At 56.0% G+C, this 56,340-nt stretch carries 56 protein-coding genes and 1 pseudogene (2 of these 57 cut by a window edge); 21 read left to right on the forward strand and 36 right to left on the reverse strand.

All coding sequences use genetic code 11. The features are described from left to right. Positions 1-4 carry the 5' portion of an outer membrane lipoprotein SlyB gene (gene slyB / locus KGP24_RS10610; protein ID WP_008500578.1) on the reverse strand. It extends 464 nt beyond the left edge of the window, so only the first 4 of its 468 coding nucleotides appear in the window; it begins with the start codon at positions 2-4; its stop codon lies off the left edge, out of view. A gap of 255 nt (positions 5-259) precedes the next feature. Here slyB and anmK point away from each other — a divergent pair, with 255 nt between their 5' ends. The 5 genes from anmK to pdxY all read left to right on the forward strand — a co-directional run bounded on the left by anmK (position 260) and on the right by pdxY (position 4,842). Beyond that, entirely contained in the window at positions 260-1,384 is a 1,125-nt protein-coding gene (gene anmK / locus KGP24_RS10615; protein ID WP_223563276.1) for an anhydro-N-acetylmuramic acid kinase, read from the forward strand. Between the two features lie 93 nt (positions 1,385-1,477). After that, on the forward strand, positions 1,478-1,801 hold the full coding sequence (mliC, locus tag KGP24_RS10620) for a C-type lysozyme inhibitor (protein WP_223563277.1): 324 nt from the start codon (positions 1,478-1,480) through the stop codon (positions 1,799-1,801). Between the two features lie 57 nt (positions 1,802-1,858). Beyond that, positions 1,859-2,515 (forward strand): pyridoxamine 5'-phosphate oxidase, encoded by a 657-nt coding sequence (gene pdxH / locus KGP24_RS10625; RefSeq protein ID WP_024909355.1) that lies wholly within the window; start codon positions 1,859-1,861, stop codon positions 2,513-2,515. 125 nt (positions 2,516-2,640) lie between these two features. Beyond that, complete coding sequence (gene tyrS / locus KGP24_RS10630) at positions 2,641-3,915, forward strand: tyrosine--tRNA ligase (RefSeq protein ID WP_023335449.1); 1,275 nt, start codon at positions 2,641-2,643, stop codon at positions 3,913-3,915. Between the two features lie 66 nt (positions 3,916-3,981). Further along, positions 3,982-4,842, forward strand: coding sequence for a pyridoxal kinase PdxY (pdxY, locus tag KGP24_RS10635; protein ID WP_223563278.1), 861 nt, complete (start codon positions 3,982-3,984; stop codon positions 4,840-4,842). A gap of 60 nt (positions 4,843-4,902) precedes the next feature. Here the strand turns inward: pdxY and gstA are convergent, their stop codons facing one another. From gstA to blr, 12 genes are all read right to left on the reverse strand, one after another. Next, positions 4,903-5,508, reverse strand: a complete 606-nt coding sequence (gene gstA / locus KGP24_RS10640) for a glutathione transferase GstA (protein ID WP_223563279.1) — start codon at positions 5,506-5,508, stop codon at positions 4,903-4,905. Between the two features lie 105 nt (positions 5,509-5,613). After that, the gene (dtpA, locus tag KGP24_RS10645; RefSeq protein WP_223563280.1) at positions 5,614-7,122 is read right to left on the reverse strand and encodes a dipeptide/tripeptide permease DtpA; all 1,509 of its coding nucleotides are present in this window, start codon (positions 7,120-7,122) and stop codon (positions 5,614-5,616) included. Between the two features lie 591 nt (positions 7,123-7,713). Further along, entirely contained in the window at positions 7,714-8,349 is a 636-nt protein-coding gene (nth, locus tag KGP24_RS10650; protein WP_008500570.1) for an endonuclease III, read from the reverse strand. Beyond that, complete coding sequence (locus KGP24_RS10655) at positions 8,346-9,032, reverse strand: electron transport complex subunit E (RefSeq protein ID WP_023311374.1); 687 nt, start codon at positions 9,030-9,032, stop codon at positions 8,346-8,348. Before KGP24_RS10655 ends, nth begins: the two co-directional genes overlap by 4 nt. A 2-nt stretch (positions 9,033-9,034) precedes the next feature. Next, entirely contained in the window at positions 9,035-9,655 is a 621-nt protein-coding gene (gene rsxG, locus KGP24_RS10660) for an electron transport complex subunit RsxG (RefSeq protein ID WP_223563281.1), read from the reverse strand. A gap of 10 nt (positions 9,656-9,665) precedes the next feature. Beyond that, positions 9,666-10,718, reverse strand: coding sequence for an electron transport complex subunit RsxD (rsxD, locus tag KGP24_RS10665; protein ID WP_223563282.1), 1,053 nt, complete (start codon positions 10,716-10,718; stop codon positions 9,666-9,668). Beyond that, entirely contained in the window at positions 10,719-12,740 is a 2,022-nt protein-coding gene (rsxC, locus tag KGP24_RS10670; protein WP_223563283.1) for an electron transport complex subunit RsxC, read from the reverse strand. Then, positions 12,733-13,311 carry an electron transport complex subunit RsxB gene (rsxB, locus tag KGP24_RS10675; RefSeq protein WP_223563284.1) on the reverse strand — a complete coding sequence of 193 codons (579 nt, stop codon included), beginning with the start codon at positions 13,309-13,311 and terminating at the stop codon, positions 12,733-12,735. Before rsxB ends, rsxC begins: the two co-directional genes overlap by 8 nt. After that, positions 13,311-13,892, reverse strand: a complete 582-nt coding sequence (rsxA, locus tag KGP24_RS10680; RefSeq protein ID WP_032657707.1) for an electron transport complex subunit RsxA — start codon at positions 13,890-13,892, stop codon at positions 13,311-13,313. The genes rsxB and rsxA overlap by 1 nt, the downstream gene beginning before the upstream one ends. Positions 13,893-13,968: 76 nt before the next feature. Next, positions 13,969-14,409 carry a DUF2569 domain-containing protein gene (locus KGP24_RS10685; protein WP_029740310.1) on the reverse strand — a complete coding sequence of 147 codons (441 nt, stop codon included), beginning with the start codon at positions 14,407-14,409 and terminating at the stop codon, positions 13,969-13,971. Positions 14,410-14,495: 86 nt separating this feature from the next. Then, a complete protein-coding gene (gene ydgT / locus KGP24_RS10690) occupies positions 14,496-14,711 on the reverse strand; it encodes a transcription modulator YdgT (protein WP_013096896.1) in 216 nt (71 codons plus the stop codon). A 231-nt stretch (positions 14,712-14,942) separates the two neighbouring features. Beyond that, a complete protein-coding gene (gene blr, locus KGP24_RS10695; protein ID WP_168112406.1) occupies positions 14,943-15,068 on the reverse strand; it encodes a division septum protein Blr in 126 nt (41 codons plus the stop codon). Between the two features lie 243 nt (positions 15,069-15,311). On the opposite strand from blr, the gene KGP24_RS10700 reads away from it, so the two are divergent. Next, positions 15,312-16,352, forward strand: coding sequence for an oxidoreductase (locus KGP24_RS10700; protein WP_223563285.1), 1,041 nt, complete (start codon positions 15,312-15,314; stop codon positions 16,350-16,352). 53 nt (positions 16,353-16,405) lie between these two features. Here the strand turns inward: KGP24_RS10700 and add are convergent, their stop codons facing one another. The 3 genes from add to malX form a co-directional block, all read right to left on the reverse strand. Next, entirely contained in the window at positions 16,406-17,407 is a 1,002-nt protein-coding gene (add, locus tag KGP24_RS10705) for an adenosine deaminase (protein ID WP_223563286.1), read from the reverse strand. Between the two features lie 96 nt (positions 17,408-17,503). Further along, on the reverse strand, positions 17,504-18,676 hold the full coding sequence (locus KGP24_RS10710; RefSeq protein ID WP_223563287.1) for a MalY/PatB family protein: 1,173 nt from the start codon (positions 18,674-18,676) through the stop codon (positions 17,504-17,506). 48 nt (positions 18,677-18,724) lie between these two features. Continuing rightward, entirely contained in the window at positions 18,725-20,317 is a 1,593-nt protein-coding gene (malX, locus tag KGP24_RS10715) for a maltose/glucose-specific PTS transporter subunit IIBC (protein WP_029740306.1), read from the reverse strand. A 177-nt stretch (positions 20,318-20,494) separates the two neighbouring features. On the opposite strand from malX, the gene KGP24_RS10720 reads away from it, so the two are divergent. Continuing rightward, positions 20,495-21,523: a Mal regulon transcriptional regulator MalI gene (locus tag KGP24_RS10720; RefSeq protein ID WP_223563288.1), complete on the forward strand. Its 1,029-nt coding sequence runs from the start codon at positions 20,495-20,497 to the stop codon at positions 21,521-21,523. Positions 21,524-21,579: 56 nt separating this feature from the next. Here the strand turns inward: KGP24_RS10720 and KGP24_RS10725 are convergent, their stop codons facing one another. Together KGP24_RS10725 and manA are read right to left on the reverse strand one after the other, a co-directional pair. Next, positions 21,580-23,112 (reverse strand): YdgA family protein, encoded by a 1,533-nt coding sequence (locus tag KGP24_RS10725; RefSeq protein WP_223563289.1) that lies wholly within the window; start codon positions 23,110-23,112, stop codon positions 21,580-21,582. Positions 23,113-23,211: 99 nt separating this feature from the next. Next, complete coding sequence (gene manA / locus KGP24_RS10730) at positions 23,212-24,387, reverse strand: mannose-6-phosphate isomerase (protein ID WP_223563290.1); 1,176 nt, start codon at positions 24,385-24,387, stop codon at positions 23,212-23,214. Between the two features lie 199 nt (positions 24,388-24,586). On the opposite strand from manA, the gene fumA reads away from it, so the two are divergent. Both fumA and fumC read left to right on the forward strand, forming a co-directional pair. Beyond that, a complete protein-coding gene (gene fumA / locus KGP24_RS10735; RefSeq protein ID WP_032640060.1) occupies positions 24,587-26,233 on the forward strand; it encodes a class I fumarate hydratase FumA in 1,647 nt (548 codons plus the stop codon). Positions 26,234-26,369: 136 nt separating this feature from the next. Continuing rightward, complete coding sequence (fumC, locus tag KGP24_RS10740) at positions 26,370-27,764, forward strand: class II fumarate hydratase (protein WP_223563291.1); 1,395 nt, start codon at positions 26,370-26,372, stop codon at positions 27,762-27,764. Here the strand turns inward: fumC and tus are convergent, their stop codons facing one another. From tus to rstA, 4 genes are all read right to left on the reverse strand, one after another. Then, positions 27,765-28,694 carry a DNA replication terminus site-binding protein gene (gene tus / locus KGP24_RS10745; RefSeq protein WP_223563292.1) on the reverse strand — a complete coding sequence of 310 codons (930 nt, stop codon included), beginning with the start codon at positions 28,692-28,694 and terminating at the stop codon, positions 27,765-27,767. It abuts the gene before it with no gap. A gap of 73 nt (positions 28,695-28,767) precedes the next feature. Continuing rightward, complete coding sequence (rstB, locus tag KGP24_RS10750; protein ID WP_033145344.1) at positions 28,768-30,066, reverse strand: two-component system sensor histidine kinase RstB; 1,299 nt, start codon at positions 30,064-30,066, stop codon at positions 28,768-28,770. A gap of 109 nt (positions 30,067-30,175) precedes the next feature. Further along, positions 30,176-30,436: a hypothetical protein gene (locus tag KGP24_RS10755; protein WP_223563293.1), complete on the reverse strand. Its 261-nt coding sequence runs from the start codon at positions 30,434-30,436 to the stop codon at positions 30,176-30,178. A 244-nt stretch (positions 30,437-30,680) separates the two neighbouring features. Continuing rightward, complete coding sequence (gene rstA / locus KGP24_RS10760) at positions 30,681-31,397, reverse strand: two-component system response regulator RstA (RefSeq protein ID WP_021241154.1); 717 nt, start codon at positions 31,395-31,397, stop codon at positions 30,681-30,683. 128 nt (positions 31,398-31,525) lie between these two features. Here rstA and KGP24_RS10765 point away from each other — a divergent pair, with 128 nt between their 5' ends. Then, a complete protein-coding gene (locus KGP24_RS10765; RefSeq protein WP_028017326.1) occupies positions 31,526-31,861 on the forward strand; it encodes a GlpM family protein in 336 nt (111 codons plus the stop codon). Here KGP24_RS10765 and folM read toward each other — a convergent pair. The 3 genes from folM to ydgH all read right to left on the reverse strand — a co-directional run bounded on the left by folM (position 31,858) and on the right by ydgH (position 35,132). Continuing rightward, positions 31,858-32,580: a dihydromonapterin reductase gene (folM, locus tag KGP24_RS10770; protein ID WP_223563294.1), complete on the reverse strand. Its 723-nt coding sequence runs from the start codon at positions 32,578-32,580 to the stop codon at positions 31,858-31,860. The two genes, KGP24_RS10765 and folM, sit on opposite strands and share 4 nt — an antisense overlap. Before the next feature lie 39 nt (positions 32,581-32,619). After that, positions 32,620-34,002 carry an amino acid permease gene (locus KGP24_RS10775; protein WP_223563295.1) on the reverse strand — a complete coding sequence of 461 codons (1,383 nt, stop codon included), beginning with the start codon at positions 34,000-34,002 and terminating at the stop codon, positions 32,620-32,622. A 185-nt stretch (positions 34,003-34,187) separates the two neighbouring features. Continuing rightward, on the reverse strand, positions 34,188-35,132 hold the full coding sequence (gene ydgH, locus KGP24_RS10780) for a DUF1471 family protein YdgH (RefSeq protein ID WP_024909331.1): 945 nt from the start codon (positions 35,130-35,132) through the stop codon (positions 34,188-34,190). Between the two features lie 535 nt (positions 35,133-35,667). Here ydgH and pntA point away from each other — a divergent pair. Both pntA and pntB read left to right on the forward strand, forming a co-directional pair. Beyond that, positions 35,668-37,197: a Re/Si-specific NAD(P)(+) transhydrogenase subunit alpha gene (gene pntA, locus KGP24_RS10785; RefSeq protein WP_223563296.1), complete on the forward strand. Its 1,530-nt coding sequence runs from the start codon at positions 35,668-35,670 to the stop codon at positions 37,195-37,197. 10 nt (positions 37,198-37,207) lie between these two features. Next, on the forward strand, positions 37,208-38,596 hold the full coding sequence (gene pntB, locus KGP24_RS10790; protein WP_032668239.1) for a Re/Si-specific NAD(P)(+) transhydrogenase subunit beta: 1,389 nt from the start codon (positions 37,208-37,210) through the stop codon (positions 38,594-38,596). A 62-nt stretch (positions 38,597-38,658) separates the two neighbouring features. Here pntB and uspE read toward each other — a convergent pair whose 3' ends face one another. From uspE to KGP24_RS10825, 7 genes are all read right to left on the reverse strand, one after another. Then, positions 38,659-39,609 carry a universal stress protein UspE gene (gene uspE, locus KGP24_RS10795; RefSeq protein WP_023335478.1) on the reverse strand — a complete coding sequence of 317 codons (951 nt, stop codon included), beginning with the start codon at positions 39,607-39,609 and terminating at the stop codon, positions 38,659-38,661. A 109-nt stretch (positions 39,610-39,718) separates the two neighbouring features. Next, positions 39,719-39,901 (reverse strand): hypothetical protein, encoded by a 183-nt coding sequence (locus KGP24_RS10800; RefSeq protein WP_223563297.1) that lies wholly within the window; start codon positions 39,899-39,901, stop codon positions 39,719-39,721. A 146-nt stretch (positions 39,902-40,047) separates the two neighbouring features. Beyond that, positions 40,048-40,800: a fumarate/nitrate reduction transcriptional regulator Fnr gene (gene fnr, locus KGP24_RS10805; RefSeq protein WP_006174991.1), complete on the reverse strand. Its 753-nt coding sequence runs from the start codon at positions 40,798-40,800 to the stop codon at positions 40,048-40,050. A gap of 183 nt (positions 40,801-40,983) precedes the next feature. Continuing rightward, entirely contained in the window at positions 40,984-41,499 is a 516-nt protein-coding gene (ogt, locus tag KGP24_RS10810) for a methylated-DNA--[protein]-cysteine S-methyltransferase (protein ID WP_223563298.1), read from the reverse strand. Positions 41,500-41,518: 19 nt separating this feature from the next. Further along, complete coding sequence (abgT, locus tag KGP24_RS10815; protein ID WP_223563299.1) at positions 41,519-43,045, reverse strand: p-aminobenzoyl-glutamate transporter; 1,527 nt, start codon at positions 43,043-43,045, stop codon at positions 41,519-41,521. A 36-nt stretch (positions 43,046-43,081) separates the two neighbouring features. After that, positions 43,082-44,527: a M20 family metallopeptidase gene (locus KGP24_RS10820; RefSeq protein ID WP_223563300.1), complete on the reverse strand. Its 1,446-nt coding sequence runs from the start codon at positions 44,525-44,527 to the stop codon at positions 43,082-43,084. Continuing rightward, the gene (locus KGP24_RS10825) at positions 44,527-45,837 is read right to left on the reverse strand and encodes a M20 family metallo-hydrolase (RefSeq protein WP_223563301.1); all 1,311 of its coding nucleotides are present in this window, start codon (positions 45,835-45,837) and stop codon (positions 44,527-44,529) included. The genes KGP24_RS10820 and KGP24_RS10825 overlap by 1 nt, the downstream gene beginning before the upstream one ends. A gap of 175 nt (positions 45,838-46,012) precedes the next feature. On the opposite strand from KGP24_RS10825, the gene KGP24_RS10830 reads away from it, so the two are divergent. Beyond that, on the forward strand, positions 46,013-46,924 hold the full coding sequence (locus tag KGP24_RS10830; protein WP_223563302.1) for a LysR family transcriptional regulator: 912 nt from the start codon (positions 46,013-46,015) through the stop codon (positions 46,922-46,924). A 354-nt stretch (positions 46,925-47,278) separates the two neighbouring features. After that, positions 47,279-47,842: a DNA endonuclease SmrA gene (gene smrA / locus KGP24_RS10835; RefSeq protein WP_223563303.1), complete on the forward strand. Its 564-nt coding sequence runs from the start codon at positions 47,279-47,281 to the stop codon at positions 47,840-47,842. 27 nt (positions 47,843-47,869) lie between these two features. Here the strand turns inward: smrA and KGP24_RS10840 are convergent, their stop codons facing one another. Next, positions 47,870-49,531 (reverse strand): methyl-accepting chemotaxis protein, encoded by a 1,662-nt coding sequence (locus KGP24_RS10840; protein ID WP_223563304.1) that lies wholly within the window; start codon positions 49,529-49,531, stop codon positions 47,870-47,872. Positions 49,532-49,674: 143 nt separating this feature from the next. Between KGP24_RS10840 and KGP24_RS10845 the strand changes: the two genes are divergently transcribed. Further along, a complete protein-coding gene (locus tag KGP24_RS10845; RefSeq protein ID WP_223563305.1) occupies positions 49,675-50,541 on the forward strand; it encodes an aldo/keto reductase family oxidoreductase in 867 nt (288 codons plus the stop codon). A 45-nt stretch (positions 50,542-50,586) separates the two neighbouring features. Here KGP24_RS10845 and KGP24_RS10850 read toward each other — a convergent pair whose 3' ends face one another. After that, positions 50,587-50,787: a hypothetical protein gene (locus KGP24_RS10850; RefSeq protein ID WP_023311485.1), complete on the reverse strand. Its 201-nt coding sequence runs from the start codon at positions 50,785-50,787 to the stop codon at positions 50,587-50,589. Between the two features lie 287 nt (positions 50,788-51,074). On the opposite strand from KGP24_RS10850, the gene umuD reads away from it, so the two are divergent. Further along, a complete protein-coding gene (gene umuD / locus KGP24_RS10855; RefSeq protein WP_194399068.1) occupies positions 51,075-51,509 on the forward strand; it encodes a translesion error-prone DNA polymerase V autoproteolytic subunit in 435 nt (144 codons plus the stop codon). Continuing rightward, a complete protein-coding gene (gene umuC, locus KGP24_RS10860) occupies positions 51,493-52,755 on the forward strand; it encodes a translesion error-prone DNA polymerase V subunit UmuC (RefSeq protein WP_223563306.1) in 1,263 nt (420 codons plus the stop codon). The genes umuD and umuC overlap by 17 nt, the downstream gene beginning before the upstream one ends. Before the next feature lie 7 nt (positions 52,756-52,762). Here umuC and KGP24_RS10865 read toward each other — a convergent pair whose 3' ends face one another. Next, positions 52,763-53,659, reverse strand: a complete 897-nt coding sequence (locus tag KGP24_RS10865) for a LysR family transcriptional regulator (RefSeq protein ID WP_223563307.1) — start codon at positions 53,657-53,659, stop codon at positions 52,763-52,765. Positions 53,660-53,756: 97 nt separating this feature from the next. Here KGP24_RS10865 and KGP24_RS10870 point away from each other — a divergent pair, with 97 nt between their 5' ends. From KGP24_RS10870 to KGP24_RS10880, 3 genes and pseudogenes are all read left to right on the forward strand, one after another. Continuing rightward, a complete protein-coding gene (locus tag KGP24_RS10870) occupies positions 53,757-54,812 on the forward strand; it encodes an SDR family oxidoreductase (protein WP_223563308.1) in 1,056 nt (351 codons plus the stop codon). A gap of 76 nt (positions 54,813-54,888) precedes the next feature. Further along, positions 54,889-55,335 carry a hypothetical protein gene (locus KGP24_RS10875; RefSeq protein WP_223563309.1) on the forward strand — a complete coding sequence of 149 codons (447 nt, stop codon included), beginning with the start codon at positions 54,889-54,891 and terminating at the stop codon, positions 55,333-55,335. 79 nt (positions 55,336-55,414) lie between these two features. Further along, positions 55,415-55,677 (forward strand): annotated as a pseudogene (locus tag KGP24_RS10880) (arylamine N-acetyltransferase); the annotation flags it as partial. A 51-nt stretch (positions 55,678-55,728) separates the two neighbouring features. On the opposite strand, the gene yajD reads toward KGP24_RS10880, so the two are convergent. Beyond that, positions 55,729-56,076, reverse strand: a complete 348-nt coding sequence (yajD, locus tag KGP24_RS10885) for an HNH nuclease YajD (protein WP_003857471.1) — start codon at positions 56,074-56,076, stop codon at positions 55,729-55,731. A 178-nt stretch (positions 56,077-56,254) separates the two neighbouring features. Between yajD and KGP24_RS10890 the strand changes: the two genes are divergently transcribed. Continuing rightward, positions 56,255-56,340 carry the 5' portion of an LLM class flavin-dependent oxidoreductase gene (locus KGP24_RS10890; protein ID WP_223563310.1) on the forward strand. It continues 940 nt past the right edge of the window, so 86 of the gene's 1,026 nt are visible here — the first part of the coding sequence; it begins with the start codon at positions 56,255-56,257; its stop codon lies off the right edge, out of view.

Genomic DNA, 56,340 nt, shown 5'->3' on the forward strand with positions numbered 1-56,340 from the left:
TCATTTGAATCTCCTGTTCACCCAAAACGCCCGATTGGGGGCATCCGTTATGGCTAAATTATATGGCATAAGGGGCCATAGTTCATATCTTTGCACTAACAATAAGAAAATTGTACTTGAATTTGACTTAACGAGACATAAACAGAGTCCGCCTGTGTCACCCGTCTGACATTGTTAAAAAATATTATTGCCAGATGGCAAAGCTGCGCCGTTTATGGTTCAGTGGATATCCTTAGCCCACGCAACGTAAGGAAAGCGCATGAAATCGGGTCGCTACATTGGTGTGATGTCAGGCACCAGTCTGGATGGGGTAGATGTCGTTCTGGCCGCTATTGACGAAAACATGGTGGCGCAGCAGGCGAGCCTGACCTGGCCAATCCCCATTTCACTGAAAGAGGATATTCTGAGTATCTGTCAGGGGCAGCAGCTGACCCTCTCCCAGCTTGGGCAGCTTGATGTTCGCCTGGGGGCGCTGTTTGCGGATGCGGTACAGGCTTTAATGCAAAAAGAACATCTTCGCCCGCAGGACGTGGTGGCCATCGGGTGTCACGGACAAACGGTCTGGCATGAACCCGGCGGTGATGCCCCCCATACCCTGCAAATCGGCGATAATAACCAGATTGTGGCGAAGACAGGCGTGACGGTGGTTGGCGATTTCCGTCGTCGCGATATCGCCCTTGGCGGACAGGGCGCGCCCCTGGTACCTGCGTTCCATCAGGCGTTACTGGCGCACCCTTCAGAACGCCGCATGGTGCTCAACATCGGTGGGATTGCCAATCTGTCGATGCTCATCCCGGGACAGCCCGTCCGCGGCTACGATACCGGCCCGGGCAATATGTTAATGGATGCCTGGATCTGGCGGCAGTGCGGACAACCGTATGATAAAAACGCGGAGTGGGCGAGCGGTGGGAAAGTGATTCTTCCGTTGCTGCAGTCGATGTTAAGCGATCCTTATTTTGCCCTTCCGGCCCCTAAGAGTACGGGGCGTGAATACTTCAACTTTGGCTGGCTTGAGCGCCAGTTGGCGTCATTCCCGGCGCTCGCGCCGCAGGATGTCCAGGCGACGCTTGCCGAGCTCACTGCCGTGTCGATCTCCGAACAGGTTCTGCTCAGCGGCGGTTGTGAACGCCTGCTGGTATGCGGCGGGGGAAGCCGCAACCCGCTGGTGATGGCGCGTCTTGCGGGGCTACTGCCGGGTACTGAAGTGACCACGACTGATGAGGCCGGCATCAGCGGGGATGACATGGAGGCGCTGGCCTTCGCCTGGCTCGCCTGGCGCACCATTGCCGGACTGCCGGGCAACCTGCCGTCGGTAACCGGTGCACGTGAGGCGAGCGTCCTCGGGGCGATTTTCCCGGCAAATCCTCGTCATAATCAGAGTTAACTGAAATTCAGCGCGGCGCGTCATCGCTAGAATGGAACGAAACAGGAGGGCAGCTATGCCCTCCAGGACCAGGAAAGTCTTCGGAATACGCCCATGAAAAAAATTCTTCTTATTGCCGCGCCTTTATTGCTGTCAGGATGCAGCGTCTATAACCAGCTCCTCGAGCGCATGCAGACCGATACGCTGGAGTATCGCTGCGATGAAAAACCGCTGACCGTCAAGCTGAATAACCCACGCCAGGAAGCCAGCTTTGTTTTCGATAATAAATTGCTGACGCTGAAGCAGGGGATGTCAGCCTCCGGCGCACGTTATTCCGACGGTATCTACGTCTTCTGGTCGAAAGGCGACAGCGCCACGGTCTACAAACGCGACCGCATTGTGCTGAACAATTGCCAGCTCGAAAATCCGAAGCGTTGAGATTTTTACAGGGGCGGCGCACAATAGCGTCACCCACTCTCAATGTCAGCTAACGCCATGTCAGATAACGACGAACTGCAGCAAATTGCGCATCTGCGCCGTGAATACACTAAAGGCGGCCTGCGTCGCCAGGATCTTCCTGCTGAACCCCTCGTACTTTTTGAACGCTGGCTGAAACAGGCCTGCGAAGCCAAACTTGCCGACCCAACCGCCATGGTTGTCGCGACGGTAGATGAAAACGGGCAACCGTATCAGCGCATCGTATTGCTCAAGCATTATGACGAGAAAGGGCTGGTGTTCTATACCAACCTCGGCAGCCGCAAGGCGCACCATCTGGAAAACAATCCGCGAATCAGCCTGTTGTTCCCCTGGCACATGCTGGAACGCCAGGTAATGGTCACCGGCAAGGCGGAACGTCTCTCGACGCTGGAAGTGGTGAAGTATTTCCACAGCCGCCCGCGTGATAGCCAGATCGGCGCCTGGGTATCAAAACAGTCCAGTCGAATTTCTGCCCGCGGCGTGCTGGAAAGTAAATTCCTGGAGCTGAAGCAGAAGTTCCAGCAGGGTGAAATTCCTCTGCCAAGTTTCTGGGGCGGGTTCCGCATCCCGATTGAGCAGATGGAGTTCTGGCAGGGGGGCGAACATCGCCTGCACGACCGCTTTTTATACCAGCGCGAGAATGGCGGCTGGAAAATTGACAGACTGGCACCGTAATCCCCGAAATTTGTTGATTTAAGCGCTAGCGCACACCGCGCTTGCGCTTTATTCTATGGTCCTTTCGCATCAGGCGAAAAGTCGTGTACCGGCAAAGGTGCAGTCGTTTATACATGGAGAATTTGATGGCAAGCAGTAACTTGATTAAACAATTGCAAGAGCGGGGCCTCGTGGCCCAGGTGACGGACGAGGAAGCGTTAGCAGAGCGACTGGCGCAAGGCCCGATCGCGCTCTATTGCGGCTTCGATCCCACCGCTGACAGCTTGCATTTGGGGCATCTTGTTCCATTGTTATGCCTGAAACGCTTCCAGATGGCGGGCCATAAGCCTGTTGCGCTGGTGGGCGGCGCGACCGGTCTGATTGGTGACCCAAGCTTTAAAGCCGCTGAGCGTAAACTGAATACCGAAGATACCGTGCAGGAGTGGGTGGATAAGATCCGCAAGCAGGTTGCACCGTTCCTCGACTTCAACTGTGGCGATAACGCCGCGATTGCCGCGAACAACTACGACTGGTTTGGCAGCATGAACGTGCTGACCTTCCTGCGCGACATCGGCAAGCACTTCTCTGTTAACCAGATGATTAACAAAGAGGCTGTGAAGCAGCGTCTGAACCGGGACGACCAGGGTATCTCCTTTACCGAGTTCTCCTACAACCTGCTGCAGGGTTATGACTTTGCCTGCCTGAACAAACTGCACGGTGTTTCCCTGCAGATTGGCGGTTCCGATCAGTGGGGTAACATCACCTCCGGTATCGACCTTACCCGTCGTCTGCACCAGAATCAGGTCTTCGGTCTGACCGTTCCGCTGATCACCAAAGCAGACGGCACCAAATTTGGTAAAACCGAAGGCGGCGCGGTATGGCTCGATCCGAAGAAAACCAGCCCGTACAAATTCTACCAGTTCTGGATCAACACGGCTGATGCCGATGTTTACCGCTTCCTGAAGTTCTTCACCTTTATGGACATTGAAGAGATCAACGCGCTGGAAGAAGAAGACAAAAACAGCGGTAAAGCACCGCGCGCCCAGTACGTGCTGGCGGACGAAGTGACCAAACTGGTTCACGGTGAAGAAGGTCTGGCCGCGGCAAAACGTATTACCGCAAGCCTGTTCAACGGTACCCTGAGCGATCTGAGCGAAGCGGACTTCGAGCAGCTGGCGCAGGACGGCGTGCCGATGGTTGAGATGGAAAAAGGAGCTGACCTGATGCAGGCGCTGGTGGACTCTGAGCTACAGCCTTCCCGCGGTCAGGCGCGTAAAACCATCGCGTCTAACGCTATCACCATCAATGGTGAGAAACAGGCCGACCCGGAATACACCTTCGTTGACGGTGACCGCCTGTATGGGCGCTACACGCTGCTGCGTCGCGGCAAGAAAAACTACTGTCTTGTCTGCTGGAAATAATTAACAGTCTCCAGGGGCGTGGGAAACCACGCCCCTTTTGTTTTTTCAGGGTTTGGTAAGAAAAAAATGAAGAACATCCTCGCCATTCAGTCCCACGTTGTTTTTGGACACGCTGGCAATAGCGCCGCGGAATTCCCGATGCGTCGTCTCGGTGTCAACGTCTGGCCCCTTAATACCGTGCAGTTCTCTAACCACACGCAGTACGGCAAATGGACCGGCTGCGTAATGCCGCCTTCGCACCTCACCGAGGTTGTGCAGGGGATTGCCGATATCGACCAGCTTAAACGCTGTGACGCCGTGCTGAGCGGCTACCTGGGCTCAGCGGAGCAGGGGGAGCATATCCTCGGCATCGTACGCCGGGTGAAAGCCGCAAACCCGGCGGCAAAATATTTCTGCGACCCCGTCATGGGCCATCCGGAAAAAGGCTGTATCGTGGCGCCAGGCGTCGCAGAGTTTCACGTCCGCCACGCGCTGCCCGCCAGCGATATCATTGCGCCAAACCTGGTCGAACTCGAAATTCTCTGCGAGCGTCCGGTTAACAGCGTAGAAGAGGCGGTAAGCGCGTCTCGCGAACTGATCGCTCAGGGGCCTGAGGTTGTGCTGGTAAAACATCTCGCCCGTGCAGGGCTGAGTCAGGACCGTTTTGAGATGCTTCTGGTGACGAAAGATGACGCCTGGCATATTAGCCGCCCGCTGGTGGATTTCGGCCTGCGCCAGCCGGTTGGGGTCGGAGATGTCACAAGCGGTCTGCTGTTGGTGAAATTACTGCAAGGCGCAACGATGCGCGACGCGCTGGAGCACGTTACTGCAGCGGTGTACGAAATCATGATTGCGACGAAAGAGATGCAGGAATATGAACTGCAGGTGGTTGCGGCACAGGATCATATCGCTAAGCCGGAGCACTATTTCAGCGCAACCCGGTTATAGCTGGCCAAAACTTGTAGGCCGGGTGAGCGTTAGCGCCACCCGGCAACACCGGCCGCTCGGTTAGTTCAACCCTTCCGCTTTCAGCGCCGCAGCCACTGCAGGACGCTCTGCCACGCGTTTCATATACGATGCGATATGGTCTAACCCTTCCAGATTCAGCTTAACCGCGCGCGCCCAGCGCAGCACGGTAAACAGATACGCATCGGCAATCGTGAAGCGCGACCCGCCAATCCACTGATCGTCTTTCAGCGATTCGTTAACGTACTGCAGCTTTTTCTCAAGAAGCGCACGCAGGGTCGGTTTGAACTCCTCTGGCGTATCCGGGCGGAACAGCGGCGTAAATCCTTTGTGCAGTTCGGTCGCAATATAGTTCAGCCATTCCAGCGTCTTATAGCGAGAAATGGTACTAACCGGTGCCAGCAGCTGGCGATCGGGTACGCTATCGGCCAGGAACTGCATAATTGCGACGCCTTCGGTCAGCAGAGTACCGTCATCCAGCAAGAGCGCCGGAACTTGTCCCTTGGGGTTAATGGCAAGAAAATCATCGCCATTTTCCAGACGCTTTTTCATCAGATCAACGCCATCCAGCGTGAAATCTTTGCCGCTCTCGCGCAGGGTGATATGGGAAGCAAGAGAGCACGCGCCCGGTTTGTAGAACAGTTTCATCGGTAACTCCTTTTTGCTGAGGTTTCAGCTATGTTAGTGCGCCAACGGACAAAAAAAAAGCCGCTAATGCATTAGCGGCTTCTGTTCAGTCGTTTCTCAATAATCTTACGCGGTAGCGGTGTTGGTCGCTTTAGCGGTTTTATCGTCGTCCTGAGTCATACGATTCAGTTTCGGCGCGGTCAGCAGCATCAGTACCGCGATCACTGCTGTCGCGATACCAATCTGCATGAACACGGTACCGTAGACGTTCAGGGAGACCAGTGGGTCAGTGACGTTTTCAGGCACAGCCATCAGGTTCGCAATTTTACCCGCAATGATTGCCGCACCGGCAGTGGTCAGGAACCAGCTACCCATAATGAAGCCCATCAGACGCTGCGGCACCAGCTGTGCAACCATCGCCAGACCCAGACCGGAGATCATCAGTTCGCCGATAGACTGCAGCGCGTAGCTCAGGATCAGCCAGTTAACGGACACGATACCTGCGTCGGTGGCAAATTTGGTACCCAGCGGCAGCACCAGGAACGCGCCGGAACACAGCACCATACCGATGGCGAACTTGTGCGGCATTGGCAGACGGTCACCCATCTTGTTATAGATAGCGGCCAGAATCGGGCTACCAATCATGATCCAGAACGGGTTCAACGCCTGATACTGTTCCGGCTCGAACGCGATGCCCAGAATTGAGTGCTCAACGTTACGAATGGCGAAGAAATTCAGTGAGGTTGGCATCTGGCTGTACAGCACGAAGAAGATAATCGCTTCCAGCATCAGAATGAACGCCACAATCATCTTGCGACGGGCAGCACCCTGCATGGCGAACGCTTCCTTCGCAAAGATGACCACGATGCCCAGCGCAACCACGCCCAGAACGGCACGTGCGATACCCTGGTTGTGCAGCAGCCAGGTGGCGATTGCCGCGAGGACAACAACACCCACGATGGTGGCCAGCAGTTTGCCCATATGCACAGGCTCGAAGTCAGGTTTTGAACCGTAGTCTTTAACCCAGCTGCGGCAGAACAGGAAGTTCACCACGGTGATCAGCATACCCACGAAGCTCAGTGCAAACGCCACGCTCCAGCCGAATTTCGCCGCAAGCCATGGGGTTGCCAGCATCGAGAAGAACGAACCGATGTTGATGGACATGTAGTACATGGTAAATGCACCGTCCAGGCGCGGATCGTCTTTGTTATAACAGGTAGAGAGCAGGGAGGACGGGTTCGCTTTGAACAGACCGTTACCGACTGCAATCGTCGCCATACCCATATACACGACAGCGGCATCATGCCCTGACCATGCAACCAGACCATAGCCAATAGCCAGGACAATGGCGCCCAACATGATGACGCGTTTAGTCCCGAGAACTTTATCGCCCAGCCAGCCGCCAATAGCGACCAGACCGTACACCAGAGCACTGAAGGAAGAGAACAGGGTGATGGAATCGGCTTCGGACATACCCAGCTGTTTCACCAGGTAAACCGCCATAATCCCTTGCAGGCCGTAATAACCAAAACGCTCCCATAACTCGATAGAGAAGATGAGATAGAACGCTTTAGGCTGTTTAAAAGCGTTAAGACTCACGCTTTCATCTGTTGGTTTATTGTTTGCAGTCGACACATATACCTCTTTTTTTACATCCCATATTAACGGGGGTGTTCATAGCGTGATGGCCGTAGTCCATACGCCTTATAGTTATATTGGGAGGAGAAACGGCGGGTAATGTTCACTATCCTGCCGCGTCTGGCAATACGTTTGTAATAATCTGTTACATATAACTGCAGTGGTATAATCGTCGGTTCATATAAATGTTATTCAGCGTTAAATTTCATACGATGATTAAAGGTAGTTTTTTCGACTGGCAATAACCCTCCCTGACCGGCTTTTGGCGATATGTTCTGCTATTTGGCGCTTAGTGCAGTGATATGGCCCATATTCTGAAAAATAGCTGGTCTTATCTTCGGCAATGGAAGGGGAGTAACTTGTCAGACAAAGGGTTTAGGCGGATTTTGACAACAAAAATTCAACATGAAGTTATCAGGGTGATCGCGATCACAGATGTATAGAAATTTTTGGCTATGAATAAAGTATTAACCTGTTTGAGCGTTAAACAACAGAACAAGTGACAGGTCAAGGGAAATGAAAGACGGACAAATAACGGGCAAAAGAAGAGCATCTGGTAGCCCTTCTTTTGGTATGGGATTGCGTCGATCAGGGATACACTTTTTCTTTGTATTCGCAGAGATCTTCAATAATACAGGAGCCACAGCGAGGCTTACGGGCAATACAGGTATAACGGCCGTGCAGAATCAGCCAGTGGTGGCAATCAACCTTAAATTCTGCCGGAACTACTTTCAGCAGCTTCTCTTCGACCTGCTCGACGTTTTTCCCCGGCGCAAAGTTAGTCCGGTTAGACACGCGGAAAATATGCGTATCCACGGCGATGGTCGGCCAGCCAAACGCGGTGTTGAGCACCACGTTCGCGGTTTTACGCCCCACGCCCGGTAAGGCCTCCAGCGCGGCGCGGTCCTCCGGTACTTCGCCTCCGTGCTGTTCCAGCAGGATCCGGCAGGTCTTAATGACATTTTCGGCTTTACTGTTAAACAGGCCGATGGTTTTGATATACGACTTCACGCCTTCCACGCCCAGCTCCAGCATGGCTTTCGGCGTATTGGCGACCGGATAGAGCAGGGCAGTGGCTTTATTGACGCTCACGTCGGTAGCCTGTGCAGAGAGCAACACCGCGATCAGCAGCTCAAACGGGGAGGTAAAATTCAGCTCCGTCGTCGGGTGCGGGTTCTCGTCCCGCAGACGGGTCAGGATCGCAATGCGCTTTTCTTTATTCATGATGCCTTCTCGGGTGTCCCTTCCAGAACGCTGCGCTCAGCCGCGCGGCGCTTACGTTTCTCATCAATCAGGTATTTTATCGCCAGCATCATGCCAAGGCCAATAAACGCGCCAGGGGGCAGCATCGCCAGCAGGAATGGCGTATCGGTGTGGAACACTTCAACGCGCAGCGCTTTGGCCCAGCCGCCCAGCAGCGCATCTGCGCCGTCAAACAGCGTGCCGTTGCCGAGGATTTCACGCAGGGATCCCAGCACGAACATGGCGCACGTGGCGCCCATGCCAATGGAAAAACCATCCAGCGCCGACATGGCAGGGCTGTTTTTCACCGCGAAGGCTTCCGCACGCCCGACCACGATACAGTTGGTGACGATAAGGGGAATAAAGATCCCGAGCGACTGGTACAGGCCGAACGCGTAGGCGTTGATGAGCATTTGTACGACGCTAACAACAGACGCAATGATCATGACGTAAATCGGAATACGAATTTCCGACGGCGTCCAGCGGCGCAGGGCAGAGATGGAGAGGTTGGTCAGGGTGAGCACCAGCGTGGTTGCCAGACCCAGACCGAGCGCGTTGGTGGCGGTGGACGTTACCGCCAGCAGTGGACACATCCCGAGAAGCTGTACCAGCGCGGAGTTGTTCTTCCACAACCCCTGGACGATAACCTCTTTAACCTGGCTCATGATTACTCCCCACAGGCCGGAAGATTGTTGATTTGCGCGGGCAGCGTTTCAGCATACAGCCCGGCTCGTTTTACGGCGTTCACTACGGCGCGCGGCGTGATGGTCGCGCCGGTGAACTGGTCGAACTCGCCGCCGTCTTTCTTCACCGCAAACGCGGTGTCACCTTCGCCATGGATAACTTTACCGGCGAAGTGCAAAATCCAGTCGCTCAGCCGGGTTTCAATTTTATCGCCAAGACCCGGCGTCTCATGGTGTTCCGTCACGCGTGTGCCCAGTATCGTGCCGGTGAAATCGCTGCCGACAAGCAGCTGAATGGCGCCGGAATAGCCGTCGGGCGCCGTCGCTTCCATCACTGCGCCTACCGGTTTATCCCCTTTGCGGGCGATAAAGACACGGTGCGTGCCTTTCCCAAGCTGCGGCGCGTCTACCACAAAGCAGCTTTTTTGCAGGTCATTATCGTAGAAATCTGACGGGATCACCTGATCGAAGAGCGCCTTTTGCTGCTTAGAGGCCTGTTCTTCGATGGTCGTTTTGGTTAACGAGTTAACCAGGGCCGTCAGCCCGGTCAGGACCGCGGCGAAGACAGCCAGCGTGACGCCGTGTTTTTGCATCGTTTTTAACATGGCGAAACCCTTAGCGATGGCCGTACACGCGCGGACGCGTGTAGTAGTCGATGAGCGGAACGGTAATGTTGGCGAGCAGGACGGCAAACGCAACGCCGTCCGGGTAACCGCCAAAGCTGCGGATGAGCCATACCAGTAGGCCTGCCAGCGCGCCGAAGATCAGGCGGCCGCGGTTAGTCGTTGACGCCGTAACCGGATCCGTCAGGATAAAGAAGGCACCTAACATGGTCGCACCGGAGAGCAAATGCATCTGCGGGCTGGCCAGGGATTCAGGAGAGAAGACCCATCCCAGCGTCGCGCAAACCGCCAGCGTCACGAGGAAGCTGACCGGAATATGCCAGCGAATGGCTTTCTGCTGCAGCAGGAACAGGCCGCCCAGCAGATACGCCAGGTTGACCCACTGCCAGCCTGCGCCCGCCAGCATGCCGCTGTAGATCGCGGATTTCATGATCTGCTCAACGCTGTGCCCGGCGTGCAGGGACGTTTTAAAGGTATCGAGAGGCGTGGCCTGGCTGATGCCGTCCACGCCCATACGCAGCGCGTTCATATCCGCACCGAGCGCCGTCTGTCCGGTAAAGATAACGTGCAGCGCATCCATAAAGCCCGGAACCGTAGCTGCAATCTCGTGCGGTGGCAGCCAGCTGGTCATCTGCACCGGGAAGGAGATCAGCAGCACCACGTAGCCAATCATCGCCGGGTTAAACGGGTTATGGCCGAGCCCACCGTACAGCTGTTTGGCAATGATCACGGCAAACACGGTACCAAGGACCACCATCCACCACGGGGCGAACGGCGGGATACTGATGGCCAGCAGCAGGCCGGTCAGCAGCGCGGAGTTGTCGGCAAGAATGCGGGAGACAGCCGCCTTGCGCAGCTTAAGCACAAGGGCTTCCGCCGCGACGGCGCTGGCGCAGCCCAGGATTATCTGGAACAGGGTTCCCCAGCCGAAAAACCAGCACTGAACGGCAATGCCCGGCAGCGCGGCCAGGCAGACCAGCATCATGATGCGCGATGTCTGGCGCTGATTGTGGGTGTAAGGGGAGCTTGCGATTCTGAAAACCATTTAATCCTCGTTAACTGCTTGCTGTGCGGCTTTCTTCGCCTGAACGCGCGCAATGGCGGCGGCGACGGCGGCCTTGCGCGGGTCATCGTTGGCGACCTGCGGCTGTTCTTCCTGCTGCGCTGCCTTACGGGCTTTGGCGCGTGCAATTGCCGCTTCGACGGCGGCTTTGCGCGGATCGACCGGTGCTTCAGGTTCTACCGCAGGAGCCTGCTGCGCTGCTTTGCGCGCTTTGGCACGGGCAATCGCCGCTTCGACGGCCGCTTTGCGTGGATCGACCGCATCCTGCTCGACGACTACCTGCTGCTCACCGGCTTTGCGGGCTTTGGCCCGGGCTATTGCCGCTTCAACGGCGGCTTTGCGCGGATCGATCTCAGCATCTGCCTGGACCGTTTGCGCCTTTTCAGCCTGACGGGCGCGCGCTGCGGCCTTACGCGCTTCACGCGCGGCAATCGCTTCGCTGTTATCAGGTTTCTCACCCGCTGGGATCACCACAGGCTGTGCCGCGGTCGCTTTTTTCTCGCGAACGCGGGCCAGTGCGGCGTTGATCGCTTCCTGATCTTTCCCGGCAGGCTGAACGGCGGCCTGCTTATGGCGTTCCTGACGGGCGATTTTTTCGCGCTCCAGTCGCGCCTGACGCGCTTCGAAGCGTGCCTTGGCTTCCGCAGCGCGTTTTTCTTCCATGGAGATGGCATAAATCTCGGCCTTCTCCTGACGGAAGTATTGCACCAGCGGAATGTTGCTTGGGCAAACCCAGGCGCAGGCACCGCATTCAATGCAGTCGGCCAGGTTATGGGCTTTTGCCTTATCGTGCAGCTGGCCTTTGCTATACCAGTACAGCTGCTGCGGAAGCAGATCCGCCGGGCAGGCGTCGGCACAGGCGCTGCAGCGAATACAGCCTTTCTCTTCCTGCTCTTCACCCATTTCGGTTGGGGAAGGGGCGAGCAAACAGTTAGTGATTTTGACTACCGGAACGTCCAGCCATGGCAGGGTAAAGCCCATCAACGGGCCACCCATGATCACCATCTGGTCGCTGGCCGGGCAAAATTCAGCCTGTTCCAGCAGATGGCGCACCGGCGTACCCAGGCGCGCCCAGACGTTGCCCGGTCGGGAAACCGACTCGCCGGTCAGCGTCACTACGCGTTCGGTCAACGGCTCACCGTCAATCACCGCGCGTTTCACCGCATAGGCGGTACCGACGTTTTGCATCAGCACGCCGATATCCGAAGAGCGTCCGCCGTGCGGGACCTGCTTCCCGGTGAGAATTTGCGTCAGCTGTTTTGCGCCGCCAGAAGGGTACTTGGTCGGGATAACGCGCAGGCTAATATCGTGACTGCCCGCCAGCACGGCGCGCAGCATCGAGATAGCCTGTGGTTTATTGTATTCAATCCCAATCAGCACTTCCCGCGGCTGCAGAATGTGCGCCAGGATGCGGATGCCTTCCACCACCTGAGCGGCGCAATCCTGCATCAGACGATCGTCTGCGGTGATATACGGCTCGCACTCGGCGGCATTGATAATCAGCGTCTGAATGTTATCGCCGCCGCCGCGCAGCTTGACGCCGGTCGGGAAGCCCGCGCCACCCAGACCTGCAACGCCGAACTGATGAATTCTTTCGATAAGCGCTTCGCGGCTGCGGGAGCGGTAGTCGCTCCAGCCGTCACGGTCGATCCAGCGGTCTTCGCCGTCGGCTTCAATAATCACGCTCAGCTCTGACAGCGCGGACGGATGAGCCACCGTATGAGGGGCAATCGCCACCACTTTACCGGAGGTGGGGGCGTGTATCGGCAGCATACGTCCACGGCCAAAGGTCAGCGGCTGACCGCGGAGAACCGTATCGCCTTCTTTCACGCACAGCTCGCCCTCAGCGCCAATATGCTGCTTGAGGGGCATGACGTAACGCGTCGCCAGCGGAATTTGACGCAGCGGCGTGCCGTTGGACTGGGTTTTCATCTCTGGCGGATGGATACCGCCGTCAAAGTCCCAAATCTTCTCTTTTCTGAAAGCAGAAAATAACTTAAGCATGTTGTTCCACAGGAATGATGCGAACCGGAATGGTTTGAAGATCCCACTTCCAGCTTTCGGTAGTCGTTTCAACCGGGCGCAGCTCAATACATTGCGTCGGGCAGGGGGCAACGCAGAGGTTACAGCCGGTGCACAGATCCGCCACAACGGTGTGCATGGCGCGGGTGGCGCCAACAATGGCGTCAACCGGGCAGGCCTGAATACATTTGGTGCAGCCGATGCAGTTGGCCTCGTCGATCACGGCCAGGGCACGGACCGGTTCCTGCACCTCCGCATCGCCATCCACGGGCTGCGGATCAACGTTAAGCAGGGCCGCAATTTTCAGCATCACCGCTTCGCCGCCGGGGGCGCAGCGGTTAATTTTTTCACCCTGAATCCCTACCGCTTCAGCGTAGGGACGGCAGCCCGGGTAGCCGCACTGCCCGCACTGGCTTTGCGGCAAAAGCTCATCAATTTTTTCAACGACAGGATCGTCCTCTACCGCGAAACGGCGGGAGGCGCAACCCAGGATAAGGCCAAACACCAACCCCAGGACGCTGATAGAGGCGATGGCAATCCAGATAGCATTCATTACAACTTCACCAGACCACTAAAGCCCATAAAGGCCAGAGACATTAAACCCGCGGTCACCAGCGCAATCGCGTTACCGCGGAAGGGCGCAGGGATATCCGCTGCCGCCAGACGCTCGCGAATCGAGGCGAACAGGACCATAACAAGTGAGAAACCGACGGCGGCGGAAAAACCGTACAGCGCCGACTGCATAAAGTTATGGCCAAGGTTGATGTTAAGCAGCGCAACGCCGAGAACGGCGCAGTTGGTGGTGATCAGCGGCAGGAATATACCCAGCAGGCGATAGAGGGCCGGGCTGGTTTTACGCACCACCATTTCAGTAAATTGCACAACAACCGCAATGACCAGAATAAAAGCCAGCGTACGAAGATAGATTAAGCCCAGCGGGATAAGGATCCAGGTATCAATCAACCACGCGCAGATGGACGCTAGCGTCATCACGAAGGTCGTTGCCAGCCCCATGCCCATCGCCGTTTCCAGCTTTTTGGACACACCCATAAACGGACACAGACCAAGGAACTTCACCAGAACGAAGTTGTTAACCAGCACGGTGCCGACAAAGAGCAGTAAGTAATCGGTCATTATTTAGCCTGAAATAAAAAAGCCGCCTATTATCGGACAAACTCACGCAGGCGACAACAGGTTATCTGTAGGGTTATTACGGGTTCACGAAGGTGTTTTTTACCCGCGTCGAACGCTTGAAATAGGGGACCAGCAGCGCGGCGGCCAGTAACGGGAAAAGCAGCTGACGAACGGCCAGAGCGTCTGATACGGGCGAAAAAGCAAACGCTTTAACCGCCAGCAGAACCGAAATCAGCAGCCAGATGATGTAGTGCTTAGGCACACTCTTGCGGCGCTTAAAGAAGGCAATGGTCAGCCACAGGGTGTAGTACCACATTCCAATCGCGAAAACGAACGACACAAACCACATCGCAATATTCAGCACGCTTTGCGACATCAGGGTCTGGATAGCGTGAGGGGTAATCAGTGCGGTGGTATACAGCAGCAGCGCAAGTGATGCGCTTAATAATGCAACCAGCAGCCATGCCAGTGGGGCGATTAACCAGCCTCCAATGCGATCTCCAGGCGTTGCGGTCATGAACTCTCCCATAATCTGCGCGAAATGTTGTACAGCCAGTTTGCAGGGCGGAGAGTATATAACATTTCGCGCGGATGGCTACTTTCTTATAAAACGTAACGCCATACGGACTTAGGCACTTCACCCACGTTGAACAAACGACCACCGGAAACCAGCTCCGCACGGCGATGGTCAGCGGCGCGATACATATTAATGATGTCCTGATTATCAGACAGGGTGTAGTTCAGATGGTCAAACAGTTTTTCCAGGCTCTCAAGCGAATTGATCTTGCGAAATTTTAATAAATAGTCCTGAACTGTCATATTAATAAGTTTCCATATAAAAGTGAGTAATACCAGTTAAGGTAATTCGTTCGAATAATAAACGGATTAATAAAGACGTAAACAGCACACTCAGGTAATGCGACGAAATTAGGAGTTTTCTTTGCTGAAATTCAGGCATCAGACGATGCCTGGAAGAGAAGGTTAACCGTGTTCACCAGGGCTGGCAATACGTAACTGACATATTATGTCACTCTTTATTGCAGTAACCGGTTACTTAGGTTGGGCGACCGTGACAGGCTCCGGCGGCTGGTAGTTATCGATATGGCTGGCAACGCCCAGCAAAATGACCGAAACCCCAAGGACAATCCATCCCGCTAATTCAATGATTCGATTAATAATTGACGTCATGATTCGTAGTTGTACTTTATCCATAAATACAGGTCGCAGATGTTACAGCGACGATTCCCCGACGGCAAGCGCTTTGGGAACGGTTCCCTTAAACAAAATCAGTAGGTTAATACTATGTAACAAAAACACCCCGTATAACCTGCTATTTTAAGTCATATGGAACATTATTAATCTGTGGTAATACCAGGCTAGCCAGTGTGAAATAAGAACGTCATATAAGAGGATGGCACTATGAGTGATAATTTCCGCGTTGGGCTTATAGGTTACGGGTATGCGAGCAAAACGTTTCATGCGCCTCTGATAGCCGGGACGCCGGGGATGGCGCTGGCGGCGGTATCCAGCAGCGATGCCGCTAAAGTCCATGCCGACTGGCCCTCCGTGCCGGTTGTCTCTGAACCTAAACACCTTTTCAACGATCCGAATATTGATTTAATCGTTATACCCACGCCGAACGACACCCACTTTCCGCTGGCAAAGGCCGCGCTTGAAGCCGGTAAGCACGTGGTTGTCGATAAGCCCTTTACCGTCACGCTGTCTCAGGCTCGCGAACTGGATGCGCTGGCAAAGAGTCTGGGCAGGCTGCTGTCGGTTTTCCATAACCGCCGCTGGGACAGCGATTTTCTGACGGTAAAACGGCTTCTCGGTGAAGGCACTCTAGGGGAGATCCTCTTTTTTGAGTCGCACTTTGACCGGTTCCGCCCGCAGATACGAAACCGCTGGCGCGAGCAGGCCGGTCCGGGCAGCGGTATCTGGTACGATTTAGCCCCGCATCTGCTGGATCAGGCCGTCAATCTTTTTGGTCTGCCGGTGAGCATGACTGTCGATCTGGCCCAGCTCAGGCCCGGGGCGCAGACGACCGATTACTTCCACGCGGTGCTCAGCTACCCGCAGCGACGGATTGTGCTTCACGGCACGATGGTCGCGGCCGCGGAATCGGCCCGCTATATTATTCACGGCACGCGCGGGAGCTACGTGAAGTTTGGCCTCGATCCGCAGGAGGACCGGCTGAAAAGCGGTGAGCGTCTGCCGCAGGAAGACTGGGGCTATGACATGCGCGACGGCGTCGTCACGCGGGTGGAAGGCGAGGAACTGGTCGAGGAGACCTTGCTGACGATCCCGGGTAACTATCCTGCCTATTATGCAGCTATCCGCGATGCTTTGAACGGCACGGGCGAAAATCCGGTTCCGGCCAGCCAGGCGATTCAGATTATGGAGCTGATTGAGCTGGGTATTGAATCTGCCAAACATCGCGCCACGCTCTGTCTGGCATAAGTTTTTGACGTTGTTGTAGGCCGGGTAAGCGCAGCGCCACCCGGCAAAAGGGTTTACGCGGTTGCCACCTTATCCCGCAGCGCCTGCTTCTCAGCAGGCGTCAGGAAGGCGATCTCCAGCCCGTTGATCTGCGCCTGACGGATCTGCTCGCGGCTCAGACCCGCCTGCGGTGCGGCGATGTTGTATTCGTGGATGATATCCACGCCCTGTACCGCCGGATCGTCAGTGTTCAGTGAGGCCAGCACGCCGTGCTCGAGGAACGTTTTCAGCGGATGATGCGCCAGCGTTGCGACGGTGCTGGTCTGAATGTTAGACGTCAGGCACGACTCAATTCCGATACGCTGCTCCGCCAGGAAATCCATCAGGGCGCGATCTTCTACCGCCTTCACGCCGTGACCGATACGCTCGGCGCCCAGCTCGCGGATGGCCTGCCAGATGCTTTCCGGGCCAGCTGCTTCACCCGCATGCACGGTAATGTGCCAGCCGGCATCGCGCGCGCGGTTGAAGTGGGAGAGAAACAGACTGCCCGGGAAGCCAAGCTCGTCACCGGCGAGATCGACAGCGGTGATGGCATCGCGATGGGCCAGCAGCGCTTCCAGCTCCTGCAGGCAGGCGGCTTCGCCGAAGGTACGGCTCATGATGCCAATCAGGCGGGCCTGAACATCGAAGGTTTTGCACCCTTCGCGCACCCCTTCAATGACGGCTTCCACCACGCCTGCAACGGGCAGGCTGTGGGTCATCGCCATGTAGCCCGGCGAGAAGCGCAGCTCGACGTAATGCAGGCCGTTACGGGCCGCATCTTCAATGTTCTCAAACGCCACGCGGCGGCAGGCATCCAGCGAGGCCAGCATCTTCACGCCCCAGTCGAGTTTACTCAGGAAGCTGACCAGGTCCGGCTCATTAGAGGTCACCTGAACGTGAGGGATCAGCGATTCAAGCGTCTGCGCAGGAAGCGTTAAATTGAACTGGCGGCCAAGATCGAGGATGGTTTGGGCACGAATGTTACCGTCAAGGTGACGATGAATATCAGTTAAAGGCAGGCGTGTATCAATCATGGTCGCACTCTTTTCTGGTTAAAGTGCGCCATATTATAAAAACAAAACGGGGTAAAAAGCTATTTGCGCAAGGGAATATTCCGTTGCGCAAATTGATTACAGGAGTGCGTTAATCCCGGCGATGAGGCGTTGAACGCCTTGTTCCAGCTTGCTGCGCGGAGAGCCTGCGTTCAGGCGAACAAAGCCGTTTCCCTCTTTGCCGTAGGTATATCCCGGCATAATGGCGACTTTTTGCTGTTCGATCAGCACTTTTTGCAGCGCCCGATCGTCAATGTTCAGCGGGCGCAGGTCAATCCAGGCCAGGTAGGTCGCTTCGGGCGGCTGCCAGTTCAGTTTCGGAAAAGCGCGGTTTACTTCCTGCGCGATATACAACAAATTCTCTTCCAGATACCCCCGCAGGGCATCCAGCCACGGCGCTCCCTGCTGATAGGCGGCGATATGCGCCGTCAGCGCCAGAACGGAAGGGGAAGAGAGTCCGTCCCGACCTTTTAGCGCGCTGAGGTAACCGTTACGGCTCTCTTCATCGCCAATCAGGCCGTAAGCGCCCGTCAGCGCCGGAATATTAAAGCTTTTCGAGCCGGAGGTGAGAAGCGCCCATTTGCCGCGCGCCACCTCGTTCCACGGCGTGTGGCGATGCTCACTCCACACCATATCCATATGTATTTCATCGCTGATCACCGCCACGTCATAGCGTGCGCACAGCCCCGCCATCTGCGTCAATTCCTCCCGCGTCCAGACCTTGCCGGTCGGGTTTTGCGGGCTGCACAGCAGCAAAATTTTGTTTTCAGGTTTCGCGAGTGCCGCTTCTAACGCAGCCATATTTCCCTGCCAGCCTGCGGCATGCTTTTCCATCTCCACGGGCACCACATGACGCGCATTCCCTTCAATAGCTTTGTAAAACGCGTCGTATGCCGGGGTGTGAACCACTACGCCGTCGCCGGGGTTTGACCAGAGACGAATCAACTCTGACACCATGTAGATAACGGAAGGACCATAAACGACGGATTCCGTATCAATCTGGCTGTTAAAGCGCTGCTGGAACCAGTGCGCGACGGCGGCGAGAAACTCATCGTTCTTCCAGCGGCTGTAGCCCAACACTCCGTGATTAATGCGCTGATGAAGCGCGTCGGTAATGCAGGGCGCGGTGGCGAAATCCATATCAGATATGGTGAAGGGCAGCAGATCGGCCGCACCAAAGCGGTCGGCGACGTAGTCCCACTGCGTACACCAGGTGCCGTGTCGATCCACGACGGTAGAAAAATCAAACATGACGTGAGTCCTTAAAGTAAAACCCCCTCATGAGAGGGGGCTGAGGCATCAGGCTTCAACTGTTCGCATCAGGGTTGCCAGCTCATCCTTCACCGACTGTACCTGCGGGCCGATAACCACCTGCAAATTGTGCTGATTTAACTGTACCACGCCGATGGCCCGGTTGGCTTTCAGGGCGTTGGTATCCACTTTTGACATATCCGCCACCGACAGACGCAGGCGGGTAATGCAGTTATCCAGCGAGGTGATGTTATCCGCGCCGCCCAGCGCCGCCAGAATGGCAGGGGTGTTATAGCCGGATTTGCCCACGGTCCCGGCAACCGCCTGTTCAACGCTGCTCGCCGTATCGGTATCGCGGCCAGGCGTTTTGAGATTAAAGCGGGTGATGGCGAAGCGGAAGATGCCGTAGTAAACCGCAAACCAGATAGCCGCCACGACCGGCACCAGGTACCACTTGGTGGACAAACCGTGCAGGATCCCGAACACCACGAAGTCGATCACGTTGCCGTCGGTGTTGCCGATGGTCACGCCGAGCACTGCCATCACGGTAAAGCCCAGACCGGTCAGCACGGCGTGGATGAGGTACAGCACCGGTGCGACGAACAGGAACAGGAATTCGATTGGCTCGGTCGTACCGCCCACGACGCAGGCAATCACGCCGGAAATCAGCAGGCCTTTAATTTTATGACGGTTTTCCGGGCGCGCGCAGTGGTACATCGCCAGCGCGGCACCCGGCAGGCCGCCGAGGAAGGCAGGCATTTTACCCTGGGACAGGAAGCGGGTGGCGCTTTCCGAGAAGCCGTGGGTAGTCGGGCAGCTCAGCTGCGCCTGGAAGATGGTCAGCGCACCGCTCACATCGTGACCGCACACCTCCATGGTGCCGCCCGCTTCGGTGAAGCGAATCAGAGCCACCAGGATATGCTGCAGGCCAAACGGCAGCAGCAGACGCTCGCCGGTGCCGAAGATCATCGGACCAAAATCTCCCGCGCCGTTGATGATGCGGCCAATGCCGTTGATGCCCATCGCAAAGACCGGCCAGATTAGCGGGATGATTAAACCGAACAGGCCCATGACCACCAGGGTAACAATCGGCACGAAGCGGGTACCGCCGAAGAAGGCCAGGGCATCCGGCAGCCGGATATTATGGAAGCGCTCGTGCAGCATCCAGATAATGACCCCGGCGATCACCGCGCCGAGGATCCCGGTATCAATAGACTGGATACCAATCACGCTCTGAATGTTGTTGGCTTTCAGCACGGCAGCGTCGGTGGTCGGCAAAATGCCTTTCGCGGTCAGCCAGAAGTTAACCGCCAGGTTCATCACGGCGTAACCCACAAAGCCGGCAAACGCCGCGACGCCTTTGTTTTCGCGCGCCAGGCCCAGCGGGATAGCGATACAGAACATCACGGGCAGGAAGCTAAACGCAAAGGAGCCAACTTTACTCATCCAGATGAAGATCGCCTGCAGCACCGGGGTACCGAGGAACGGGATCAGCGTGATGACGTCTTTACTGCTCAGCGAGCTGCCGATCCCAAGCATGATCCCGCAGAACGAGAGGAGTGCCACGGGCAGCATAAAGGTTTTACCCAGTTGCTGGAAAAATTCCCACAGCGATATTTTTTGTGCTGCTTTCGCCGTCATAAAACGACTCCTTTATTGTTAAAATCAGTTTGTCTGCTTCAATGCTGCGAGAAGATAAAACGTTTTATCAAAGTTTAGTGCGCGCTAAATCACATTCTCAGGCTTTGACTGGTAGTATAAAGATAACGTATTGATAAAACGTTTTACCGATCTCATTTCAGGGAGTCACGCCGACACATGGCTGTAGCGAAAAAAATCACCATCAACGATGTCGCGCTGGCGGCGGGCGTTTCCGTCAGCACAGTTTCTCTGGTGCTAAGCGGAAAAGGGCGCATCTCACCTGCGACCGGTCAGCGGGTGAACGAGGCGGTTGAACAGCTGGGCTTTGTGCGTAACCGTCAGGCGTCGGCGCTGCGCGGCGGGCAAAGCGGCGTGATTGGCCTGATTGTTCGCGACCTGACGTCACCTTTCTATGCGGAGCTGACCGCAGGGTTAACTGAAGCGCTTGAAGCGCAGGGGCGAATGGTCTTTTTGCTGCACGGCGGGCGCGAGGCCGATCAGCTTCTCTCCCGTCTAGATATGCTGCTGAACCAGGGCGTGGACGGGGTTATCGTCGCCGGGGCGTCGGGCGTGGGCAGCGAGCTGTGCGAGCGCGCCGCCGAAAAAGGCGTGCCGCTGGTATTTGCTTCGCGCGCCAGCTACCTGGACGAGGCCGATACGCTGCGCCCGGATAACATGCAGGCTGCGCAAATGCTGACCGAGCATCTTATTCGTCGCGGGCATCAGCGTATTGCCTGGCTGGGTGGGAAAAGCTCGTCTCTGACCCGCGCCGAGCGGGTAGGAGGCTACTGCGCGACGCTGATTAAATACGGTCTGCCGTTCCACAGCGAATGGGTCGTGGAGTGTGAATCCAGCCAGAAGAAAGCGGCGGAAGCGATAGGTGCGCTGCTGCGAAGCAGTCCGACGATCAGCGCCGTGATTTGCTACAACGACGTGATTGCCATGGGCGCCTGGTTTGGCCTGATCCGCGCCGGGCGTCAGAGCGGCGAGGGCGGGGTGGAAACTTTCTTCGGCCATCAGGTAGCGCTCGGGGCGTTCGCTGACGTTGGTGAAAATGCGCTCGACGATCTGCCGATCGTCTGGGCTACCACCCCAGCGCGGGAGATGGGCTACACGCTGGCGGACAGGATCATGCAGCGCATAGACAATATGGATGTGCAGGCCGGGCACCAGATTGTGTCGGCGCGGCTGGTGACGGTGAAGTAATCTCCGCTGCACATCGCCCGGCAATAAAAAACCCCTCATGCGAGGGGTTTTGACGTTTACTGCTGCGGTGCCGCGGGAGCGGCTGGCGCTGCCGGTTCAGCCGGTTCCGGCATCCCCAGCGTCGGCATACCAAACATGCCGACGAAGTCTTCCAGCGGCATCTTGTCGCCGTTGAGCGTTACCTGGCCGTTGGCATACTGCAGGCTGGTGGAAATCGTGTTGTTGTCCACTTTGGTGATGCGGAACATCTGGCCCATTGCCGCCAGACCTTTCACCTGCTGGTTCGCCAGCTTGCCGGCGTCTTCATCGCCGTAGCCTTCCAGCTTCGCAATCTGGGTCATAAACTCGGTCGCCATATCCATCGGGATGGTCAGCTTGCTGTCGAGCGACTTCACGCTGCGATCCACTTCCTGCGCCAGCGTCTGCGGTTCACCCGTTGCGGTTGCCGGATCTTTCAGGAACAGAGACAGATTAAAGCTGGTTTCGCCTTTGCTGTTTTTCCAGCTCAGCGGCGCAACGGTTACCACCGGCTCGCCTTTCAGCAGGACAGGCAGGTTGTTGAACAGTACCGCCATCGCCTGCTGCTGGTACACTTCAGGGTTCTGCTGCAGCGCGGCATCGGTCAGCAGCGCCTGGCTCTCTTTGCTGTATTTCTGGCTAAACTCGTGCCATGCCTGGCCGTCGATATTGCCGATCTTCAGCGACAGTTTGCCGGTGCCCAGGTCCTGATTCTGCACCTTCAGGCTCTTCAGCGTGTAATCCAGCTGCGTGTTGATGCTCTTACCGTCTTTGGAAACGTCGGATTTGCCGTTGACGTCCATGCCTTCCAGCACGGCCATCTCTTTTCCTTCAACCGCAATGGCAACCTTGTCGAGAGACAGTTTTTGATCGCCGATACGTTCCTGGAAATCGGTCATTCGGCTGTTACCGTCTGCTTTCAGGTTGCTGAAGGTAAGCTGAACCTTTTGGTTATATTCGTTCACGGCATTGACCAGGCCGCTTTCCGCTTCACCCGTCAGAGAGAACACATTTCCGTCGCGGTCAGCATCGAGTTTGAAGTGACCGCCGCTGAAGGCGACTTTCTCATTCTCTTTCTCGTAGTTCAGCGCTTTCAGGGCAATATCGGAACTTGTGTCACCGGCATAGCTAATTCGGGTATTAATGTCGAAAGGCGATTCATTCTTCGCCAGGTCAAACAGCGGTTTGGTGACGTCGTTATTCACCAGCACGGTATGAACGGACGCCATCGACGGGATCAGGTTAAAGGACTTCAGCTGCGCCAGCGGCAGCGGACCGTGGCTCACCACCTCGTCCAGCACCACGCTCTGGCCCGGTTTCAGCCAGCCGTTTTCAGCACCGGCAACCGGCTTCACTACCAGCTGCATACGGCTGGTAAACACGCCGCGATGATAATTCTGGTAGCTCAGCTCAAGACCTGCCTCCGGCGCGCTGCGCTTAATTTCGCCGTTAGCCTGCGCCACCATCTCAGCCAGACGGCCTTCCAGCTGTTTTCCGGTAAACCAGGAGGCTCCCGTCCAGACCACGCCCAACGCTACAATCACTCCAACCGCTACGACCGATTTTTTCATTGCGACTATCCCTAAAATGAAACCAGGCGGTAAAAACCGCCTGGAGATATTAAGCCTGCAACTAGCTTAGCAAGAGTTGTTAAAAAATTCAGTAAGTGCTTAAAGCTTATTAAAAACGCGCGCCAGACGACCGGTGCCGCTTACGCTGACCGGTGATTCACTGGCTGCAACGAATGCTGACTCACCGGGCTTGAGCACCAGACGCTGTTCGCCTTTGCGCAGCGTCGCTTCGCCCTCCACGCAGAACAGAATCGCGGCGCTTTCCTGTGCGATGGCGGTTTCGGCCTGGCTCAGGTCGTGCAGGGAGAAGGCAAAATCCTCAACCGGAATCGGGAAGTCCAGCTCAGCGCCATTTTTCACCGGCTGAGTCAGCAGCTCCGCGGCAGGTTTCGCCACAAACTTCACGTTGGCAACCAGCTCAGGAATATCGATGTATTTCGGCGTCAGGCCCGCGCGCAGCACGTTATCGGAGTTAGCCATTACCTCCAGCGCCACGCCCTGCAGGTAGGCGTGTGGGGTTTCAGCGAACAGGAACATCGCTTCGCCCGGGTTGAGCTTCACCACGTTCAGCAGCAGAGGGGAGAACAGGCCGCTGTCGTCCGGGTAGAATTCGGCGATCAGACGGATAGTCTCCCAGGGCTCACCCTGCTGGCTGCCCAGAGCCGCTTTCAGCACCGCCAGCGCGTGAGATTTCTCTTCACCCTGCATATTCAGCAGGCTGGCAAACAGCTGGCTCAGCGCGTCCGCGTTCGGGTTTTCAAGGAAGTGGGCGATAGCCTTGTGGGCACCCGCGACCGGTTGCAGCAGAGAAACGATCTCTGAAAACTCGCGAAACGCGTTCATCGCCAGGAACGGGGTCAGCGCAAAGACCAGCTCCGGCTTGTGGTTAGGATCTTTGTAGTTACGCTCGGCGGCGTCTAACGGGATACCCGCCGCGTTCTCTTTCGCAAAGCCAATTTCAGACGCTTTCTTGTTCGGGTGAACCTGGATGGAGAGCGGCTTGTCGGCGCACAGCACCTTAAACAGGAACGGCAGTTCGCCGAAGCGCTGAGCGACCTTGTCACCCAGCAGCGCGGTTTTATCGGCGTCTATTACGTCGCGCAGGCTGCGTACCTGGCCGCTGGCGTCTTCAACTTTTGAGCTGCTCTTCGGGTGCGCACCCATCCACAGTTCTGCCATCGGCAGGTTGTTCGGGTTCGCGATACCGTAGAGATCCGTTAACGCAGTTTTACTTCCCCAGGCGTAGTTTTGCACCGAGTTAATGAGTTTTTGCATTATCAAGCCCTGATTCAATTAAGGAATTCACTCCGGGTATTAAAGCAATAAACCACATGGAAGTAACCTGTGGATGTAAAAAGTCGTACTAGTCTCAGTTTTTGTTAAAAAATTGTGTAGGATAAGCTGACTCGCTTTTAAGCCGGGCAGCGGAACATCTGCCCTGAATAAACAGACCGAAGCAGTAAGTGAGAGACCAATGTCGAATAAACCCTTCCATTATCAGGATCCTTTTCCCCTCAGTAAGGATCGGACCGAGTATTACCTGTTAACCCGCGATCACGTCTCCGTCTCTGAATTTGAAGGACAGGAGATTCTGAAGGTCGATCCTCAGGCGCTGACGCTGCTGGCGCAGCACGCTTTCCACGACGCCTCGTTTATGCTCCGTCCTGCGCACCAGCAGCAGGTGGCCGATATCCTTAGCGACCCGGAAGCCAGCGAAAACGATAAATACGTAGCTCTGCAGTTCCTGCGTAACTCCGATATCGCGGCGAAAGGCATTCTGCCAACCTGCCAGGATACCGGCACGGCGATCATCGTCGGTAAAAAAGGCCAGCGCGTCTGGACCGGCGGCGGTGATGAAGCGGCGCTGGCGCACGGCGTCTATAACACCTACACCGAAGATAACCTGCGCTACTCGCAAAACGCGGCGCTGGATATGTACAAAGAGGTCAATACCGGCACCAATCTGCCTGCACAGATCGATCTCTACAGCGTCGACGGTGATGAGTACAAATTCCTCTGTATCGCCAAAGGCGGCGGTTCGGCCAACAAAACCTATCTTTATCAGGAAACCAAAGCGCTGCTCACCCCGGGCAAGCTGAAAAACTACCTGGTTGAGAAGATGCGCACCCTCGGCACCGCGGCTTGCCCGCCGTACCATATTGCTTTTGTGATCGGCGGTACCTCGGCGGAAAGCACGCTGAAAACCGTCAAGCTGGCCTCAACCAAATACTACGACGGCCTGCCTACCGAAGGTAACGAGCATGGTCAGGCGTTCCGAGACGTGCAGCTTGAGCAGGAACTGCTGGAAGAGGCGCGTAACCTGGGCCTCGGCGCGCAGTTTGGCGGGAAATACTTTGCCCACGACGTGCGCGTGATCCGCCTGCCGCGTCACGGCGCCTCCTGTCCGGTCGGGATGGGCGTGTCCTGCTCTGCGGATCGCAACATCAAGGCGAAGATCAACCGCGAAGGCGTGTGGATCGAAAAACTGGAAAACAACCCGGGTAAATACATCCCGGAAGAGCTGCGTAAAGCGGGCGAGGGGGAAGCGGTTCGCGTTGACCTGAACCGTCCGATGAAAGAGATCCTGGCGCAGCTTTCTCAGTATCCGGTTTCGACCCGTCTCTCCCTGAACGGCACGATTATCGTGGGCCGCGACATCGCGCATGCGAAGCTGAAAGAGCGTCTGGACAACGGCGAAGGGCTGCCGCAGTACATTAAAGATCACCCGATCTACTACGCAGGCCCGGCGAAAACGCCTGAGGGGTATGCGTCCGGCTCGTTAGGCCCGACTACGGCAGGCCGTATGGACTCTTACGTTGACCAGCTGCAGGCTAACGGCGGCAGCATGATCATGCTGGCGAAAGGTAACCGCAGCCAGCAGGTGACGGACGCCTGCCACAAGCACGGCGGCTTCTACCTCGGCAGCATCGGCGGCCCGGCTGCGGTCCTGGCGCAGGGCAGCATCAAGAGCCTGGAGTGCGTGGAATACCCGGAACTGGGTATGGAAGCGATCTGGAAAATTGAAGTGGAAGACTTCCCGGCGTTTATCCTCGTGGATGACAAAGGCAACGATTTCTTCAAGCAGATCCAGTCGTCCCAGTGTTCGGCGTGCGTGAAGTAAGATAAAAAACCGGGTGGCGTAGCCGCCACCCGACATCAAAAAGAGCGCACAAAGCGCCATACCGTTTCTCAGAAGTCATCAATACTTATCCCTTAAGCATGTGAGCAATCCTTCTTTTGTTATCAAGGAGAAAGTAATGACCACGGTACGCCATGAGAAAGACTCGATGGGCGCCATCGACGTCCCGGCCGACAAGCTATGGGGCGCGCAAACCCAGCGTTCGCTGGAGCACTTCCGTATCTCGACCGAAAAAATGCCCGTCTCGCTGATTCAGGCGCTGGCGCTCACCAAACGCGCCGCCGCGAAAGTGAACCAGGATTTAGGCCTGCTGACGGCAGACAAAGCGACCGCCATCATCAACGCCGCCGACGAAGTGCTGGCGGGTAAGCATCCCGATGAATTCCCCCTCGCCATCTGGCAGACAGGTTCCGGTACCCAGAGCAACATGAACATGAACGAAGTGCTGGCGAACCGGGCCAGCGAGCTGCTGGGCGGCGTGCGCGGCATGGAGCGTAAGGTCCATCCGAACGATGACGTCAACAAAAGCCAGAGTTCTAACGACGTCTTCCCGACGGCGATGCACGTGGCGGCGGTCATCGCTATCCGCGAGCAGCTTATCCCGCAGCTCAACGTCCTGAGATCCACGCTCAACGAGAAAACGCAGGCCTTCCGCGACATCGTCAAAATTGGCCGTACGCACCTGCAGGACGCCACGCCGCTGACGCTCGGCCAGGAGATTTCCGGCTGGGTGGCGATGCTGGAACATAACCTGAAGCACATTGAATACAGCCTGCCGCATCTGGCGGAGCTGGCGCTCGGCGGGACGGCGGTCGGGACCGGGTTAAACACCCATCCAGAATACGCGGTGCGCGTGGCGGAAGAACTGGCAAACATCACCGGGCAGCCGTTCGTCACGGCGCCCAATAAGTTCGAAGCGCTGGCCACCTGCGATGCGCTGGTCCACACCCACGGCGCGCTGAAAGGGCTGGCGGCCTCGCTGATGAAAATCGCCAATGACGTGCGCTGGCTGGCCTCGGGTCCGCGCTGCGGCATCGGTGAAATCAGCATCCCGGAAAACGAGCCGGGCAGCTCAATCATGCCGGGTAAAGTCAACCCGACACAGTGCGAAGCCGTGACCATGCTCTGCTGTCAGGTGTTGGGCAACGACGTGGCCGTCAACCTGGGCGGTGCGTACGGCAACTTCGAGCTGAACGTCTATCGCCCGATGGTGATCCATAACGTTCTGCAATCGATTCGTCTGTTGGCGGACGGGATGGAGAGCTTTAACGAGCACTGTGCGGTAGGGATTGAGCCGAATCGCGAACGTATCAGCCAGCTGCTCAATGAATCCCTGATGCTGGTGACGGCGCTGAATACCCATATCGGCTACGATAAGGCCGCTGAGATCGCTAAAAAAGCGCATAAAGAGGGGCTGACGCTGAAAGCCTCCGCCCTGGCGCTGGGCTATCTGACGGAGGCGGAGTTCGACGCCTGGGTTCGCCCGGAGGCGATGGTCGGCAGCCTGAAATAATCATCCCGCCACGTACAGGTGCAGCCGCGGAATAATCAGCTGTAGCGGCTGCGCCTGAGGCCTGTAACGGTGCTGAACATTGTCCGCATCGTAATTCAAAAGCTCACCAATATCCGGCACGATGGCCCCCCGATCGGCATCATAAAGCGCAATTAGCGGCGTTGGGCAGGCATACTGCACCTGTTTTTGCTGACCGGAATACCAGACGCGGGCGATAGGCTGAACCTTCACCGGGCGCTTTATCTTGAGGCGCGTATCCGGCTGCAGCGAGGCGATGCTGTGGTACTCCTGCTCGAGGCGCTCAATCCACTGCTCACGCGACCACGGAGCGACGGTGCGCGGCGTCTTCAGGCTCTTTTCCAGCTGCGCCAGAATCTCATCCCGTGTGAAGTTTTTAATGATGTGCTTATTCGCCCAGCCGAAGCGCAGCGTGGCGGGATGGCGCAGTACCGTCAGCGTGCGATAGGCGTTCAGGGTAATCAGCCCAGGAAGCTGGCGGTGCACCCATTCAAACCGGGCGGCAGGGGCGAGGCCGGACTCGTCGGTAACGATCTTTTCAAATGCTGCTTTCAGGGTGTTGATATGGGTAATCTGGCTTTCCAGCGCGTCGCGCGTTGTCGCATCGGTTTGCAGGCAGATCACGCCGGGCAGACGCACGGCCGCCTTGCTGCTGCGGTTTTCTGACTGCTGCTGGATAAACAGGCGACGATAGTGCTTCAGCGCCAGCTCAAGGGCGGCGCTGCCGATGTGCTGTTCAACCTCGATGGTGTCCAGCGGGTCGTGTTCAGCCCCTTTAGCTACCTCGGGCAGGGTAAAGACGCGCGCGGCCAGCAGGCGGCAAGTCTGCAAACGTTCTGTCAGGGTCAGTAGCTCGTGTTCTATTTCCCGAAACGTGCTGTTCAGCCGTTCGATGAGATCGTAGGTCGCCATAAACACCCTCATTAGTTACAACATACTTATCATATAGCACAGCACGCCGGGTCAGGCCAGCGTGCGGTTTAGGTCAGGCAGGGACGGGAAGGGCGATGTTATGGTACACCGGCCAGCTAAAGCAGAAGCGCGCGCCGCCGAGCTCGCTCTCTTCACAATGCACCGTGCCGCCCATCGCCTGAGCAATAGAGTAGACGATCGCCAGCCCCAGGCCGCATCCGCCAGTGGCGCGATCGCGGCTGGGGTCGAGGCGGACAAACGGTTCAAATACGGTTTCTCGCGCTTCCGGGGCAATCCCCGGTCCGTCATCCTCCACCGTCAGGCTGGCCTGATTGCCCTGCAAATCCAGCCCAATCTGTAGCGTGCTTTCGCTGTAGCGCATGGCGTTGTTCATCAGATTGTCCAGCACGCGCTCCATCAGGCGCATATCGAGTGCGCCGTAATCACCTGGCGTGACCCGCGTTAACAGCGTGCGCTGTGGGTTCACGCTCTGGACATCATCGATATGGGTTTGTAGCCACGCGGGCAGATCTGGCGTGCTGAGGTTAAGTTCGTTTTGAGGGCGATCGAGCCGGGCGTAGGTCAGCAGCTCCTCAATCAGCGCCTCAAGCTGGCCGATATCGCGGTTCAGAGCCTGAGACTCCGCTTCCGTCAGATTCTCGCTCATCTCCAGACGATAGCGCAGGCGAACCAGCGGCGTGCGCAGCTCGTGCGCAATCCCGTCTATCAGCTGCTTTTTGCTGGCGATCAGGGCATTGATGTTATCGGCCATCTGGTTAAAGGCCACGCCCAGGCGTTCGAAGCTGGAACCGCTGTCGAAGTGAATGCGTTCGGTAAAATGTCCTTCGCCAAAACGCTGCGCGGCGGATTCCAGCTTCAGCATGTCCTGCCAGTGTGGGCGCATCCAGATAAAGACCGGAAACGCGAGCGAAATGGCGATAAAGGCCATCAGCGCCATGTCCAGCAGACGCATCTGGTGCAGATAATAGAGATAAGGCACCGGCCCGACGGCCAGCACGTAATGGCTGCGCGGAATGCGCTGGATAAAGGTGTATTTCTCATCCAGCGCGACGATGTCCCCGTCGCGCAGACGCTGCATGGCGGGCGGATCCAGCTCAAAATCTTTTAATGGCTCAATGCGTAAATCGAACGACAGATTCAGATCCAGCTCTTTGAGGGTTTTCGCCCAGTCGTGCGGCGGGATTTCTCTGAGCTCACTGCGCATCAGATAGAGCGAGCTTTTCATCAGATCGTCCAGCGACTGCCTGCCGGCGCGTTCGGCGGTGAATTTATAGACCAGCCCGACCAGCATGGTCATGACCAGGAAGCAGACAAACAGCAAAAGATAAAACTGCACAAACAGCTTTTTCATTGGATCTCACCGAAAAAACAATACATGCAGAATATACATGAAAAACCTACGGCGTTTTCATGTCTCTTTTAGCGTGTGGAACCCGTCATCTCAGTCGGGGCAGAGCGCATTACATCGCGTGCGCGCTTTTTTTTACCTTGGCGATGAGTGTTTCCGTTACGGCCAGGCATTCCGCAATGTGCGTATCAATCACGGCAGTCCCAAATTCGTTAATTAAATCCAGAAGAATTTCGAAAGACTGGATGAGTTCAAGGAGGTCAAAGAGCGCTTTTTGATCGGCGCGTGAGGGTGAGGGATGGCCAAGCGCTGCCTGATTAACAATCCATTCAAGATTGGTTTTGATGGCCTCTACTTCATAGTAGCTATACATAATGCATGAGCTTAAATCCTCATTTCAAGATTTCATGAGCGATGTTTCGTGAGAGCTTCACGGTGGATAAAAAGACGGATGTAGCCGGGGCGGTACGGGCGAAGAAAGGAGTAGTTTTAATTATGGAATAGTTCGCGTGCTTAGCAAGTTAATTGTTGCGCAAACGGATAAATAAAGGCGCGAAAGAGGGCATAGCTGTCTAATCCCTTCATTTCGCGCATGTTATGCTAACCAGATAACGGAATCAGGTTTCCCAGGCGTGCGGAGCAAACAGATAACCCTTGTTACGCACGGTTTTAATGCGGTAGGGCTCGGTAGCGTTATCCTGCAGCTTTTTGCGCAGACGCGAAATCGCCACGTCAACGCTGCGGTCCATTCCGTCATAGCTCACGCCCCGCAGGTTTTTCAGCAGCGCGTCGCGGTCCATGATTTGCCCGGCGTGCGTTGCCAGCTCCCACAGCAGGTCAAAATCTGCGGTGGAGAGGGCGATAAGCTCGCCAGAGAGCAGCACCTGGCGGTTAATGGGGTCAATAGACAGCGTACCGAAGCGCATCGCTTTGTGCGGCGTCAGAGACGGCGCGGGCGCTTCCCGTTCGATGCTGGCATGCTGGCGTAAATGCAGACGCAGGCGGGCAAGCAGGACGGCAGGCGGTGTGGTTTTCAGAATGTAGTCATTGGCGCCCATCTCCAGCGACAAAATGTGGTTCATATCGCTGTCCAGTGAGGTGAGCAGGACGATAGGGCCCTCCCACCGGGCGCGCAGGTCACGGCAGAGCGTCATACCGTCTTTGCCTGGCAACATGATATCCAGCAGCACCAGATCCGGGTTTTCACGGACGACCACCTCTTCGGCACGATCGCCGCGAGGTTCAACAATGACGTCCATATCATGTTTACCCAGATAGGCGGCGATCAGTTGCCCGACCTCTGGTTCGTCTTCAACATAAACAATCTTATTCATACAGCGTCTGTTTTCGTGAAAAAAGCCAACATACACCGCGGAACCTTAACCTTCCATTAATCTTTCAAAATTAACGCCGGTTCCGTTATTCTGGCTCATATTGTTACTTGATTGTTATAGGGAAAAGTATGGGGCTGGTGATCAAGGCCGCGCTGGGCGCGCTGGTGGTGTTACTGATTGGCATTCTGGCAAAAACGAAAAACTACTACATTGCCGGGCTGATCCCGCTTTTCCCGACCTTTGCGCTGATTGCTCACTATATTGTGGCTTCTGAGCGGGGTACGGAAGCGTTACGTACGACCATCGTGTTTGGCATGTGGTCTATCATTCCGTATTTTCTCTACCTGCTTTCGCTGTGGTATTTCACCGGTTTTCTGCGTCTTCCCCTGGCGCTGAGCGGGGCGGTGGTCTGCTGGGGACTCAGCGCCTGGGTGTTAATTTTCTTCTGGAGCCGCTTTCACTAGCGCAGCGGGCGGCCGCCGTCCACGGCAAAGGTTCTGCCGGTGACGTAGCAGCTGGTGAGCAGGTAATCCACAAGGTCGATCACCTCTTTCTCGCCCGGAGCGATTTTCATGAGCGACTTATTTAGCGCCTGCTGGCGATACTCCGCATCATCGTTTTCGTTAAACAAAATCATCGCCGGGGCGATGGCGTTCACCTTCACCTCGGGCGCGAGCTTGCGGGCAAACGAGCGCGTCATATTATCCAGTGCGGCTTTACTGGCCGCGTAGGCGATGTGCTTGTCGCTGCCGCGCTCCACCACATAATCGGTGAAGTGAATAATGTCGCCCGCCGCGTGCCCATGGCCGCGCAGCAGATCCTGCAGTGCGTGGTTAAGCAGATAAGGAGCATTGACGTGGATCTGCAGCATGGCGGAGAGCGTTTCGCTGAGTGACGTGCCGGGTTTTTCGGCACGCCATGCGCTGGCGTTATGGATAACGGCGCGCAGTCCCGTCGTGATCGATTTTACCTTTTCCGCGAAAGCCAGAATGCCTTCATCGGTTGAAAAATCAGCCTGAATGCAGACCGCCCCGGCTTTGCGTAACCCTTCAATCGACGGGTATTCCGTACGGTAGCTGACAATGACCGGATGGCGAAGGTTGAGAAAGTGATGGGCGAGGGCGAGGCCGATACGGCGGCCTCCGCCGGTAATCAGTATTGGGCGAAGCGGTGCATTTCCCATCGTATTCTCCTTTACAGTTCAACAATGGGAAAGGCGACGCTATCCCATTAACATCCAGGTTGCCGGTAGGGCAGCAACCAGTAACAGTCCAATTAATGCCATCTCACGGCGTTTCAGCGCGTTCTCCAGCTGATGCGTGCGGCGGGCATAGATAAACACCAGCAGACCCGGTGCGTACAGCACTACCGACAGCAGCAGATGCATAGGCCCGGAAGCATACAACAACCACAGGCCGTAAATACAGGCACCGACACCTACGACATAATGCGCCGGTCGTGTGGCAATTTTTAACAGATACGCACCCACTAAGAAATAGGGTACCAGAATCATCTCCGAGGCGATGGTCAGCAGGGTGTTATAGTCTGAACCTGTGAGCCAGATCAGCACCAGACAGACCTGAACGCTGATATTGGTCAGCCAGAGCGATGCCGACGGCGCGCTGTTGTTGTTTTGACGGGCGAACAGACGTGGAAACGCCTTATGCGTTGCGGCCAGGAACGGCACTTCAGCCGCCATGATGGTCCAGCTCAGGTATGCGCCGCAGACGGAGACGATCAGCCCTGCGGCAATTACCACGTCGCCCCAGGGGCCGAGCATTTTCACCATCAGGCCTGCCATTGACGGGTTACGCATTTCCGCCAGCTCAGGACGTGCCACCACGCCCAGCGACAGCAGCGTCACCAGCAGATAGACCCCGAGCGCAGCCAGTACGGCCAGCAGCGTAGCGCGGCCCACATCGCGTTTATTCCGGGCGCGAGCAGAAACCACGACCGCGCCTTCAACGCCGATGAATACCCACAGGGTAATCATCATCGTGTTTTTCACCTGCTCCCAGACGGGAACGCCCAGCGCAACGCCGCTGAAATCGAGCTTGAATACGTCCAGACGGAACGCAATAAAGGCCAGAACGATAAACAGGCCGAGCGGAACCAGTTTCGCCAGCGTCGCCACCAGGTTGATGCTGGCGGCCGTTTGTACGCCACGTAATACCAGCCAGTGGACGAACCACAGCAACACCGAGGCGCCCACAATAGACTGCCAGGTATTCCCGTCGCCAAAGAGGCGCAGCTCAGGCGTATCGGTAAAGAAACTGAGCGCCGAGAAAACAATAACCAGGTAGGAGACGTTGGCGATAACGGCACACAGCCAGTATCCCCATGCGGAACAGAAGCCAATCAGCTCGCCGAAACCTTCACGCGCATAGGTGAAAATGCCGCCGTCCAGGTCCGGGCGAATGCGGGTGAGCAGCAGCATGGCGAAGGCCAGCAGCAGTATTCCGATACCCGTAATGCCCCAGCCAATAATGAGCGCGGAAGGGCTGGCGACGGCCGCCATATTTTGCGGCAAACTGAATACGCCCGCACCCAGCATTGAGCTTAAAACGAGTGCAGTCAGAGCACTCAGGCCAAGTTTCTTTTCCATTGGCTTCCTGTTATGAAAGGTCAAAATCCAGAATAATTATTTCGCTCAGGCGCATAAAAATGGTGGATCACACTAAGGCGCGGGATTTTACGGAGTGTAACGAAAGCATGCAATGACGTGGGGCAGAAATTCAAAAAAAGTAACAAAAAAAGGCGGCATCGCGCCGCCTTTCGTAAACGATTTTGTTACTTGTACAGATCGGCGCTGATGGTCACGTTGTTACCACGTTCCTGCCACTGGCGGGTGATGTGGTAGTACTTCGCCCCTTTCTTCGCCGCACGCTTCGCGACCTGGTAAGAGACTTCCGTCATGTTGCCGTAGTTGCCGGTAAACTTGATGCTGTCGAACGGCACCATCTGCGCTGCAGTGGCGTTGTTCAGCTCTTCAATTTTGGTACCGTCAGGCAGCGTAACGGAGTAACGGCCACCTTTCGTGGACTGCGTTTCGAAGAAACGGCCCACTTCAGCGCTTGGGGCCGCCGTCGTTGCTACGCCTGGAATTTCAACTTTCTTCGCTTCTTCGCCGCCTTTTGCTATAGCCGCGCGGCCTGCTTCTGAATTCGCCGGGATGGCATCCGGGCTCTGCAGAACACGTTTTTTCGCATCTTTTTTATAGATGAACGCGGTAATGCGCTGGTTGCCACCCTGGTTAGCATCGACCTGACGCACGATGAAGAAAGAGTAGGCCCCTTTCTCTTTCGCGGCTTTGGTAATGGCATCGTTAACTTCAGGCTGGCTGCGATAGAAGCCCTGAACGGTGACGGTGTCGTAAGGTTCCAGCTCAATTGCCTGATCTTTCGGCAGTTCAACAACACCGTTGATCACGCGATTTTTCGGTGCGTCAGCTTTTGGCGCATTGTCTTTGAACAGCGCAATGGTCACGCGCTGGTTACCGCTGTTGCCGTAATCGGACTGGTCAACGACATAAAACGAGGCTGCCCCGTTTTTATCAGCAGCTTTTGATGCCGCGGCGACGGCGTCGCCAATAGAATTATAACGACCCACAATGACCGTATGGTCAAAAGGTTTTAACGCTGCCGCTTGCTCCGGCGTTAACTCTGTTGCGGCATTCGCAGACAGGGCGGTCGCGGAAAGAAGTGCGGACGCCAGGAGTGTGTTCTTAAGCTTCATAAAAATGATCCTTCGCCTTGCGCAAACCATGTACTGGTATTGTTGTTAATTTGAGACGGTCCCGATTATTGCATTTAAAACCCGTCGCTGTCTGCGCCATTTTTCACTGCCTGTGCTTACTGAATCACCGAATTAGATAACATTTAGTGATATGTTGAAAAAACACGCGTTTGACAAGTAAAACTGATAAAGCATATGACTTTTACAAGTTAATTTAATGTTAATAAGTTGTTCTCTTATGGCGCTATATCATGTTTTTACCGCTTCGCTTACGCGATTTATCGGTTCTGGCAGTGAATTTAAGGTAAATATCACTGTCAGTGACGCCGATCGCTTATTTTTCACAGATAAAGTAAGAAATAGTGTTTTCTGGCGGTAGATCACGGGCGCTATTTTCAGTAGGTTATAGACAGTTTGTTACTGTTTTATTTTCCGGGGTTAATCATCTCTCGTCGCTCGCGCGATGGCGAAAATTGATACAAACCGCGGGCATTTATCGATAAACCATCATCAAAAACCGATGGAAGGGAAAACTATGCGTATTGGGGTACCAAAAGAACGGTTAGCCAATGAAACCCGCGTAGCGGCAACACCGAAAACGGTGGAGCAACTGCTTAAACTGGGTTTTACGGTCGCGGTTGAAAGCGGCGCAGGCAAACTGGCGAGTTTCGATGACGAGGCCTTTATCCAGGCTGGCGCGGAAGTGGTCGACGGTGCTGACGTCTGGCAGTCGCCGGTAATTCTGAAGGTAAACGCACCGGAAGAGAGTGAGATTGCGCTGCTGAATCCGGGGACGACCCTGGTGAGCTTCATCTGGCCTGCGCAAAACCCGGAGCTGATGGAGAAGCTGGCGGCCCGTGGCGTGACCGTGATGGCGATGGACTCCGTGCCGCGCATTTCGCGTGCGCAGTCGCTGGATGCCTTGAGCTCCATGGCAAACATTGCCGGCTACCGCGCCATTGTTGAAGCGGCCCACGAATTTGGTCGATTCTTTACCGGTCAAATCACCGCCGCGGGTAAAGTCCCTCCGGCGAAAGTGATGGTGATCGGCGCGGGCGTGGCGGGCCTTGCCGCAATCGGTGCGGCAAACAGCCTGGGCGCTATCGTACGCGCCTTTGACACCCGTCCTGAAGTAAAGGAACAGGTCCAGAGTATGGGCGCCGAATTTCTTGAGCTGGACTTCAAGGAAGAAGCAGGCAGCGGCGATGGTTACGCGAAGGTAATGTCCGAAGCCTTTATCAAAGCCGAAATGGAACTCTTCGCCGCGCAGGCGAAAGACGTCGACATTATTGTTACTACCGCGCTTATCCCGGGTAAACCGGCGCCGAAGCTGATTACCCGTGAGATGGTTGACTCCATGAAGCCGGGCAGCGTGATTGTCGACCTTGCCGCCCAAAACGGCGGTAACTGCGAATATACCGTAGCGAATCAGGTGACCACGACCGCTAACGGCGTGAAGGTGATCGGCTACACCGATCTGCCGGGCCGTCTGCCTACGCAGTCCTCTCAGCTCTACGGCACCAACCTCGTCAACCTGCTGAAGCTGCTTTGTAAAGAGAAAGACGGCAACGTCACCGTTGATTTCGACGATGTGGTGGTGCGCGGCGTCACCGTGGTCCGTGAAGGTGAAATTACCTGGCCTGCGCCGCCAATTCAGGTTTCTGCTCAGCCTCAGGCGGCAACGAAAGCGGCGCCTGAGCCAAAAGAACCCGCAAAACCGGCTTCTCCGTGGCGCAAATACGCGATCTTGGCGCTGGTGATTATTCTGTTCGGCTGGCTGGCTGACGTTGCGCCAAAAGAGTTCCTCGGCCACTTTACCGTCTTCGCGCTCTCCTGCGTCGTAGGCTACTACGTGGTGTGGAACGTCTCCCATGCGCTGCATACGCCGCTGATGTCGGTAACCAACGCCATCTCCGGGATCATCGTGGTGGGGGCGTTACTGCAGATTGGTCACGGCGGCTGGATCAGCTTCCTGAGCTTTATCGCGGTGCTGATTGCCAGTATCAATATTTTCGGTGGTTTCACCGTGACTCAGCGCATGCTGAAAATGTTTCGTAAAGGCTAAGGGGTAGCATATGTCTGGAGGATTAGTGACAGCCGCATACATTGTTGCTGCAATCCTGTTTATTTTCAGTCTGGCGGGGCTTTCCAAACACGAAACGTCTCAGCAGGGTAATAACTTTGGTATCGCCGGGATGGCGATTGCGCTGATTGCCACCATCTTCGGGCCGGATACCGGCAACGTGGCGTGGATCCTGGTAGCGATGATCATCGGCGGCGCGATTGGTATTCGCCTGGCAAAACGCGTTGAAATGACCGAGATGCCGGAGCTGGTTGCCATTCTGCACAGCTTCGTGGGTCTGGCGGCGGTGCTGGTGGGCTTCAACAGCTACCTGTATCACGAACCGGGCCTGGAACCGATTCTGGTGAACATCCACCTGACGGAAGTGTTCCTCGGTATCTTCATCGGTGCGGTGACCTTCACCGGCTCCATTGTCGCGTTCGGCAAGCTGCGCGGGAAGATCTCCTCTAAGCCGCTGATGCTGCCAAACCGTCATAAGCTTAACCTTGCGGCGCTGGTGGTGTCGTTTGTACTGCTGGTGGTCTTCGTGCGTACCGAAAGCGTGGGCCTGCAGGTGCTGGCGTTGCTGGTAATGACCATCATCGCGTTGGCATTCGGCTGGCATCTGGTGGCGTCCATCGGCGGTGCGGATATGCCGGTGGTTGTCTCGATGCTGAACTCCTACTCCGGTTGGGCGGCAGCGGCGGCAGGCTTTATGCTGAGCAACGACCTGCTGATCGTCACCGGTGCGCTGGTGGGCTCTTCCGGTGCGATCCTGTCTTACATCATGTGTAAGGCGATGAACCGCTCGTTCATCAGCGTTATCGCCGGTGGTTTCGGGACCGATGGGTCTTCTTCCAGTGCGGATGAAGAAGTGGGTGAGCACCGTGAAATTTCTGCGGAAGATACCGCAGACATGCTGAAAAACTCGCACTCCGTGATCATCACCCCGGGCTACGGCATGGCGGTGGCGCAGGCGCAGTATCCGGTTGCGGAAATCACCGAGAAGCTGCGCGCGCGGGGCATCAAGGTTCGCTTTGGTATTCACCCGGTGGCAGGGCGTCTGCCAGGCCACATGAACGTGCTGCTGGCGGAAGCGAAAGTGCCTTACGACATCGTGCTGGAAATGGATGAGATCAACGATGATTTCGCCGACACCGACACCGTGCTGGTCATCGGTGCTAACGATACCGTTAACCCTGCTGCACAGGACGATCCAGGTAGCCCAATCGCCGGTATGCCGGTTCTGGAAGTGTGGAAGGCGCAGAACGTGATTGTGTTTAAACGCTCCATGAATACCGGCTATGCCGGGGTTCAGAACCCGCTGTTCTTTAAAGAGAACACCCACATGCTGTTTGGCGATGCTAAAGCCAGCGTGGATGCGATTCTGAAAGCGCTGTAAGTTGCGTTGAAACGAAAAAACCGCCGAATTCGGCGGTTTTTTTTATTCCCGGGCGTCAGGGCTCAATCGTCTTCCGGATCGTCCAGCTCAACCGGCGTCTGGTATTCATCTGGCTTAATGACCAGCAGATCGCAGCGCAGATGGTCGATCACCTGTTCGGCGGTATTGCCGAGGAAGGCGGCCGAAATACCTGTCCGGCCGATGGTGCCCAGCACCACAATCCCCGCCTGCAGGTGTTCCGCCAGGTCCGGGATCACCTCTTCAGGCAACCCTTTTTCCACGTGGGTCATTTTCTCATCGATGCTGAATTTCTGGCGCAGCGCCTTCATGGCCAGCAAATGCTGACCGCGGATCGCATCGTTATAGACGCTCGGGTCAAATTCTGGCAGCTCAATGGCAATGTTAATCGGGGTGACCGGATAGGCACCCACCAGGTGCACTTCGGTATGATTCACCTGGTCAGCAAGCTGGATGGTCTCCTTCACCAGCTTCTCATTCAGCGAATTGTGGTAATCCTCTTCGCTCGCGAGGTTTACCGCCACAACGGCTTTCCCGCCTTCAGGCCACGGCTGGTCTTTCACCATCCAGACCGGGCAAGGACATTTGCGCAGCAAGTGCCAGTCGGTCGGGGTGAAGATCACGGATTCCAGCTTGTCGTGCTGGTGAGCCATCTTCAGCAGCAGGTCGTGCCCACCGGCGACAATTTCCTGGATGATGGCTTCGAAAGGTCGGTTATGCCAGACCACTTTAATATCAATGGGCACGCCCGCTTCCAGGTAATACTTCGCCTGTTCACGGATCCACGCGGTACGCTGGCTGATGACGCCCTGACGCATAGCGGTGCGCTCGTCAGGCGACAGAAGGGTGGTCATCTCATACGAGAAGTCATAGATCGGCAAAAACGCTTTGATTTTGCCACCAATCCGTTGATGTAAATACACAGCACGTCGTAATGCCGGCTGATCGTCCTGATTCGGATCGATTGCTACCAGCATGTTTTGATACTTGGCCATACAGGTCTCCTTACTACTGTCACCACAGTCTGTAATTAAAAGAGTAACCTATATATCCTGAATGAAACAGAGGGGAAGTTTTGCCAGATCAATAATTCATGAAAATTTATCAGAGGAAAAGCACCGTGGTCGTTACCGCAACAAACGCAATAAACAGCAGCACCATCACCGCTATCGCAAAGGTCGTGGAATCCTGTACGTAGGTTTTTTCCTCCCCCTTCATCGGGCCAACAAGCATGATCCAGATGAAGATAAAGGTCACTGAGGCAATCACGACTGAAATGAAAAACAAACTTTCTCTCAATTCATAACCTCAACGAGAACCTTTTGGGTGCTGTGTGGGGACGTGCTACGGTGAAAATTTCTTGAAACGGAAGTGATTATACCAGACCAATAAACCACAAGAATTTATCAGTCTGGTCATCTACATGCGGAGAGTTACGCTACGTTGCGGGCGTGCCCGGCAAGAACGGCAAGCGCTTCACCGTTTTCGATAGTGATGTATTTACCTTTAACGGCCAGCATCCCGCTTTTCTGGAAACGGCCCAGCAGACGGCTGATGGTTTCCACGGTCAGACCCAGGTAGTTACCGATATCGCCACGCGTCATCGTCAGACGGAATTCACGCGGCGAGAAGCCACGCTCGGCGAAGCGGCGGGAGAGGTTGTAGATAAACGCGGCCAGGCGCTCTTCTGCATTCTTTTTGGAAAGCAGCAGAATCATGTCCTGATCGCCTTTGATCTCACCGCTCATCAGACGCATCATCTGCTGACGCAGGTTAGGCATCTTACCGGACAGATCGTCCAGGGTTTCAAACGGGATTTCGCAAACCATTGAGGTTTCGAGTGCCTGAGCAAAGCTCGGATGATGGCCCGTACCAATGGCATCAAAGCCTACCAGGTCACCCGCCAGATGGAAGCCGGTGATCTGCTCATCACCCTGTTCGGTAATGGTGTAGCTTTTGATGGTGCCAGAACGGATAGCATAGAGCGATTTCAGTTCGTCTCCCGCTTTAAACAGCGTCTGCCCTTTCTGAATAGGCTTTTTGCGCTCGATGATATTATCAAGCTGATCGAGTTCATGCTCATTCAGGGTAAACGGGATACAGAGCTGGCTGATGCTGCAATCCTGGCAATGGATAGCACAACCGCCAGACTGAATGCGTCGTATAATTCGCTTTTCCGGGATCATAGGTTTGCTCAAGCCTTAATTGATATTGGTCAATTTTAACATCTTTTTGGTAAGTACGTAAGCCTGACAAACCCTCAATAAGAGCAAGAGACGGCAACGTGTCTCCATCTTCTTGAAATTCCACAGCTTGATTATGGATTTTTAGCCTAACCGGTAGAAAATTAAGCACAAAAAGCCTGGGAGCTAGAGCAGGAGATACCCTTCGTGACGCAGCAACCACTCTTTTCGCTGCACGCCACCGGCATAGCCTGTCATGGTACCGTTACGGCCAATGACGCGATGGCAGGGCACCACGATGCTGATCGGGTTAGAGCCATTCGCGGCACCCACTGCACGTGCGGCTCCTGCGCGGCCTAGCTGCTCCGCGAGCTGGCCGTAATGCATGACCTGCCCGCACGGTATCGACCGCAGGGCCTGCCATACTTCGCGCTGAAAAGGGGGGCCAGCCGTGGCGGTCGGCAGAGTATCAATGATGCTGAGATCGCCTTCGAAGTAGGCCGCAAGCTTGTCGCTCAGCCCACCCGGGTTGGTGGCGCGAATACGTTCATACCCCTGCGAGCGGTAGTGAACATTGAGCAATTCTTCCATGCGGTCGCTATGCTCTTCCCATTCGACGGCGCGCAGGCAGAACTGCTCGTCCGCGATCACCCACAGCGGCCCAAGCGGCGTAGCAATCTTATCTTCGAGTAATCTCAGCATCTTCATTCCTTTAGTTCAGCTAGTTCAGCCTCGGGTATATCCCCGGCCCAATCGGCAGGCCGACAAGATACCATGCCACCAGCATCACCAGCCATACTCCTAAAAAGATAAGCGGGTAGGGTAAAACCAGCGAATAGTAGGTACCCAGTTTAGCTTCCGGTTTATAGCGCTGCAGGAAGCCTAAAAACAGCGGAACAAACGGCGAGACCGGCGCCAGCGGAATAACCGAGGAGTCCGCGATGCGGAACAGGATCTGGGCAAATGCCGGGTGGAACCCCAGCATCATAAACATCGGCACGAAGATCGGGGCTAGAATCGACCAGATGGCGGAGCCGCTGGCGATAAACATGCACAGCAGGGATGACAGCAGCGCCAGGCCGACAAACGCCGGCACGCCGCTTAATCCGGCGGCCTCCAGCGCGTCGGTCAGGCCCACGGCCATAAACTTGCCCATGTTGCTCCAGTTAAACATTGCCACAAACTGCGCCAGCGGGAACACCATCACGATAAAGCCCGCCATCTCCTTCATCGGCTCGATCATCAGCTGCGGCAGATCGCCCTGACGGCGGATTTTGCCGGTCGCAATACCGTAGGCGAGCGAAACGACAAAGAAGAAGAGGATAATCAGCGGCACGATGCCCTGAATAAACGGCGACGGCAGGACGGTATGCTTAACCGGATCGCGCAAGATGCCGTTTTCCGGCACCACCATCAGTGCCACCAGCGCGATAAAGGCCAGCGAGACCGCGCCAGCCACGCGCAGGCCGAAGCGCTGCTCTTTGCTCAGGGTTTCCAGCTTTTCATCGCTACGGCCTTCCCATTTACCCAGCCGCGGCTCGATGATTTTATCGGTAATCAGCCCGCCGACAATCGTCAGGACAATGACCGAGCTTGCCATAAAGTACCAGTTGTCGATCACGCTGACGTGCATGGCCGCATCAATGGTCTTCGCCGCCTCCGTGCTGATGCCAGAGAGCAGAACGTCAGTGGTGACGATCAGCAGGTTAGCGGTGAATCCACAGCCCACGCCCGCAATCGCCGACAGCAGGCCCGCCACGGGATGACGCCCGACGGCGAGGAAAATCAGCGCCCCCATCGGCGGCATGATCACCAGCGCGGCGTCGGAGGAGATATGGCTGAAGAAGGCGATAAACAGCACCATATAGCTGGCGTAACGCGCGCTGACGTGAGAAGCCATCTTCACCATTAATGCGGGCAACAATCCCACGCGTTCAGCCAGCCCGGCGCCCAGCACCAGTGCAAGAATGGCGCCCAGCGGGGCGAAGCCGCTGAAGTTCTTAATCACGTTGGGTAAAAACCAGTGCAGCCCGTCAACGCTGAGCAGGTTTTTCACCGCCACCAGGCTGCCGTCAGCCGGGCTGCGCACGCTCACGTCAAATGCGGAGAGCACGGCGGTGGCGACCATTAAAATCACAATCAGATAGATAAACAGCAGGAAAGGGTGCGGCACTTTATTGCCGATCCTTTCAACCCAGCCATAGAGCTTACCGGATGGGGAATGCGAAGGTATGGATGACATACTCATGGGCGTTCCTCGGGAGTGTTGTGTTGTTGTGTTTTTTTATTTTAAAGGTGACGGTGTCACGCCTCGTGGGATCGGACACGCGTACGGTTTTTCTTGTAATTGTTGTTCGAACTCTTCACGGCATTTTTTCAGCAGCGCTGCGTCCTGCAGCAGATTGAGCGCGGTCGCGCCCATCACTTTTCCGGCCAGCAGCATGCCTTTGTGGGCAATGGAGGTACGCCCCTGCGCCACCAGTTGCCAGGTGTGCAGCGGCGTGCCGACGGTAAAGCAGGGGCTGAAGCACTGGGCGACCGGCATTTTCCAGCTGACGTCGCCCACGTCGGTTGAACCCGCCAGCACGTTGTCGGTGACGGCATAAGGTGCGACTTCATCCACCAGCAGCGTCTCCTGATGACGACGGGCAAAGGCTTTACCCGCGTCACCACCCGTTGCGGCAATATTTTTCAGGCTGTTTTGCAGATCGTTGGGCGTCAGGGTGGCGCGGATCTCGCGGGCGAAGGCGCGTTCTTCCTCCGTCCAGAGCGGCGTGCCGTAGTGCTGCAGGGCGCGATACATCGCCGCCTCGAGCGTGCGATTCGGCAGGTAGCTGGAGCAGGCTTTATCAAAGCGACACTCGACGGTGGTTTCGGTCATCATCGCCGCGCCCTGGGCGATTTTCTCGATGCGTTCGTAAATCTGCTGTGCATCGGCCATTTCCGGGGCGCGGATCAGGTACAGCACCTCAGCCTGGGCCTGCACCACGTTGGGCGAAATCCCGCCGGTATCGGTAATGGCATAATGGACGCGCGCTTTCTCAATGATGTGTTCGTTGAGGAAGTTGGTGCCGGTCGTCATCAGCGTCACGGCGTCCAGCGCGCTGCGTCCCAGATGAGGGGAGTTGGCTGCATGCGCCGCCACGCCGTGAAAACGCCAGGCTGCCTGAATATTCGCCAGCGTGCTGACGTTAAACATCCCGGCGAAGGCTTCCGGGTGCCAGGTGACGGCGGCATCGACGTCATCAAACAGACCTTCGCGCACCATAAAGGTTTTCCCGGAGCCACCTTCTTCACCGGGACAGCCGTAAAAACGCACCGTTCCGCTGCCGCCGTGCTGCGACAGCCAGCTTTTCACCGCCACCGCGCCCGCAAGCGCCGCGGTGCCTAAGAGGTTATGCCCGCAGCCGTGGCCGTTGGCTCCCGGCGTGGCGGATTGCGCCGTCGCGCAGTGCGCCTGCTGGCTTAACCCTGCCAGAGCGTCGTATTCGCCCAGCAGGGCGATGACCGGTTTCCCGCTGCCGAAGCTGGCGATAAAGGCGTTGGGGATGTCGCCGGCCTCGCGCGTTAGCGTGAAGCCCTCGGCCTCCAGCTCGCTGGCGAGGCGTTCGGCGGACCAGAACTCTTCAAAGCGGGTTTCAGGACGATCCCAGATCGCGTCAGCAATATCGGTTAACGTCCGACATCGCGTGTCGATCGCATCGGCAATAAAAGCGTAGTTCTCCTGCATTACACACCTCGCGTCCACGGGAAATTGAGCGCAGTTCGCGCCAGCGTTTCGATGGCGATAGTCATGACCTGCTCATCGAAGTCGAATTTTTCGTTGTGATGTCCGGCGCTCAAATCCGTGCCGAACACCATATACGACGCCATGCCGCCGTTCTCCTGCACGCGGGCCATCATCAGCGTGGCGTCTTCGGAACCCGCTGGTGCTTTCACCTTATCTATGGCGTGTACAACCCCGGAAACCTGGCTCGCCTGTTCGCGCAGATAATCTACCCACGTCGGTGTCGGCGCGCTGGAGGTTGCGGCGCCCATCAGGCGCATCTCGGCGCTCACGCCGTAGAGCGCCGCTGCGCCGGTAATGACCGCCTGCGCGCGTTCAAAGACATACTGATTAATCGCTTCGCTTTCGCCGCGCGTTTCAACCTTTATCAGGGCATTCGCGGGCACCACGTTGCGTCCGCTGCCCGCCTGCATCACCCCGACGTTCACCCGGGAGGCGCCTTCGCTGTGCGGGGCGATGCTGTGCAGGGCGAGGGCGGCCTGCGCGGCGGCGAGCAGGGCGTTACGTCCGTCCTCCGGTTTACCGCCCGCGTGTGCGGCAACGCCGGTAAAGTTCACGTCGAACTTGGTGGTGGCCATAAAGTTATCGCTGCCGCAAATCACCGTTCCGGCTGGCACGCCGGTACCAATATGAATAGCCGTGAAATAGTCCACGTCGTCCAGCGCGCCGGCGGCAACCATGGCGCGCGCGCCGCGGGTGCCTTCTTCGGCAGGCTGGAAGATCAGCTTGAGGGTGCCGTTGAGCTGCGCTTCATTCTGCTTAAGCACCTGCGCCAGCCCCAGACCAATCGTGGTGTGTCCGTCGTGCGCGCAGGCGTGCATCATTCCCGGATTGCAGGAGGCAAAACCGTCGCGGAACGGGCGATGGCTTTCATCCAGCGCTTCGCTTAAATCAAGGGCATCCATGTCGACGCGAAACGCCAGGGTCGGTCCAGGACGCCCGGTATTGAGGGTTGCCACAATGCCGGTAAACCCGCCTTCAAACGGTGCCAGCCATTTCTCAGGCGCGCCCTGCGCCCGCGCGCGGGCAAACTCTTGCGCCAGGGTGGCGGCATCGGGCAATCCCATCCGGCTTTCGGCATCCACGACGTCGCGACCCATCGCCAGTTCATAACCCAGCGAGTCGAGGATTTCCGCGACTTTCGCGGCCGTTCGAAACTCTACCCAGCCGGATTCCGCAAAATGGTGAAAATCGCGCCGCCATGCGCTCAGCTGCGGGGATAACGTCTGGATGTACTGCGCCAGTGTGTCCATATCTGTTCCTGTCATTATTAAAATATGTGAACTGCTTCACGCTGTGATAGTTTTTACTTATCACTAACCGATTTTTCACAGTTTTAACCGTTCAGGAATTACCCTCGCACATCCCTTTCCATTAAAGTAGATGACAGTTTCTTTACTCTGATAAACAACGGTTATCGGTCGGGCTATGACATTCCAGATTAAATTTCATCAAATCCGGGCGTTTGTTGAGGTTGCGCGTCAGGGCAGCATTCGCGGTGCCAGCAGGACGCTGAATCTTTCCCAGCCGGCGCTGACCAAATCCATCAAAGAGCTGGAGGAAGGGATGGCGGCGCAGCTTTTCGTGCGCAGGAGTAAGGGCGTCGCGTTGACCGAATGCGGTGAGGGTTTTTACCAGCGCGCCAGATTGATTCTGGAAGAGCTGCGCGCGGCGCAGGATGACATCCGTCAGCGGCAGGGAGAGCTGGCCGGGCAGATCAACATCGGGATGGGGGCCAGCGTTTCACGCACGCTTATGCCCGCCGTCATTACCCGCTTTCATGCTCAGCATCCGCAGGTCAAGGTGCGGATTATGGAAGGGCAGCTGGTGTCGATGATCAATGAATTACGGCAGGGGGAGCTGGATTTCACCATCAACACCTATTATCAGGGACCTTACGACCAGGAATTTACGTTTGAAAAACTCTTCGAGAAGCCGTTTGCGGTATTTTGTCGGGAAGGGCATCCGGCGATGGGGGCTACGTCTATTAATGAACTTTTGCATTATAACTGGACAATGCCGACGCCGCGGGGAAGTTATTATAAACAACTAGAAGAGGTATTTAGTCATCGTTCGCAAATACCGAGAATTGGCGTGGTGTGTGAAACGTTTTCTTCCTGTATTAGCCTGGTCGCGCAAAGTGATTTTTTAAGCATATTGCCGCAGGAGTTAGGCTGCGACCCGCTGCTGGCGCATCGTCTGGTTATGCTTCCGGTTGTCGAATCGCTTCCTAAGGCGACCTATTATTTAATTCAGCGCCGTGATTCTCGTCAGACGCCCCTTGCCGAGTCATTAATTACGCAATTCAGGAGGGAAGCGAGAAAAATAATTTTCGTGTGAAATTAATATTAAAAAAACAGGATCTGCCCGACATCAGACAGACCCTATAGTACACACAGCAGTGCTTCCTTTCGCCAATCCTGGGTATTATTTCCATGGGGCAGGTATATTTAGGTATAACACCATTTCTAAAAAATGAAAGGCAGGCGAGTGATTGATTTAATGAATTTTTTACATAAATCACGTGTTTTACCTTTGCTGAAATTTTAGTTAAGTGTGATTTAAGTTTTTTTAATAATTACTATATATATTCATCAGGTTAATATTATTGCCACGCATCGACCTGTAACGGTGATTGAGGCCGGTCTCTGGCGCAGGTATAGTACAATCCTCAGATGTAGCCGGAGGATGTCCATGAACCCTGACGACAAATCATTTTTTCTTGACGCCATGGAAGATGTCCAGCCCCTGAAGCGCTGCGCGGATATTCACTGGCAGCCCAGCCGCAATACGCGGGCGCGCGAGGAGGTGGATAGCGAACAGCTGGATAACTTCCTGACGCTGGATTTTCTTGACATGCTTCCCCTGGAAGAACCGCTGGCGTTCAGGCGCGAAGGGGTACAGCAGGGCGTTATCGATAAGCTGCGCTCGGGTAAATATGCCCGCCAGGCCAGCTTAAACCTCCTGCGTCAGCCCGCCGAACGCTGCCGTCAGATGCTCTATTCTTTTATTCGCCAGGCCGGACGTGACGGGTTACGTAATCTAATTATCATTCACGGGAAAGGGCGCGAGCAAAACTCGCATCCCAATGTGGTGCGCAGCTATCTGGCGCGCTGGTTAACCGAGTTCGAAGAAGTGCAGGCTTTCTGCGTGGCGCTGCCGCACCACGGCGGCAGCGGGGCATGTTATGTTTCACTGCGAAAATCAGATGAGGCAAAACAGGAAAACTGGGAGCGGCACGCCAAGCGCAGCCGCTAGCGGGCGATATCCTCGCCCGCCTGAAACTCAGAACGTTTCCCAGTTGCTGTCGGTAGAGGCGGTTGTTGTTGCCGGACGCAGCAGCTGTGGCGTTTTCAGATTGGTCGGGCGTGGAGCGACCGCTTTTTCTTTACCGTTCAGACGAAACGCCGCTACCGCCTGGCGCAGCTGCTCGGACTGATCTTCCAGTGCCGCAGCCGCCGTGGCGGACTCCTGCACCAGCGTGGCGTTTTGCTGCGTCACGCTGTCCATCTGCGAAACGGCCAGGCTCACCTGCTCAATACCGCGGCTCTGCTCGTCAGAGGCTGATGAAATTTCACCCATGATATCGGTCACGCGGGTGACGGCGGCGACAATTTCCTTCATGGTGGTGCCAGCCTCGCTGACCTGCTCAGAACCGGTATTCACCCGGCTGACGGAGTTCTCGATAAGCCCTTTGATCTCTTTCGCCGCCTGCGCGCTGCGGCTCGCCAGCGTACGGACTTCGCCTGCAACAACCGCAAAACCACGACCCTGTTCCCCGGCGCGTGCCGCTTCCACCGCTGCGTTAAGCGCCAGAATGTTCGTCTGGAACGCGATGCTGTCAATCACGCCGGTAATATGCGCGATTTGCTGCGAACTGTCGGCGATTTCGTTCATGGTGCGAACCACGTTATCCACGACGTGACCGCCGCGCGCGGCCGTTTCAGAGGCGTTTTTCGCCAGCAGCGTGGCCTGACGGGCGTTATCGGAGTTCTGTTTAACCGTCGCGGTCAGCTCTTCCATGCTTGCGGCGGTCTCTTCAAGCGAGGCGGCCTGCTGCTCGGTGCGGGCGGAAAGATCGTTGCTTCCTGCGGCAATTTCGCCTGCGCCGGTGTAGATGGAATCGGTACTTCCACGTACGGCGCTGACGGTGGTCACCAGCGACTGCTGCATCTCGTGCAGGCCAGCGGCCAGCTGACCCATCTCATTGCGACCGGAGATAGCGATCTCCTGCGTCAGGTCGCCCCCTGCAATGGCGCTAATATGGTTCATAATGGAGTGGAGGGGTTTCAACAGCAGGTGCTGTAAGCCCTGCCAGATGTCCACCAGAACCGCGATAACGGCCAGCAGAATAGCCGCCAGGGTCCACTGCATCTGCGTGAAGCTGCTCTGGTTCTCTTCGGTTGCCGCCTTCAGCAGGGTGTTGTTTTCGGCGCGCCAGCGGTTATAGACCGCTTCCATCTCGTCCTGCGCCTGCTGCGCGTCCAGATCGCCATAGGCCTGGTAGTTGTCGGCACGCAGATACTCAATCGATAAGCGCATCACTTCGTGCATCTGGTTCCAGGATTTCTGCATCTCGTCGGTTAAAGCCGCCTCCTGGCCGTTAACCTGCGGCAGTTTCTGCCACTCTTTGTTATAGGCTTCGGCTTTTGCCAGCGAGTCGGTTGCCGTGCCAAGCAGTTTATTGATCGCCGCAAGGGAAGCCGGGTCACGCTGGTTTTTCAGGTAGCGGATCGCCACGCGGGTGACGGTGACGCGCGTTTTCACCAGCGTGTTCACGCTGTCGCTCAGGCTTTCCTGCTGGGCATTAAGCACGCCGGAATTCTGGAAGTTATGGCGATCGTTGCTGACGGCAGAGTAGAACAACCCTCCCGTGACAACTTGCAACAGACAGAATATGGTGAGGGCAAAGATAATACCGGTAATCACGTGCAGATTTTTCAGCATAGCGGTCGTCCGTTAGAGAAGATGCAGGGTTACCTCATTACTATCGTCGTAGAGAATGTAAACTTTAATTAACTCGCGCTTAACTAAGGGCTCCGGTGAGGAACCTGTTGTAAATCCGGATCATTTTTATGAGGAAGGTTAACATGAGCAGCATTGATAAAAGCGGGACGTACGCGCTTGGGACGCGGACGGTTAAACGACTGGGCTACGGTGCGATGCAGCTCGCCGGACCGGGCGTCTTTGGCCCACCGAAGGATAAGCAAGCCGCGCTGGACGTGCTGCGCGAAGCGGTGGCGGCGGGGGTGAACCACATTGATACCAGTGATTTTTATGGTCCTCATATCACTAACCAGCTGATCCGCGAGGCGCTTCATCCTTACCGGGACGATCTGACGCTCGTCACCAAGATTGGCGCCCGTCGCAACGACAAAGGCGCCTGGCTGCCGGCCTTTTCCGCGCAGGAACTGACTCAGGCGGTGCATGACAACCTGCGTAATCTGCAGCTGGACGTGCTGGACGTGGTGAATCTGCGGATCATGTTTAGCGCACACGGGCCGGCGGAAGGGTCGATTGCTGAACCGCTCTCCACCCTGGCCGAATTACAGCAGCAGGGGCTGGTGCGTCATATTGGCCTGAGCAACGTCACGGCCACCCAGGTTGCGGAAGCCCAGAAGATGGTCCCGGTGGTGTGCGTGCAGAACATGTACAACATTGTGAACCGGGGGGATGACGCGCTGGTGGATCTGCTGGCGCAGCAGGGAATTGCCTACGTGCCGTTCTTCCCATTGGGAGGCTTTACGCCGCTGCAATCTTCCGGGCTGAAGGCTGTCGCGGACTCACTGGGCGTAACGGCAATGCAGGTTGCGCTGGCATGGCTGCTGCAACGTTCCCCGAATATTCTGCTGATCCCTGGCACCTCTTCCGTGGCGCATCTGCGGCAAAATCTCGCGGCGGGGGAGCTGCAGTTACCGGCTGACGCACTGGAAACATTGAATTCGCTGATGGATTAAAGGTAACACGCGCAAAGCCTGAAGGGTGCTTCCGGCTTTGCGCGCTTAGGCTCCTGTCTGACTTTTCTGCCTGTGCAGCGCTAACGCTTCCGCCACAATCTCCTGCTTACTTTTACGCGTCTCAAAGGCGGTGGTTCTGATGTACTCCATCAGATCGGGATCGATGCGGGCGCTCAGCATCCTGAGATCGGCCTCCTTTGCCAGACCGCGTGCAACACGCTTGTCTGGATAGTCACGGGCTGGCATGGAAAATATTCTCCAGTAAGTCTTGTTAATTTGTGCTGTAAAATATGCTTTTATCTGACTTTAAAGTCAATGTGTAGTTATTGCATAGTGATGTTATTTTTTATAAGTCATAAACCAGATGACTTTTATATGACTTATGATATCAGGCCTGTTAACGGCAGGCGATGTTGCTCAATTAAAACCGCTCAAACTTCAACGCGTTTGGGTTCACCTCCGGAAATGACCTTGATCCTTGTCCATAATCCGTAATACTGTATTTATATACAGTATCTGGCGAGAAAGGCATTATGGACACTCTCTTTTCTTATCATCCAAAGCAAATCATTGAATTACCGTTATTTTTAGAACGTGTTGCCTGTGGGTTTCCCAGCCCGGCGCAGGATTATGTGGAGGATCGTCTCGATCTTAACCGGCTGGCAGTAAGGCACCCCAGCGCGACCTACTTTATCAAGGTGAGTGGAGACTCCATGACTGGAGCGGGGATCGGCGACGGCGATCTGCTGGTGGTCGATCGTTCGTTAAATGCCGAACATGGGGATATCGTCGTGGCGTCGGTCGCCGGTGAGTTTACGGTTAAAGAGCTACAGACCCGTCCGGTTCTGAGACTTCTGCCGCATAATGCCCGCTATCAGCCGATTACCTTTCAGTCCGAAGAGGAGCTGCAGATCTTCGGCGTCGTCACCCACACGCTTAAAACGCATAAATATGTTCGCGCTGGTTGATGTGAACAGCTTCTATGCCTCCTGCGAGCGGGTATTCCGCCCCGATCTGGAGGGGAAGCCCATCGTGGTGGTTTCCAATAACGACGGCTGCATTATTTCACTGTCGCGGGAGGCAAAGCAGTTCGGCATAAAAATGGGTGAGCCGTATTTTAAATTCAAAGAAAAGCTATACCCGTCGCGGGTGTACGTCTTTAGCTCGAACTATGCGCTGTATGCCGATCTCAGCAGTCGGGTCATGCAAACGCTGACCGATCTCGCCCCGGCAATAGAGATTTACTCTATCGATGAGGCGTTCGTGAACGTTTCAGGGGTCAGCCACTGCCTGTCACTGGAAGCGTTCGGTCACCAGATGCGCACGCAGGTCTTTAAAAATACCGGCTTAACCGTTGGCGTCGGTATTGCTCCGACAAAAACGCTGGCGAAGCTGGCCAACTATGCGGCGAAACGCTGGGCCAGCACCGGCGGCGTGGTCGATCTCTCAGGCCGCGAGCGGCAGCGTAAGCTGCTGGCAAAGGTTCCGGTAGAGGAGGTGTGGGGGGTAGGGCGGCGCATCACAAAAAAACTGAACGCGATGGGCATTACCACTGCGCTGGAGCTGGCGGAAGCGTCGTCCTGGGTCATTCGCAAACATTTCAACGTGGTACTGGAACGGACGGCCCGCGAGCTTCGCGGTGAGCCCTGTCTTGATCTGGAAGAGTTCACCCCCACGAAGCAGCAAATTATCTGTAGCCGTTCGTTTGGACACCGTATTACGCAGTACGAGGAGATGCACCAGGCCATTTGCGCCTACGCGGAACGCGCTGCGGAAAAACTGCGCGGCGAGCATCAATACTGTCGTTTTATCAGCGTGTTTGTGCGCACCAGCCCGCACGCGGACAACGAAATTTATTACGGCAATCAGGCTTCGGTCACCCTGATGACGCCCACCAATGACTCGCGGGATATCATCCGCGCCGCCACGCAGGCGCTGGGGCGTATATGGCTCGACGGATATCGCTATATGAAAGCCGGGGTCATGCTGGCGGACTTTTTCAGCAGCGGCGTCGCCCAGCTTAATTTGTTTGACGATAATCGTCTGCGCGCCAACAGCGCGGCGCTGATGGAAATGATCGACAGCCTGAATCATTCCGGCAAAGGGAAGATATGGTTTGCCGGGCAGGGGATTGAGAAACCGTGGGCGATGAAGCGGGAAATGCTGTCACCGGCCTACACGACGCGGTACGCGGATTTACCGGTGGCGAGGTAGAAGGCGACTATTTTGTGGTTTCATACGTCGCGATCTCAGGCAGTAACTGCTCGATCACGCTGACGACATTTCTGACGCGCTGCGGAATAAAGCGGGCGTCAGGATAAACGGCATAGAGGAAGCGATCGGGTAACCGCCAGTGGGGCAGCACCGGTACCAGCGTGCCCGCCTGCAGCGCCCTGGCCACGAGCGGTCGCTGCAGGCCGCCGATACCAATCCCGGACTCCAGCGCCTGCAGCAGCGCGTCGCTGGTATTGGCCCGGAAAACGGTATTCACGTTGACCTCGACCGTTTCCTCGCCAGAAATCAGGCGCAGGGGGGCATCCAGCGGAATACCGCTGAACCGTACGTGTGGCAGCGTGGTCAGCTCGCTGACGGCGTGTACAGCCTGAAAACCGGGAGCGGCAAACAGCGCGGCTTCAATTCGCGCCAGCACGCGAGCCGCGTGCGCCTGCGGAGGCTCACTGCCCAGCCGTATCGCGATATCCACGCCCTCCGTCACCAGATCGGCAAGGCGGTCATCCAGGGAAATCATCAGCTGCAGTTCGGGATGCAGGCGCTGTAGCGCCAGCAGATGCGGCAAAAAGATCTGCCCCAGGCCGCTTGGTAGCTGGACGTGGACGCGTCCCTGAACGCCAGGGTCGACAGGATGTAAACGCCTTTCCGCTTCCCCCATGGCGTCCAGCACAAGCTGCATATCACGCCGGTAACGTTCACCCTGTTCGGTCAGCTTCATCTTACGCGTCGTACGGTGCAGCAGCACCACGCCCAGTGATTCCTCAAGTGCCGCGATCTGTTGACTGACGGCGGACTGCTTAATACCGGTCTGACGGGCGGCGGCCGAAAACGAGCCCGCTTCAGCGACGCGTAGAAAGGTGGAAATGGCATTGAGCTTATTATTCATTTAATGATTCTGCTTATAAGTGCCATCGGTTTCAGGGTATATCTCCAGGAAAAATAATATATCACACTGCGTCTGTCACCCTTTCCGGAGAAACACCATGAATAAGATGCAGCAACACAACGTCGCCCTGGTCGCGGGCGCCAGCGGCATTGTCGGCAGACAGCTGGTCAACACGCTCCTGCACCATCAGTGGGAGGTTATCGGCCTCAGTCGCCGCGAGGTAACCCATCCGGACGGCATTCCCGTGGTGAACGTCGATTTGCTGGATGCGCAGGATACCGCACGGGCGCTGCACGGCCTGAACGGTGTCACCCACATCTTTTACAGCGCCTGGGCGAACGCGGCTAACTGGACGGACATGGTTGAGCCGAACGTCACCATGCTGCGTAATCTGGTCAGCACCCTCGAAAAAACGGCCCCTTTGCAGACGGTAAGCCTGATGCAGGGATACAAAGTCTATGGTGCGCATCTCGGGCCGTTTAAAACCCCGGCGCGCGAAAGCGATCCCGGCGTGCCGGGTGCCGAATTTAACGCCGCGCAGCTCGCGTGGCTCAGCCAGTTTCAGCGGGGGAAAGGCTGGCACTGGAATGCCATCAGGCCGGGCGTGGTGGGGAGCCCGGTACCGGGGAATGCCATGAACCTTGCGCTGAGCATCGCCCTGTACGCCTCCCTGTGCAGGGCGCTGAGGTTACCGCTGCGTTTTCCCGGTTCGGAACAGGCCTGGCACAGCATCGTTGACCATACCGACGCCGGGCTGCTGGCCGAGGCCACGCTGTGGGCCGCCGCGTCACCTGCGGCACAGAATCAGGCCTTCAATGTGAATAATGGCGATATCTGGCGCTGGAGCGAGCTCTGGCCGCGCATCGCACGCTGGTTTGAACTGGACTCTGCGCCGCCGGTGAGGCTGTCATTTCATCAGCTGTTTAACGACTATCGCGGGGTATGGCGCGAGCTTGCCGTGGAGCGGCTGGCGGAAGCGGATATTCTGCAGCTGAGCGACGGGCATTTTGCCGATTTTGTCTTTGGCTGGAATTACGACATGTTCGGTGACGGGAGCAAGCTGCGCAGGGCGGGCTTTACGCAAATGCAGGCGACCGATGAGATGTTTTTCAGCCTGTTCGCGCAGCTGAGAGCCGCGCGGATTATTCCCTGACCGTAAGGGTTGTTGTCATCAACGATCGGCGCGTTATACTCACGCGTTAATAAAAAAGGTATGGCGGGGCAGAGGGATGCACGAGAGTTTAAAAATGATATCAGTCGCGCTGCCCCTCATTGCGCTTTTCATTCTGTTAAGCTTTTTTGTCAGACGCATTCGCCAGGCAAAACGCATCATTTCAGACTGTAACGGGATGAAAAAAATATCTGCCAACCCCTCAATATTTGGCGGGAATGCAGGTAAAACCTGGTTTTATGATGACCTGTTTTTATATGAAGTTAAAAAAAACGCCACCCGTAAGATTGCGCTGGCTAACATCATTAAAATCGGGCCGGGAAATACCGAAATAAATAGCAGACGGGTCTGGATTGTTATTTACCGTGATGGTGCTAATGAAAAGCAAGTACAGTTTTATAACAATCTCACCCTCTGGAATCACAACTTCACGGCTTTTCTGGCGGCGATAAAAAGTGCCAATCCTGACGCTGTCATTAAAGAACGCTCATTCCTCAATCTATGAAAAAGGACCGCAGATGCTTTGTGGACGCCGCACGTGGGCAGCGTCCATAGCATCAGGGTTAAGGGCTTACTCAACCGTTTGGGCCCGGCAGTGCGGCTTTGATCTCACCCCCCAGAATGGATTGATTTCGTTCCGGCCAACTACCTTAACTCCACGCATCCGGATGCCATCTTTGTGCAGAAGCGGGTGGTGGTGGTGGTGCAGCATAGCCCGAAAGGACGCCAGATTTTGCTGGGCGACATGCTGAAAACCATCACGGTAAATGGCACCGAAACGCGGAAACTGGCGGAGGATGAAATCCGCCATGTCCTGAAAGACCGTTTTGCGCTGACCGCCGCGTAAAAACAGAAGGGGGCCTGTGTCCCCCGAACAGCAGGGAGGCGCTGCGAAAGATTACTTCTTCTTATCCATCATCGCTTTTAAATCGGCAAACGGGTTAAACGTGGCGACGCCCACGTCTTTTTGCGCGTCTTCCCCGGCCACCACGGTGGTGCCGTACTGATCCGCCTCGGTGTATTTCGAATGCTCGTGATCGTGGCAAAACAGGCACAACAGCTCCCAGTTGCTGCCATCTTCCGGGTTGTTGGTATGGTCGTGATCGATATGGTGCACCGTGAGTTCGCGCAAATTGGAATAGACAAACTCGCGCGAGCAGCGTCCACACACCCATGGATAGATTTTTAATGCTTTTTCGCGATAGCCACTTTCCAGCCGCGCGTAGTTTTTGGGGATCAAAGCCATTGCCGGTTTTACCTGCCATGAAAAGAGAGGGGAAGATTATATCGCATTATGGGGCGGAATGACGAACCACGCTATTCAGTCAATTTATTTGATGCTTTCCGTTAAATAAACGGCATTTATTCTTACCGGGTAATGCGTAAAGTGGACAGAACGCAATGCATTATCAGGACACATGGTTATGAAAAAGATCGGGTTTTTATCCTTTGGTCACTGGACGCCTTCACCCCAGTCCGGCACGCGCTCGGCGGCAGATACGCTGCTGCA

It is taken from the genome of Enterobacter sp. JBIWA008, from assembly GCF_019968765.1.
Classification (GTDB): domain Bacteria; phylum Pseudomonadota; class Gammaproteobacteria; order Enterobacterales; family Enterobacteriaceae; genus Enterobacter.

Excerpts from the sequence above, each read along its gene's own strand:
- anmK (WP_223563276.1), top strand. The coding sequence starts at position 260 with ATGAAATCGGGTCGCTACATTGGTGTGATGTCAGGCACCAGTCTGGAT.
- mliC (WP_223563277.1), top strand. The coding sequence starts at position 1,478 with ATGAAAAAAATTCTTCTTATTGCCGCGCCTTTATTGCTGTCAGGATGC.
- pdxH (WP_024909355.1), top strand. The coding sequence starts at position 1,859 with ATGTCAGATAACGACGAACTGCAGCAAATTGCGCATCTGCGCCGTGAA.
- tyrS (WP_023335449.1), top strand. The coding sequence starts at position 2,641 with ATGGCAAGCAGTAACTTGATTAAACAATTGCAAGAGCGGGGCCTCGTG.
- pdxY (WP_223563278.1), top strand. The coding sequence starts at position 3,982 with ATGAAGAACATCCTCGCCATTCAGTCCCACGTTGTTTTTGGACACGCT.
- gstA (WP_223563279.1), bottom strand. The coding sequence starts at position 5,508 with ATGAAACTGTTCTACAAACCGGGCGCGTGCTCTCTTGCTTCCCATATC.
- nth (WP_008500570.1), bottom strand. The coding sequence starts at position 8,349 with ATGAATAAAGAAAAGCGCATTGCGATCCTGACCCGTCTGCGGGACGAG.
- KGP24_RS10655 (WP_023311374.1), bottom strand. The coding sequence starts at position 9,032 with ATGAGCCAGGTTAAAGAGGTTATCGTCCAGGGGTTGTGGAAGAACAAC.
- rsxG (WP_223563281.1), bottom strand. The coding sequence starts at position 9,655 with ATGTTAAAAACGATGCAAAAACACGGCGTCACGCTGGCTGTCTTCGCC.
- rsxD (WP_223563282.1), bottom strand. The coding sequence starts at position 10,718 with ATGGTTTTCAGAATCGCAAGCTCCCCTTACACCCACAATCAGCGCCAG.
- rsxC (WP_223563283.1), bottom strand. The coding sequence starts at position 12,740 with ATGCTTAAGTTATTTTCTGCTTTCAGAAAAGAGAAGATTTGGGACTTT.
- rsxB (WP_223563284.1), bottom strand. The coding sequence starts at position 13,311 with ATGAATGCTATCTGGATTGCCATCGCCTCTATCAGCGTCCTGGGGTTG.
- rsxA (WP_032657707.1), bottom strand. The coding sequence starts at position 13,892 with ATGACCGATTACTTACTGCTCTTTGTCGGCACCGTGCTGGTTAACAAC.
- KGP24_RS10685 (WP_029740310.1), bottom strand. The coding sequence starts at position 14,409 with ATGACCGCAACGCCTGGAGATCGCATTGGAGGCTGGTTAATCGCCCCA.
- ydgT (WP_013096896.1), bottom strand. The coding sequence starts at position 14,711 with ATGACAGTTCAGGACTATTTATTAAAATTTCGCAAGATCAATTCGCTT.
- KGP24_RS10700 (WP_223563285.1), top strand. The coding sequence starts at position 15,312 with ATGAGTGATAATTTCCGCGTTGGGCTTATAGGTTACGGGTATGCGAGC.
- add (WP_223563286.1), bottom strand. The coding sequence starts at position 17,407 with ATGATTGATACACGCCTGCCTTTAACTGATATTCATCGTCACCTTGAC.
- KGP24_RS10710 (WP_223563287.1), bottom strand. The coding sequence starts at position 18,676 with ATGTTTGATTTTTCTACCGTCGTGGATCGACACGGCACCTGGTGTACG.
- malX (WP_029740306.1), bottom strand. The coding sequence starts at position 20,317 with ATGACGGCGAAAGCAGCACAAAAAATATCGCTGTGGGAATTTTTCCAG.
- KGP24_RS10720 (WP_223563288.1), top strand. The coding sequence starts at position 20,495 with ATGGCTGTAGCGAAAAAAATCACCATCAACGATGTCGCGCTGGCGGCG.
- KGP24_RS10725 (WP_223563289.1), bottom strand. The coding sequence starts at position 23,112 with ATGAAAAAATCGGTCGTAGCGGTTGGAGTGATTGTAGCGTTGGGCGTG.
- manA (WP_223563290.1), bottom strand. The coding sequence starts at position 24,387 with ATGCAAAAACTCATTAACTCGGTGCAAAACTACGCCTGGGGAAGTAAA.
- fumA (WP_032640060.1), top strand. The coding sequence starts at position 24,587 with ATGTCGAATAAACCCTTCCATTATCAGGATCCTTTTCCCCTCAGTAAG.
- fumC (WP_223563291.1), top strand. The coding sequence starts at position 26,370 with ATGACCACGGTACGCCATGAGAAAGACTCGATGGGCGCCATCGACGTC.
- tus (WP_223563292.1), bottom strand. The coding sequence starts at position 28,694 with ATGGCGACCTACGATCTCATCGAACGGCTGAACAGCACGTTTCGGGAA.
- rstB (WP_033145344.1), bottom strand. The coding sequence starts at position 30,066 with ATGAAAAAGCTGTTTGTGCAGTTTTATCTTTTGCTGTTTGTCTGCTTC.
- KGP24_RS10755 (WP_223563293.1), bottom strand. The coding sequence starts at position 30,436 with ATGTATAGCTACTATGAAGTAGAGGCCATCAAAACCAATCTTGAATGG.
- rstA (WP_021241154.1), bottom strand. The coding sequence starts at position 31,397 with ATGAATAAGATTGTTTATGTTGAAGACGAACCAGAGGTCGGGCAACTG.
- KGP24_RS10765 (WP_028017326.1), top strand. The coding sequence starts at position 31,526 with ATGGGGCTGGTGATCAAGGCCGCGCTGGGCGCGCTGGTGGTGTTACTG.
- folM (WP_223563294.1), bottom strand. The coding sequence starts at position 32,580 with ATGGGAAATGCACCGCTTCGCCCAATACTGATTACCGGCGGAGGCCGC.
- KGP24_RS10775 (WP_223563295.1), bottom strand. The coding sequence starts at position 34,002 with ATGGAAAAGAAACTTGGCCTGAGTGCTCTGACTGCACTCGTTTTAAGC.
- ydgH (WP_024909331.1), bottom strand. The coding sequence starts at position 35,132 with ATGAAGCTTAAGAACACACTCCTGGCGTCCGCACTTCTTTCCGCGACC.
- pntA (WP_223563296.1), top strand. The coding sequence starts at position 35,668 with ATGCGTATTGGGGTACCAAAAGAACGGTTAGCCAATGAAACCCGCGTA.
- pntB (WP_032668239.1), top strand. The coding sequence starts at position 37,208 with ATGTCTGGAGGATTAGTGACAGCCGCATACATTGTTGCTGCAATCCTG.
- uspE (WP_023335478.1), bottom strand. The coding sequence starts at position 39,609 with ATGGCCAAGTATCAAAACATGCTGGTAGCAATCGATCCGAATCAGGAC.
- fnr (WP_006174991.1), bottom strand. The coding sequence starts at position 40,800 with ATGATCCCGGAAAAGCGAATTATACGACGCATTCAGTCTGGCGGTTGT.
- ogt (WP_223563298.1), bottom strand. The coding sequence starts at position 41,499 with ATGCTGAGATTACTCGAAGATAAGATTGCTACGCCGCTTGGGCCGCTG.
- abgT (WP_223563299.1), bottom strand. The coding sequence starts at position 43,045 with ATGAGTATGTCATCCATACCTTCGCATTCCCCATCCGGTAAGCTCTAT.
- KGP24_RS10820 (WP_223563300.1), bottom strand. The coding sequence starts at position 44,527 with ATGCAGGAGAACTACGCTTTTATTGCCGATGCGATCGACACGCGATGT.
- KGP24_RS10825 (WP_223563301.1), bottom strand. The coding sequence starts at position 45,837 with ATGGACACACTGGCGCAGTACATCCAGACGTTATCCCCGCAGCTGAGC.
- KGP24_RS10830 (WP_223563302.1), top strand. The coding sequence starts at position 46,013 with ATGACATTCCAGATTAAATTTCATCAAATCCGGGCGTTTGTTGAGGTT.
- smrA (WP_223563303.1), top strand. The coding sequence starts at position 47,279 with ATGAACCCTGACGACAAATCATTTTTTCTTGACGCCATGGAAGATGTC.
- KGP24_RS10840 (WP_223563304.1), bottom strand. The coding sequence starts at position 49,531 with ATGCTGAAAAATCTGCACGTGATTACCGGTATTATCTTTGCCCTCACC.
- KGP24_RS10845 (WP_223563305.1), top strand. The coding sequence starts at position 49,675 with ATGAGCAGCATTGATAAAAGCGGGACGTACGCGCTTGGGACGCGGACG.
- KGP24_RS10850 (WP_023311485.1), bottom strand. The coding sequence starts at position 50,787 with ATGCCAGCCCGTGACTATCCAGACAAGCGTGTTGCACGCGGTCTGGCA.
- umuD (WP_194399068.1), top strand. The coding sequence starts at position 51,075 with ATGGACACTCTCTTTTCTTATCATCCAAAGCAAATCATTGAATTACCG.
- umuC (WP_223563306.1), top strand. The coding sequence starts at position 51,493 with ATGTTCGCGCTGGTTGATGTGAACAGCTTCTATGCCTCCTGCGAGCGG.
- KGP24_RS10865 (WP_223563307.1), bottom strand. The coding sequence starts at position 53,659 with ATGAATAATAAGCTCAATGCCATTTCCACCTTTCTACGCGTCGCTGAA.
- KGP24_RS10870 (WP_223563308.1), top strand. The coding sequence starts at position 53,757 with ATGAATAAGATGCAGCAACACAACGTCGCCCTGGTCGCGGGCGCCAGC.
- KGP24_RS10875 (WP_223563309.1), top strand. The coding sequence starts at position 54,889 with ATGCACGAGAGTTTAAAAATGATATCAGTCGCGCTGCCCCTCATTGCG.
- yajD (WP_003857471.1), bottom strand. The coding sequence starts at position 56,076 with ATGGCTTTGATCCCCAAAAACTACGCGCGGCTGGAAAGTGGCTATCGC.